The organism is Spiribacter sp. SSL99, from assembly GCF_009805925.1.
GTDB classification, from domain to species: domain Bacteria; phylum Pseudomonadota; class Gammaproteobacteria; order Nitrococcales; family Nitrococcaceae; genus Spiribacter; species Spiribacter roseus.
The window spans coordinates 115,344-170,435 of record NZ_MAOM01000015.1 but is presented as its reverse complement, the minus strand read 5'-3'; the positions used below and the strand labels follow the sequence as shown (position 1 = coordinate 170,435).

The window sequence follows — 55,092 nt, the reverse complement described above, 5'->3', positions numbered from 1 at the left end:
GTGCTCGTCCTGGCGGCGGGCATATTCATGCCGATCTGGCAGATGAGCTCGGCGTTCTGATGGGCCGACAGGCAGGACTGACGCTGATCGAGATCGTTTTCGTGATTGGTGTGCTGGGGGTGTTGGCGACGCTGGGGCTGAGAAATTTCGAGTTTGCCGGTAAGGGTCTTTCTGAACAACTCGCCGCCCGTGACGCCATCATTGCGGAACTCCGTCGTGCCCGTGCCCAGGCCCTGCACCGGCTGCCGCCGCTGAATGGTCCGGTGACAGTGACCGCCGATCTGACGGGGGCGGTTTCCAATCAATGGACAGTAGAACCCGACGAGGTCGCGTTTTCGTATGATCGCAATGGCTCGGTGGAAAGCCCCCAACCCCCCGTGGAGATCACCATCGACGGTGGAGGCAACACCCTGAGGGCCTGTTTACCTTCCGCGAACGGTCCCGTTACCGAGGGGGCATGCCCATGAACTTACCCGCCATGCCCTGGCGCCGGGAACGCGGCGTCACGTTGATCGAGATTGTACTGACTCTAGCGCTCATCGGCCTGGGGGCGTCGGCGGTCGCCTCGCTGCTGACTGGTGGGCTCAATATCAACCAGACCAATAATCAGACGCGGGCCGACGTCCGCAATGCGGCCTCCTGCTACGAGACGCTTCTGGCGACGCATGAAACCGGGCAATGGGACCGTTCGGGCTCGACACCTGCGCCGCAGAATGCATGCCCGGCCACGTGGAGGGAGGTTTCATCCACGGACCTGGGAAACTGGGTCAACAACCCGCAAGTCGTAACGGCGCTGACCGATGTCTGTGCCATTCCCGGCCAGCAATCGGGTCGGATTGAATGTCGTGACCCGAACTGGGATTCAGGCGCCGCCACCCAGTTCCGAATCGCGATCACTTCAGGGCGCTCGATCGACCTGATTGTGTCCTGGTCGAGCAACGGAAGCGGTGGAAACTAGGACCCCATGACATGAATCCTTCCATCCTGCCTCACCGATTGAAAAACTCGGACGGCTTCACGCTGATTGAGGTCGTGATCACGCTGCTACTGCTCGGCGTGATCGGTGCGATCATCGCACGACCGCTCATCAACCTGATCGAGACCCGGCAGACCGTCAGCGATGCCACCGCCCGGCAGGTTGATATCGACTATGCCCTGACCCGAATGAGTAAGGAAATCCGGCTCAGCGACGATAGCGAGTCGGTCGCCTGCAACGCGGATGCGCTTGAGATAGGCGGCCAGCGCTACGAGCTGGATGCAGGTGATCTGCTCTTAAATGGCGCATCCCTTGTGGACGATGTCGATCAGTTCACATGCGAACGACTGCAACCGAGTAGCCTTCGGCTTTACCAACTGTCAATCGACGACGCCCGGATGCGTGCCTTCAAAAGGGATCCGCAATAATGTCACTCGCTGACCGCCGCTCCAGGCACGGCCAAGCCGGCAGCATCCTGATCATCACGCTGGTTGTCCTTGTCGGCATCGGAACGATCACGGCTGGCCTGATGACCATTCTTCAGCAGCGCACCGTGACGCTCACCGAGGATATCCGCATGCTACGCGGTCTCGGCGTCGCCGATTCATACCGCCTTGCACTCATCGATGGACGCAACGACGGCGACGTGCAGGACGATCTCGACGACAGCCTCCCGAACGATGGATTTGTGGACTCAGATGGCGATACCTACACCGGGGCGATCGCCTCGAGTGAGACCAGTTGGGGATACCGCTTCATCTATAACCGGAATGGGGTCCCCGGCAGCGGCGGTGGAGTACCGCAATCCCCACCGGACGGGTATGACGACAGTGGCACTCTCAAGGCATGCAAGAAAGACTCGACGGATTGCGAATTCAACGCCGGGCAAGGGAAGAAGCCTGATCCGGACGACAGAGTCTATTTCACTGATGACACGACCCTGAATTTCAATCCCAACGCGGATATAGAACTGGCCGGTGTGATCGTAAACGGCGACCTCAGCATCGTTGCCAACCCCGGCGAAGGGCAGGGTAACAACGCCGCATCGTTGTGCGTAACGGAGCGATTCGATGTCGGTGGCGAGGTGAATGGCCTTGATGAGCTCGGTGACGCACCGGGCGACTGTAAAACGCCCTCGTCAGGCCTGAGCGGAGACGTGGTGTGGACATTCCAGACCGCGGATTGAGGCAGGTTTAGCGTGCTCTCGGTAGTTGTCACGGCTTTTTTCATCGGCGCTCTCATCGGCAGTTTCCTTAATGTGGTGATTGCCCGCCTGCCGGCGCAGATCGAGCATGAGGCCCGCCAGACCGATACCGCGCCTGCCGGCGACGATCCGGCCCCGCCCGGCATCGCCTGGCCGGGGTCGCACTGCCCGCACTGCCAACATGCCATCCGCATTCGCGACAATATTCCCATCATCAGCTGGCTGATCCTGCGCGGGCGGTGTCGGGACTGCGGCAATCCGATCTCGGCGCGGTATCCATTCACCGAGGTACTCACCGCGCTTGTCACCGCGTGGATCGTCTGGCGTTTCGGCGTCGAGCCGCTCACCGGCGCGATGCTGGTCCTGAGCTGGCTGATGATCGCGATGGCCGTCATCGACTTCGAAACACATCTGCTGCCGGACCGGCTCACGCTGAGTGGCCTCTGGCTGGGGCTGCTTGTCAGCGTAGGCACCGACTTCATCTCCCCTACTCTGGCCATCCTGGGAGCGGCGTTGGGGTATTCGTCTCTCTGGATGATCAACATGGCCTATCGATGGCTGCGTGGCATCGATGGACTCGGTTATGGCGACTTCAAGCTCTTTGCGCTGATTGGTGCTTGGGGTGGCCCCGAGGCATTGGTGACGACGCTGCTGTTGGCCCCCATCGCTGCGCTGGTCGTCTTATTGATTCAGGCGCCGTTCAAGGGCATCGACGGCCAGCGCGAGATCCCCTTCGGCCCTTATCTGGCCATTGCCGGCTGGCTGGCGATCACCGCTCCCCCTGCCCTCGCCGCCTGGCTCCCGCCGTGGTCCGGTAGCATTTAACCCGGATAACTGTTCGTTACCTTAGGCTGACCTCTCGGGGTGAAATAAGATACGGTCGTTGACCATCCAATGATGGCAGCCAATCAAGGCGACACCCGAGTGCTCGATTTCCTTCGAACCTGCTGGCGTCATATCCGCCATCTGCGCTGGGTGCAGATGCTCCTGCTGGGGCTGATCCTTTTACTTGGGTTCGGCGTTACAGGCGCCTTCTACGATAACTACCGCGATTCGGTGGACGCCGAGAAGCGCAACGTCCGCTCATCACTCGAGCGGACCACCCAGCTTCTCAGCGAACGGATCGGCCAGAGCGTGCTGCTGAACAATCGCAGCAGCATCGAGCAGCGGCTGCGCCTGCTGGAAACGATGCCGACCATCGGGGTCGTGGTGGTCGCCAATCACCAGGGCGATGTACTGGTCAGGGCACGCAAGCAGGATCAGACCCTCGTTTTCGCTGATCCCACAGGCCCTCAGAGCGCCAGCGGCGATACCGGCTTCAGCGGGCGCTTTCCGGCGCTGGGTTACACCAGTTCGATTCCCTTTGGGACGCGGACGGTGGGCAGCATTACCCTGCGGACCGACGCCCCCCACGTGCAGGCCAGCACCGACGCGCGGTTCCGGCAGTTCCTGCTCGAGTCGTTCGTGATGTGGTGTGTGCTCGGCATCTTCGGCGGCTATCTGTTCATCCAGACCCGTTTCGAGAACCGCCTGCGCAGACAACTCCACGTCGATCCCGTGACCGGCGAACTGTCACGGTTCGGGTTCAATGAGCGATTCCGCGACCGCGATCGATTCCTCCACCAGGCCCTGTTGCTGGTCGATCTCTACGACATGAAAGCGATCAACGCCGGCCATGGCCTGGCGATCGGTGACCGAATCCTGCAGATCGTCGCCCGGACGCTGCGGGCAACCCTCGGGCCACGCGCAGCCGTGGCACGCCTGGACGGCGACGACTTCGCCATCATGATCCCCGCGACACAGTGGGCATCGGTCCAGCAGATCGGCCATGCCGTTACCACGGCCCTGCATGCCGTGCGCTTTGACGAAATCGAGGAGCTCGAGAAGATCAAGGTGTGCGGCGGGGCCGTAATCGTCGGCCCGGAGGATTCGCTATCGCAGCGGCTCTCCGAGGCCGACCTGGCTCTCAAGCATGCAAAACAGCGTGACTGGGGACGCATCGTTTGCGCCGACGCCGAGTTCATCGCCCATTCGCAGAGCACCGGCGCGTTCGTGACCGATCTGCGGATCCGTCAGGGGCTTAAAACCCACGAGTTCGAGTATCACATCCAGCCCATCGTCAACGTCGGCACCGGCGAGACACTTGGTTACGAATCACTGATCCGCTGGAACTGCGAGGGCGAGATGCGTCCGCCCGCGATCTTTCTTGATCGATTCCGCGAGGTGATGAAGGATGATGAGTATTACGCCTATGTCGTGGCCATGCGGCGTGCCCTGACCCAGCAGGCCGCGCGCTCCGGCGTTGGGTTTCTCACCTTCAACATCGGGCTGGAGGATCTCAACAACCTGCAGGACCCGGATCAGTTCGCTTACGATTTCGGTGCGGATTGCCCCAATGGCCCCGAGGTGATCATCGAGGTCACCGAGCGCGGGCTGCCGCGGCATTTCGGCGATGATCTCACCGGTCTCAAGACCGCCTGGGAGGAACTGCGCAGCCGGCACACGACACTCGCGCTGGACGACTTCGGGGCACTGGAGAGCAACCTATATCGACTGCGTGAGCTCGACATCGAGTACGTCAAGATCGACAAGACCCTCATCACCGCAGTGATTGATGATCCCAAGTCACGGGCGATCGTCCGCTCCATCGGGATGCTGTGTGAGGCGCTGGATATCCATGTCGTCGCCGAGGGGATCGAGACGGAAACGCTCAGCCAGACGGTCCTGTCACTGGGGATTCCGATTCAGCAGGGGTTTTTACTCGGAAGGCCGCAGCCGCCGGCGCACTACTTTGGAGGGGGGAATTGAGTGGGTTCGACCCCCTGTTCTATCAGACACAAAAAAGGGGCCTGCGGCCCCTGTTTTGTGTCTGGCGGAGAGGGTGGGATTGATTCGGCCCTGCGGGCCTCACCCTTCGGGCGCATCGCTGCGCGACGCGTCCCAACTGCCTGATGGCAGTTGGTCGAACCCATCATCTGTTTCTTCGTGGGTTCGAACCCTCCTTTTCTATCAGACACAAAAAAGGGGCCTGCGGCCCCTTTTTTGTGTCTGGCGGAGAGGGTGGGATTCGAACCCACGAAGGGCGATCAAGCCCTTACTCCCTTAGCAGGGGAGCGCCTTCAGCCGCTCGGCCACCTCTCCAATTGAACGCGTAGGATACGGGAACAGGCCGGCCGGCGTAAACCGGCCCGGTTCGGTGATCAGCGATCCTCGGAGCCCGCATCGCCGGTGGCATTGCCCTCGTCTTCTTCGCGGATGCGCTCGTAGATCTCCTCACGATGGACCGTGACATCTTTCGGGGCCTTCACGCCGATGCGGACCTGATTGCCCTTCACGCCCAGCACCGTCACGGCGACGTCGTCGCCAATCATCAGGGTCTCGCCCACCCTGCGGGTCAGAATAAGCATTCCGACGACTCCTCGTTGTTATTGCGGCCACCTATACGTCGGACTCGCATAGCCTTGCAATGATTCCCTTCCGGTCGGACTACTTAGGCCAAAGCATAATTGTATATTCTGAGGCGGGGGCTGTCTCCCCCGCATTCAGTCGGACTGGCCTTCAACCCGCACGGTCTTGCCGCTGCGGTCATCCAACTCAAAGGCCTTGTGAAGCGCCCGGGTGCCGAGCTCGAGGTATTTTTCGTCGGTAACCACCGAGATCTTGATCTCGGAGGTCGATATCATCTGGATATTGATGCCTTCGGCGGCAAGCGCCTTGAACATGAGACTCGCCACGCCCGCATGCGAGCGCATTCCCACGCCCACCAGCGAGAGCTTGACGATGCTGCTGTCACCGAACACCTCGCGCGCACCCAGCACCTCGGCCTGTCGGCGGAGAATCTCCAGCGCACGGTCATATTCCGACTTATTGACGGTGAACGTGAAGTCGGTCAGGCCATCATTGCTGATGTTCTGCACGATCATGTCCACTTCAATGTTGGCATCCGCCACCGGCCCGAGAATCTGAGTCGCGATCCCCGGCGTGTCCGGCACGCCGATCATCGTCAGTTTGGCTTCATCGCGGTTGAAGGCGATGCCGGCGATCAGGGGCTCTTCCATACTGCCCTGCTGCATATTCTGTCCCTCCATCGTGATCAATGTCCCGGGGCCATCCTCAAAGGACGACAGCACCCGCAGTGGCACCTGGTACTTGCCGGCAAACTCCACCGCCCGAATCTGGAGCACCTTGGAGCCCAGACTCGCCAGTTCGAGCATCTCCTCGAAGGTGACCTGTTCAAGGCGCCGCGCGGTGGGAACCACCCGCGGATCGGTGGTGTAGACGCCGTCCACATCCGTATAGATCTGGCACTCGTCGGCCTCCAGGGCGGCGGCCAGCGCGACGGCGGTGGTATCCGAGCCGCCCCGGCCGAGGGTCGTGATCGAGCCGTTTTCGTCGACGCCCTGGAACCCCGCCACCACGACGATCCGCCCGGCGCCCAGGTCCTCGCGGATCGATTCGGCATCAATGTCCTGGATGCGTGCCTTGCTGAAGGCGCTGTCGGTCAGGATCCGGACCTGCGCGCCGGTGAGACAGCGCGCCGGGGCGTTCATGCGCTCGAGCACCATGGTCAGCAGTGCAATGGTGACGGTCTCGCCGGTGGACAGCAGCAGGTCGAGTTCACGCGGACGCGGCGTGGTGTTCTGCGCGGCCCCGTAGGCCAGTTCGTTGAGCCGATCGGTTTCGCCTTTCATGGCGGAGACCACCACGACCACGTCATGACCGGCATCGCGCGAGGCGATGGCCTTGCGGGCGACGTTTTCGATGCGCTCAATGTTGGCGACCGACGAGCCCCCGAATTTCTGGACAACTAGCGACATTCCGTTCCCTTGTTATGACTGAAGCTGTGACTGCACCCAGTCGGTGACGGAATCGAGCGCGGCCGGCAGGGCCGCCGCATCACTCCCGCCCGCCTGGGCAAAATCGGGCCGCCCGCCACCGCGGCCCCCCACCTGGGTGGCGACGTGGTTGACGAGATCCCCGGCACGCACCTGCCCGGTCAGATCACTGGTGACCCCGGCCACGAGACGGACCTTGCCGTTACCATCCTCGGCGGCGATCACGATCACGGCCCGCCCGAGCTTGTTCTTGAGCTGATCGACGGTGTCCCGCAGTGACTCGCCCGCGTTCTCCACCCGGGCGGCCAGGACCTTGACGCCCTCGATGTCGGTGGCGGCATCCGCCAGCTCGTCGCCGGCCTGGCTGGCGAGCTTCTGCTTGAGCCGGCCGAGCTCGCGCTCCAGCGAGCGCTGCCGATCAATGTCCTGATCCAGCCGCACCAGCAGGTTATCCGGTGAGACCTTCAGGCGCTCAGCCGCAGCGTCGAGGGTCGCAGCGTCGGCCTGGACCCGGGCCACCGCGTCGGCGCCGGTGATTGCCTCGATGCGCCGCACCCCGGCCGACACACCGCCCTCGGCGATCAGACGGAACAACCCGATGCGTCCGGTCGCCGCAACGTGGGAGCCCCCGCAGAGCTCGGTGGAGACATCACCAAAGCGCACCACGCGCACCCGATCCCCGTACTTTTCACCGAACAGCGCCGTTGCGCCCAGGGAGATGGCCTCGTCATACCCCGTCTCGAAAATCTCGGCATCCTGATCGCGCCGGATCCAGGCATTCACAAGGGCCTCGATCTCGCGGCGCTGCTCGGCGGTGATCGGCTCGAAGTGCGCAAAGTCGAATCGCAGCCGATCCGGCGCCACCAATGACCCTTTCTGGTGAATATGCTCGCCGAGGACCTCACGCAGTGCCGCATGCAGAAGGTGGGTCGCGGTGTGATTGAGGGTGGTGCGATCGCGGCGCGCGCCGTCGATTCGGGCGTCCACGGCATCCCCAAGCCGCAGCTCACCGCTGATCATGCGGCCGATGTGCCCGCGCGCCTGAGCGTAGCGCTGGGTGTCGTCGACCGCAAACTCGACACCATTGGCAACAAGATGACCGCTATCCCCCACCTGGCCGCCGGCCTCGGCGTAAAAAGGCGTGCGATCGAGGATGACCATGCCGGTGTCCCCCGGGGCCAGGGTGTCCACCGCCCCACCGTCGCGGTACAGCCCGATCACCTCGGCCGCGTCCTCATAGACCGCGTGGCCACTGAACTCGGTGGTGCCACCAAAATCGGCCGCGCCGCCGTATTCGGCACGGAACACGCTGGCCGCCCGAGCGCGTTCGCGCTGGGCCGTCATCGCCGCCTCAAACCCTTCCATGTCCAGGTGCAGCCCCTGCTCGCGGGCCACATCCGCTGTCAGGTCCACCGGAAAACCGAAGGTGTCATAGAGTTTGAACACGGTCTCGCCGGGCACGGTGTCGCCCTCGAGATCCTTGAGATCGGTCTCAAGCAGCCGCAGCCCCTGCTCGAGGGTCTCGCGGAAACGCTCTTCCTCGAGTCGCAGGACGCGCTCCACCAGCGCCTGATGCTCGACCAATTCGGGATAGGCCTCGCCCATTTCACCGACCAGTGGCTCCACAAGCCGCCAGAAAAACGGATCGCTGACTCCCAGCTTGTAACCATGCCGCACGGCCCGTCGGATGATCCGCCGCAGCACATAGCCGCGGCCTTCATTGCTCGGAAGCACGCCATCGACCACGAGGAACGAGCAGGCGCGGATATGATCGGCGATCACGCGCAGCGAACTCGACGCGCGGTCATCAGTGCCAACAAGCCCGGCCGCGGCGTCCACCAGCCGGCGGAACAGATCGATGTCGTAGTTGTTGGTCACCCCCTGGGCGACGGCGGCCATGCGCTCGAGCCCCATGCCGGTGTCGATGGAGGGTTTAGGCAGCGGCGACAGCGCCCCGTTGGCGCCGCGGTCGTACTGCATGAACACCAGGTTCCAGATCTCGACATAGCGATCGCCGTCTTCGTCCGGACTGCCCGGCGGGCCCCCGGGCACCTCGGGGCCGTGGTCGTAGAAGATCTCGGAGCAGGGTCCGCAGGGACCGGTATCCCCCATGGACCAGAAGTTGTCGGAGGAGCTGATCCGCACGAAACGCGCCGGGTCCACGCCGATTTCATCGAGCCAGATACCGGCCGCCTCATCGTCATCGGCATAGACGGTCACCCACAGCCGCTCGGCGGGGAGCTCGAGGGTTTCGGTGAGAAACGCCCAAGCATGGCGGATGGCATCGCGCTTGAAATAGTCGCCGAAACTGAAATTGCCCAGCATCTCGAAGAAGGTGTGATGCCGGGCGGTATAGCCGACATTCTCGAGGTCGTTGTGCTTGCCGCCGGCGCGCACGCAGCGCTGGGCACTGACCGCGCGGTTGTAGGGGCGCTGTTCGCGGCCAAGGAACACATCCTTGAACGGCACCATCCCCGCATTGGTGAACAGCAGGGTGGGATCGTTGGCGGGGACCAGCGAGGCGCTGGGCACGATTTCGTGACCGCGCTCGGCAAAGAACTCGTGGAAGGCCCGACGGATGGCTGCACTGCTTTTATTCATGCCGATTCGCTTTCAAGTGTCTGTGTTGTCATCGTCGCCCGCCGCCGCGTCGAGAACGCGACGCACGAGTTCGCTCCCAAACCCGCGGCCGGCCAGAAACCGGGCCTGCCGGGCCCATTCGCGCCGATCCGCAGGCGCGCGCCCGAACCGCCGCTGCCAGGCGGCACGACAGTGTTCAAACCACGTATCGTCGACAAGTTCGAGTGAGCGGTCAATGTCTGCGCCAGTGACGCCGCGCGCCTGCAGATCCGCTCGGATCTTGAGCGGGCCCTGGCCATTTTCCGAACGCGTTCTCGCGAACATCTCGGCAAAGCGCTGATCGCTCAGGAGATTCTCCGCCGCAAGGGCGTCCAGCACGGGAGGGATATCGGCGCGTGGGAAGTCACGCGCCTCGAGCTTTCGCTGTAGTTCGGCCCGCGAGTGCTCGCGGCGGGCCAGAAGCCGGATGCAGCACTCGCGGATCGATTCGGCGGGGTCGCCGGCGCCGTCGCTCATGGTGCTCAGGCGTTCGCCCCGCCCTCTTCAGTGGTCGTCGACGCCGTATTATCCGAGGGGAGATCGAGGAGCTTCTGGCGCAGCGCCTGCTCGATGGAATCGGTGATCTCCGGATGCTCCTTGAGGAAGTTGCGGACGTTGTCCTTGCCCTGACCGATGCGATCGCCGTTGTAGCTGTACCAGGCGCCGGACTTGTCGACGATGCCGTTCTTGGCGCCCAGGTCGATCAGCTCGCCCTCGCGGGAGATCCCCTCGCCGTAGAGGATCTCGAACTCGGCCTGCCGGAACGGCGGCGCCATCTTGTTCTTGACCACCTTGACGCGGGTCTCGTTGCCGATCACCTCGTCGCCCTTTTTGATCGCCCCGATGCGGCGGATGTCCATACGCACCGATGAGTAGAACTTGAGTGCATTGCCGCCGGTGGTGGTCTCCGGGCTGCCGAACATCACGCCGATCTTCATGCGGATCTGGTTGATGAAGATCACCGTGGTGTTGGAGCGCTTGATGTTGGCGGTGAGCTTGCGCAGTGCCTGCGACATGAGCCGCGCCTGCAGGCCGACATGCGAGTCACCCATCTCGCCCTCGATCTCGGCCTTGGGCGTGAGGGCGGCCACCGAGTCGACCACGACGACATCCACGGCACTTGAGCGCACCAGCATATCGGCGATCTCGAGCGCCTGTTCGCCGGTGTCCGGCTGCGAGACCAGCAGCTCATCCACGTCCACGCCAAGCTTGCGGGCGTACTCCGGGTCGAGGGCATGCTCGGCGTCGACAAACGCCGCCGTGCCGCCGGCGCGCTGCGCCTCGGCGATGGCCTGCAGGGTCAGTGTGGTCTTGCCGGACGACTCCGGGCCATAGATTTCCACCACCCGGCCGCGCGGGATGCCACCAATGCCAAGCGCCACGTCCAGGGCCAGCGAGCCGGTGGAGATGACCGGGACGTTGCCCACGGCGCGGGCATCACCCATGCGCATGACCGCCCCTTTGCCAAACTGCTTTTCGATCTGGCCGAGGGCCGCGCCCAATGCTTTCTTGCGATCTTCGTCCATGCTCAACCCCTGGGTGTACAAGCTGTCGATAATGCGTTGATTGTCCCATAGTCCCGGCCAACCGCCCACCCCGGCCGTCGGCCAGACCGCCGCGTCAGGCGGTGGGAAAACGCATCAGCAGCCCATCGAGGGCATGCACCACACTCTGATGGCGAATGGCATCACGATCGCCTTTAAAGGTCACTGCCTCACTGACCACCTGCCCCGCGGGCAGGCCCCAGGCAAACCAGACAAGCCCCACCGGCTTACCGGCCGTACCACCGCCCGGACCGGCGACACCCGTGGTGGCGACGGCGACCCGCCCGGCGATACCGGCCTGCGCGCCCCGGGCCATTGCCTCGGCCGTGGCGGCACTCACCGCGCCGTGTCGGGCCAGAGTCTCAGCCGGCACCGCAAGCCGCGCCTGCTTGGCGGCATTGCTGTAGGTGACGAGTCCTTCCTCGAACCAGGCTGAGCTGCCGGGCTGATCGGTACACACCTTGGCGATCCAGCCCCCGGTGCATGACTCGGCCGTCACCAGTCGCTGGCCGGCGTCGCCAAGACCGGTGGCGAGACGCCTGACCCGTTCCGCCAGACCGTTGTCGGTTGGGACGGTCACGCCGGGTCAGCGCACCACGGTGACCGGGCAGTCGGCCTGATGCAGCACCCGCTGACTCACGCTTCCAAGGAGAAACTCCTTGAAGCCACTCAGGCCGCGGCTGCCGATGACCACCTGGGGCTGATCCTCAGCGGCGGCATGGGCGACGATGGCCTCGGCGGGATGGCCCGAGACGATCTGCTCCTGGATCTCGACAGCCGTCTCACCCAGCACCTCGCGGGTGGCGGCGAACGCCTTCTCGGCGCTCTGATCGCGCAGGCGCTCGAAGGCTTCGGGCGAGAAGTATTCCAGCTCCTCCGGGCCGGGCGCCTCGGTGGGAATGCCGAACATGTCGACCGGATCACGGGGAAAGGCGTACAGCAGGCGGACCGGCACATCCAGTGCCTGTGCCAGACCAAGCGCATACTCGGCCGCCGCACTGGCGCCTTCGGAGCCATCCACCGGAACGATCAGGATCTTGGGTTGACGGGACATGATGCTCTCTCCTTGTCGATTTAACCCGATATGGCCAATCCCATCTCAGTCATCATCGGCTCGAAAATGCCGCCGACGAGATAGGCGATCACGGCCGCGCCACCGCCCATGAAAAGCGTTTCGATGCCGGCACGCCAATGGCCGTCGCCCAGAATAACGCCTTTGACAAAGCCGATGCCGAAAAACGTGACCGCCGTCAGGACGCTGCTCACGGCGAATGCGACGTCCACGCCCACCAGCGGGAGCATGAACGGCAGCAGTGGAATGGCGCCCACGATGACGAAGGCGCCGAACGTCCACAGCGCGGCGCGGAGCGGCTCCGCCCCCTCGAGGTCGAGCCCGTGCTCCTCGCGCAGCATGGTCTCCACCCAGAGTGATTCGTCGGCGGAAATGGTCTCGACGATCTCCTCGAGCACCTCGCCCTCGAAGCCCTTGCGGGCGAAGATCTGGCGGATCTCTTCGCGCTCGCCGTCCGGCACCTCGCGGATGTGGCTGTTTTCCGTGGCCCGGGCCTGCTCGACGGCATCGCGATCGCTTTTCACGCCCTGGTAATTGCTTACCCCCATGCTGAACCCATCGGCGATCAGGCTCGACAGCCCCAGGCTGAACGCGATCAGGCCGGGCAGTCCGGCGCCGGCGACGCTGGCCACCACGGCGAAGGTGGTGACGCAGCCATCGATGCCCCCCAGAATGGCGTCGCGCAGGTAGCTGGTGCGCCGGCCCGACTCCAGGCGATGGCGGATGTCCTCGGGCCGATGGCTGTGTTCGAGCTCCCGCATCTCAGGCGTCCGTGTCGAGGGGGTGGACGCGCAGGCTCCAGACTTCCGGGCCCGTGTCGACGGCGGTCACCTCGAAGCGATCCGGATACTGGGCGCGGATATAGTCGGGCAGATGCGCGGGGCGCTCGCGGAACACCAGCAGGATGTCCTCGCCCGGCTGCAGCGCGGCGAGGGTCTGCTCGACCAGCATGAGCCGGGTCTGCGGGCGATGCAGGCGCAGGTCGATGACGCCGCCGGGATAACCCCCGTCCATCGCGCTAGAACCCCAGCGGCGAGGTTTCGTTGAAGTCGGTGGAATCGGCGAGCGCGGCGACGAGCGCCGCCTCATCCATGGCGTCCAGCGCGGCCGCCGCCTCGCGCTGCGAGTCCGCGGCAATGGCCAGCTTGCGCGGCTGCCCGGAGTGCTCGCCCGGCCCGGGGCTGAACATGAGGTAATAGGTCCCGTAGGAACCGAACAGCACGTCGACACTCCACTGGATACCATTGGGATCACTCAACCACCGCATGAAAGACCTCCTTTCGGTGCTAGAGTCTAGCGTTTAATGCCCGGGGAATGCATGGACACCGACGCGTCGAAAACACCATCAACGCCCATCGTCATGCTGTTGCTCTGGTTGACCGGCCTGTATCTGCGCCTGACCGTGCTCGTCGCCCCGCCCCTCGCGCCCCGCATCGCCGATGATCTGAATCTGGGACAGGCGGCCACCGGCGCGCTCACCACCCTGCCGATCCTGATGCTCGCGGTGGCGGGGCTTGGCGCCTCGTGGCTGATCAGCCGCATCGGCGCCCGCCGCACCCTCATCACTGCCCTGCTTCTGGTGGTCCTGAGCTCATCCGCGCGGGGGCTGGGTGGCGTGCCGACGCTTTTCATCGCCACCGCCGTGATGGGCATCGCCATTGCCGGCATCCAGCCGGCGCTGCCGACGCTGCTCACCGAATGGTGGCCATCGCGGATTGCCATGGGCACCGCCATTTACATGAACGGCATGCTGATCGGCGAGGTCATCGGCTCCACCCTGACGCTGCCGGTCATGCTCCCCCTGGCCGGCGGCGACTGGCGCCTGACGCTGCTGTTCTGGTCGCTGCCCGCGCTGATCCCGGCGCTCAGCATCCGGCTGCTGAGCCGTCCCTCGCGGGCCTTTGAAAACGACACCGGGCATTGGCTGCCTGACTGGCGCCGGCCGCTGGTCTGGAAGCTGGGGATCCTGCTGGGGGCGAGTGGATCGGTGTTCTTTGGCGTCAATGCCTATATGGGCACCGTGCTCGAGGGCCGCGGCGAGGCCGAACTGCTGCCCCTCGCGCTGACGCTGTTCAACACCACGCAGATCGCGGCCTCGCTGATCATGTTCACCGTGGGCCAGCGCTGGATCGGCCACCCGAGGCCACTGCAGGTACTGATGCTCGTCAGTCTGCTGGGACTCAGCGGCTTCCTGTTCCTGGCGGGCTGGCCGGCGCTGACCGCGCTCATCCCCACGGGTCTGTCGGTCGGCCTGCTGCTGATCCTGCTGGTCGCCCTGCCGCCGCTCTATACCCGCGGTAATGCCACAGCCGCGCTGGCCGCCGGCATGTTCGCCGTCGGCGCCATCACCAACTTCTTTGTCCCGCTGCTGGGCGGGCTGGTCGGCGACTGGTTGGGGGCGGCGCGCTATTCGGTGGTGCCGATCCTGATCTACGGCGCGGTGGCGCTGCCACTGGCGCGACGCCTGCCGGCGCGCTCTGGCTTGTCCCACGAATAGAAATGCATGGGCGGCAGATTCACCCATTCGCACTCCACCAGTGGCTCGCCCATCACCCGGCGTCCCTGCCGACACACGGCATCGCGGAACTGATAGGCGGTGAACCGCCCGCCCGGTGCGAGGGCGGCCCAGACCGACTCGAGTATGCCGTCCGCCACGGCCTCCGGCAGGGTCGAGAAGGGAATGCCCGAGAACACGATATCCGGCGCCGTCAGCCCGTGCTGGCGGATCAGCGTGGCCAGGTCAGCGGCACTGCCCTCAGCCACATGCAGGCGCGGGTCACGGATCCCCGCCAGTTCGCGGACGAACGCGGGGTTGGTGTCGATGGCGAGCAGCCGGGCATCCGCCGGCAGGGCTTTCAGCACGGCGCGGGTGGTCCCGCCGGTACCAGGCCCCAGTTCCACCAGCGTCCGGGCATGGGCGGCGTCAATCACGCGAAGCAGGCGCTGTTCGAGAAAGCGCGAGCTGGGCACCACCGATCCCACTTCACGGGGTCGCTGGAGGAATCCCTTCAGAAACGTCAGTCGATCCGCCATGGTCGTCATCCGCGCGTCGCTCCCTTGATCGCCACCGTTGTGATGGGCATTGTCAGGTCATGATCATACGATTTATGCGCAGCATGATGGGTCGCAACGGCGGCGACAATCCCCCCAGGGTGGTGGCCGAGACCACCTATCAGGGCTACACGATCAGCGCGACGCCGCGCGAGGATCCCGGCGGCTGGCGGGTCAGCGGACAGATTTCAATGGATCGGGACGGCACCACGCTGACGACCACGTTCGTGCGCGCGGATGTCCATGGCAGCCAGGAGATGGCCGCCGAAGTGACGCTGGAGAAGGCACGGCGCCTGATCGACGAACAGGGGCCGAGCCTTTTCAACGCCTCACACTGAGGCGATCAGGCCATCCACTGGCCGCCGTTGATGCTCAGCGTTGAGCCGGTGACGAACCCCGCCCCGTCGCTCGCCAGGTAGGCCACCGCCTGACCGACTTCCTCGGCCTCGCCGAGGCGGTTGACCGGGATCTGGCCGACGATCTTCTCAAGGACGTTCTCTGGCACCGCGGCCACCATCTCCGTGCTGATATAGCCCGGTGAGACGACGTTGGCCGTCACGCCCCGACGGGCATTCTCCTGGGCCACCGATTTGGTGAAGCCGATCAGTCCCGCCTTGGCCGCGGCATAGTTGGCCTGCCCCATCTGGCCCTTCTGGCCGTTGATCGACGCAATCGAGATGATCCGCCCGAAGCCGGCTTCGCGCATCCCATTGATGACCGCCCGGGTCATGTTGAACGCCGAGTTCAGGTTGGTGGTGATGACCGCGTTCCAGTCCGCCTCCTCCATTTTGTGCAGGGTGGCGTCCCGCGTGATGCCGGCATTGTTGACGAGCACGTCGACGGAGCCATAGGTCTCCACCACGTCGGCCACGCCCTGCTGACAGGCCGCGAAGTCGGAGACGTCCCACTTGCGCGCCGGGATGTCGGTATCGCGTGTGAACGCCGCCGCGGCCTCGTCATTGCCCTGATAGGTCGCGATGACCTGATGGCCCGAGTCTCGCAGCGCCCGCGCAATGGCGGCCCCAATGCCCCGGGTCCCTCCGGTTACCAGTGCCGTTCTCGTCATGCCGTGATCCTCCGGATATCGCACAGTGAATGGCTGCACGGTACCCGCCGCCCGCGCCGTATGGCGATACGCACCGCAACATGCCATTCCAAATGACGCTCGACATCGGCACAATCGCGGCTTTCGGAATCGAGTAGTCCAACACCATGAACCGTAGCGCCGAGCGTCGGGTGAAACGATTGCAGGCCCATGGCGAGCGCGGTCTGCTCGCCGGCAGCCGCCATGGCCTGGAAAAGGAAAGCCTGCGGGTGACGCCCGCCGGCCACATCGCGCAGACGCCGCATCCCGAGGGGCTCGGCTCACCGCTGTGTCATCCGGAGATCACCACCGATTACTCCGAGGCGCTGCTCGAGCTGGTCACCCCCGCCTACACCAATGGCGAGGCGGCACTGCAGCATCTCGCCGGTCTGCATCGCTACACCGTCGATCAGATCGGCGACGAGTTGCTCTGGGCCACCTCCATGCCCTGTATCGTCGGTGGCGATAAAAGCATTCCCATCGCCGATTACGGCGACTCGAACATCGGTCGCATGAAGCATGTCTACCGCCACGGCCTGGACTGGCGTTACGGGCGGACCATGCAGGCGATCGCCGGCATCCATTTCAATTACTCGTTCAGCGAGGCGTTCCTGCGCTCGGTCCAGGCGCGCGAGGACGACCGGCGCGACTTCGCCACCTTCCGCTCGGACTTCTACTTTCGGCTGATCCGCAACTTCCAGCGCTATGGCTGGCTGGTGCCGTACCTGATGGGCGCCTCACCGGCGATCTGCAAGTCGTTCACCGGCGGTCGCAACCTGGACTTCGAATCGTTCTCGGCGAACACCTTCTACACGCCGTATGCGACGTCCCTGCGCATGAGTGATATCGGCTATAAGAACAACGCCCAGGCCGCCCTCGAGATCGACTACAACAACCTCGACGCCTACGTGGCCAGCCTGCGGGCGGCGATCAGCACCCCCGATCCGGAATACGCGCGCATCGGCACGCTCGTTGATGGCGTCTGGCGCCAGCTGAACACCAACGTGCTGCAGATCGAGAACGAGTACTACAGCTTCGTCCGACCCAAGGCGCTCGCCCAGTCCGGCGAGCCGCCGACCTGCGCGCTCAACCGGGCCGGCGTCGAGTATGTCGAGATCCGTGCGCTGGATCTCAACCCGTTCAACCCGATCGGCATCGACGCCGATCAGATCGGCTTTCTCGAGACCCTCCTGGTGTTCTGTCTGCTCGAGGACAGTCCACCGATCAACGCCCTCGAGCAGCACCACATCAATGCCAATCAGGGCCTTGTCGCCCGCCACGGGCGCGACCCGAACCTGACCCTGCACCGCGGCGATGGCGAGCGGGTCGGCCTGCGGGACTGGGCGGATGAGTTACTCGGCGCGATGACCGGCCCGGCGGAACTCCTCGACGAGGTGCACCAGGACGGCCGCTACAGTCGCATCCTCGCCGATTACCGGGCATCGGTGGCCGACGCCGCGCGGACTCCCTCCGCGCAGGTGCTCGCCGCCATGCGGGCGCGCAACGAGGAATTCGTCGAATTCGCCCTGCGCACCTCGGCCGAGCATGTCGAGACCATCCGCCAGTGGCCACTGGACGAATCGGTGCGCGCGCGCCTCGCCGACGAGGCGATCCGCTCACGCGCCGAGCAGGCCGACATGGAGGCCCGCGACGAGCCCCCGTTCGAGGCGTTCGTCGATCAGTACTTTGCCCAGGAATCGACCAACGGTCGTTGAACCCGCCCCGGGGCCCCGGCAGTGTCGGGGCCATGATGTCTTTCGCACTGCTCGCCCTGATCGCCGCCTGTCTGGCAGCCGGCCTTGCCCTGATGGCGCTGGTGAGTGGCCTGGTACCCGCCATTCAGCGCTATCGCTCGCATATTCAGGCGACCGCGCAGGATGATCTGCGCGCGCAGTTCATCGATCTGCCCGCCCGCCGCCTCCTGCAGATCGCTGTGGGACTGGGGCTGGTGCTCGCCGCCCTCACTGCCATTGTCCTGCCCTGGCCGGTGGCGGTCGCCGCCGGGCTGACCGGACTGGCCCTGCCGCGCATCGGCGTGCACCGCATCCGCGAACGCCGCCGCCGGGCGATCATCCGCCAGCTGCCCGATGCCCTGCAGACCCTTGCCAGCTCACTGCGCGCCGGGACGAACATCGGTCGGGCCATGGCCCTGGTATCGCGGCGCCAGCCCGCTCCGCTCAGCCAGGAGTTCGGCCTGATGCTGAGCCGCCAGCGCCTGGGTGAAGAGCTCGAGACGGTGCTGGGTGGGTTCGCCGAGCGCGTGCCCGCCGAGGAGACCGCGCTGTTTCGAAACGCCATCATGATCTCGCGTCGCGTGGGCGGCGATCTCGCCCATACCCTCGATACGCTTTCCATCACACTGCGTGAGCGCGCCCAGGTCGAAGAACGCATCACCGCACTGACGGCCATGGGGCGGATGCAGGGCCGGGTGATGATGGTGCTGCCGTTCGGCATCGGCGGCATGCTCTATCTCCAGCAACCGGCAATGATGGCGCGGCTTTTCACCGAGCCCCTCGGCTGGGCGGTCATTATGATCGTGGCCGTCGCCATGGCGATGGCGATGGTCTGGATCCGCCGGGTGGTCGCCATTGATATCTGAGGCGGCCGCGCAATGGACGGCGGGCCTGCTGGGGCTTGCGGCGGCGGGCGGCGTGGCCGGCGTCGCCGAGCTTGCGCGCGTACGCCGCGGCCCGGCGGTGGATCGCTGGCGGGATCCCTCGCCGCGGCTGTTCCGACTGCTGCTGCCGCTGGCGCGGCTCATTCACGCCGAGGTCGATCCCACGCGCTGGTTCCCGCCCCAGAGCCTGGCCGCGCGACTCGACCGGGCCGGCATGGGCTATGCGGTGCTGCCCGGCGAGTGGTTGGTGCTGCGGGGGCTCACGGCCGTGCTCACCATGGTGGCCGCGCTGGTCCTGCAGCCGGCACTCGAGTCGCTGGACGCCGGCGGGGCCGGCTCGGTACTGGCAGGGTTGGTGCTGGGCTATGCCTATCCGGCGATCTGGCTGCGCGATCAGGGCCAGCGGCGACAGCGCCTGATCGCCCGCCAGTTCCCGGCACTGCTCGAGCTGCTCGGGCTTTCGGTCCGCGCCGGGCTGAGTTTCAGTGCGGCACTGCCGCAGTGCACCCGGCATCTCGAACCGGGGCCGCTGCGCGCGGAGATGCAGCGCATCGACCGCGATACGCGCACGGGTGTGGCACGCCTCGAGGCGCTCGAGCGCATGGCCCGGCGGGTGGATCTGAGTGCCGTGCACGGCTTCGTGGCGGCCATCGCCCAGGCCGAGGAGACCGGCGCGGCGATCAGCCAGACGCTCAGTGACCAGGCCGCCCAACGCCGGCGTGAACGCTTCGCGGCCGCCGAGAAAAAGGCCAACGAGGCGCCGGTGAAAATGCTCGCCCCGTTGGTGGGGCTGCTGTTTCCGGTCACGTTTTTGATCATCGGTTTCCCGATTGTCCTTCAGTTCATGGAAGGCGGGCTGCTATGAAGCATCGCGGCGCCGTGCCCACCTGCCTTTTCATGCCCCCGCCCGGCGGACCCCGGCGCATCCGGGTGGAGGTGGCCGACCGCTTTGTGCCCCGTCTCATCGGACTGCTCGGGCGGAGCGACGCGCCCGCCAGCGACTGCGGCCTGCTGCTGATCGCGCGGGGCGGGGTGCACACCCTTGGCATGCGCTTTGCGATCGATATTGCCCAGCTTGACCGCGAGCTCAGGGTGCTGCGGGTGACATCGCGGGTACCGCCGGGCCGCTGGATCACGGCGCCGCGGGGCACCCGGGCCACCCTCGAAATGGCCGCCGACACACTGCCACCCCCACTCACGGGCCGGCGCTTTTACTGCAACAGGGATTACCCATGAGCCGCATCCGGACCTCAGTCCGCCTGTTGGCGGTGGCCGCACTGCTCCAGGGCTGTGTGGCCCTGCCCAGCAACAATGCCCCATCGGTGATCGAGCGCCTTGCCCGCGCCGATGCCGCCCTGGAGCACGGCGATCCCGAACGCGCCCGGCAGGGCTATGAAGCGGTGATCGAGCGCTCCCCCGAGCTTGTGTCACCGCACTTCCAGCTCGGACTGATTGCCTACGGCGCCGGTGATTCCCATAACGCCATCGAGCACTTCGAGGCCGCGCTCGCCCGCGACCCGGGTCACGTCCTTGCCACTTACAACCTCGCGGTCGTCCATCTCCAGCAGGCCCGCCGGCGGCTCGGGCAGCACGAACGACTGGCTCCGGTCAGTGCCGGCCGGCCGGCGCTCGTGGACCTGCGCCGGGCGATTGACGCCCTCGGCGAGGCCCCGCCCGCACCCGAGTAACGCCGCAATGACGGGGTTCCTCGCCGGCCTGCTCGCCGTGGCGGCACTGCCACCGGTGGGTTTCCCGCCCGCAGGACTGGTCTGGCTGGTTCCGTGGCTGATGGGCATGCGTCAGTCGCGACGGACGCGGGTGCGCAACACCCTGATCGCACTGGGACTGCCAATGGGGATGGCCCTGGGCCCCGTCGCGGGCCAGGAGCCGGCCCTCGCGATCGGAGTGATGCTCACGGTTCTCGCGGCGTTCATCGTCGTGGCCCTGGCGGCGGCGGATCGCCACGGCGTCACCCATTCCTGGCGCCTGGTGGGTGCGATGGTGGGGCTGATCGGCCTGCTTGCGGGGCTGCGGTCGGTGGGGATCCCGATCTCGCTGAGCCTTTTCCTGCCGCCATCGGTGGTACCGTTCCGCCTTGTGGACGCGGGCGGTGTGATCACTGCGGATGCGGCCCTGGGGCTGTGGCAGACCGGGCTGGCCGTCGCCCTCATGGCCGGCGGAATACGCTCGCGGCCCCGAAGCTGGCTGATGCCAACCTTGATCGCGCTGGGCCTCGCGCCCATGATCCTCATCCCGGTGGATCCGCCGCCCCACGCACCGTCCGACGCGCCGCGCATCGCCATTGTCCAGACGCTTGACGACGACCCGGGCACATCAACCGCCCTCGCCCACGCCGCGCTTGCCCGGATCGAGGCACGATGGGTCGTCTGGCCGGAAGCGGCGTCCCCGGTCCTGCTGCCGCCGCCCTGGCAGCGGCCACCCGGCGGCATGATCCACCTGCGGCATGGGTATCGCTACCTCGAACCTGGAAAGCTTCGCAGCGAAGTGTCGATCACCCCGGGCGTCAAGGTGCGCAACGCCCCCACCGGGCGATGGACCAAGGCCTTTCCCCTGCCGTTCGCCGAAGCGGCCCTTAGCACAACCGACCAGCCGGACCGGAACGACCTGCAAGCCCTCGAAGTGCTGATCTGCTCGGATGCCAGCCACCCCCGCGCCGTGGACCGGGCCGTCGCCCGAGGGCCGCGCCTGATCGTCAACCCGGCCCACCTGCCGACAGCGGGATTGGCGAGCCTCGGGGGACTGCATCGGCGCAGCGTGCATCTGCAGGCCGCGCGCAGCGGTGTGCCGATCCTTGTCGTCGCCCACGGCGGGCCGAGCATGGTGTTGCACCCGGACGGCCGCCGACGCCGCCTCGCCCCCGGGGGTGTGCAGGCGGTGGCCACATTGCCCCTGCCCGCGCCACCAGCGGCTGACGATGTCGTCGCCGATGTGGCCGACGGACCCATCGCCCCGGATGAGGGTGCCTCGCACCGCGCCGCCATCGCCCGACTCACCCGGGCGTACGGCCTTGGCCACAACGCCGACGCTGTCCCGGCGGCCCGTGACCGGGCGCTAGTATGGCTCTGCGAGCAGACCGGACTAATGGCGATGAACGCCTCGGTCAATGACATCCGCCCGCCGGCTTACGGCTTGCAACCCACTCCCCACGGCCTACTTGCCATCCGGTGGCTGCCCGGTGAGGCGGCGGATGCGCCCGGGATCCGCTGGCTCGCCACCGTTGATCGCCCCGAGCGCTGCCGCTCGGCCGGATCCCTGCACCCCCCGACCAGCGGTACTTCGCGCCTTCGGTGATTGTTTCTAGGCTGATCGATACACGGCCTTTTCAACGCCCAGTCAAGGAGGCGCCATGCCCATCCAACGCCCACACCCGCCGGTCCGCCCGTCCACCCGTCGCATTCATCGCCAACGCGGTCAGGGGATGTCGGAGTACATCATCATCACCGCACTCATCGCGGTGGCCGGAATCGGCATTTTCTCGGCCTTCGGCGACACCATTTCCAGCCAGGCCGCCGCCATGGCCCGGGAGATGGCCGGTCAGGATGGCAGCGACCAGGTCGACCAGGCCGACAACAACTCACAGCGCGCGGCCGACCGGGCGGGTCAGGAAGACACGCTGCAGAATTTCAATGAGCAGAACTGACCGCCAGGGTGGCCAGATCCTGCCCGTGGTTCTGGCCACCCTCGCCCTCGCGGCCGCCGCGATCGTGCTGACGCACCGCTCGATCCGCGGCATCGGGCAGGAGTCGGCGGTGGTCAATGCCGCCGACGCCGCTGCTTACAGCGGTGCGAGCTGGACGGCCCGGCGACTCAACCTGATCGCCTACACCAACCGCAGCCTGATCGCGAGTCACATCGCCGTGGGCCATCTGGTGGCCACCATCAGCTGGCTGCGCTACAGCGGTGAGGCGTCGCGCCAGATCTCCCGTTATGCCCAGTTCCTGCCCTATGTCGGCGTGGCCGCCCGCGAGGCGCAGCGACTCATCGACGCCGCGATCAAGACCGCATCGATCGCGGCCGGCGGCTACATCGTCAGCGCCGACCGTTACATGGACCTGCTGTCGCTTGCGCAGTACGGGGCCCGTAACGGGCTCCGACCGGGGCGAGTCGATGCGGTCATGCAGCGTGTGGTGGAGCGCTACGGGGACGATTTCCAGGTCAATGAGCGAAGCGCCATCGATGCCATCCCCCGCCCCTACGCCACGGCCATGGACGCCCGCCTCCTCAGTCGGCAGGTATCGGCCTACCTCAAACTCGAAGGCGTCACGCCGAGGCGGGACGACGGCTATTTCCAGCGCGTGCTGCGATCCACGATCAACCACGACCGCCGCCTGAGCCGCTGGCTTCGGGGCCCCGCCCGGTCCGGGCGGCCGCGGTTCGGTGCCGGCGGCCGCGACTGGGATCGCTCCATTCTGCGGGTGGTGCGGTTCCGCAAACAGGGCGTGACCCAACAGCCCCCGCGTACCGATGCCGGCGGCTGGCGCTCCGGCGATCGTCTGCAGGTCAGCTTTTTCGACTGGCGCAAGATGAGCTGGGAGTCATGGTCCACCCTGGCGCGCGGTCGTGCCGATGCCGATCGGCTGGCCGGGAATTACATCGGCGTCAGCCGCTATACACGGCTTCGCCAGCCGCCGCGGGACAAAAGCCTGGTCCGGATTCCCGCGCTGGTCACCGCACCGCTACCCGGCGACGCCGACGGCGATTCGATCAACGCCCACATCAGCATTGGCGAGGTGCGCTATCGCGTCCCGGATGACTGCGGCCGGCACTGCCCCGACCGGCAGCGCCCGGCCACGCTTTTCAATCCCTTCTGGGAGGCGTCGTTGACCCGCCTTGAAGCACCGGGCCTGCCATGAGCCGTCAATCGGGGAGTGCGATCACCGAATCGCTGGTCGGCCTGGTGGCGCTGATCCCGGCGTTTGTGGCGATGGACTACCTGGGCCGACTCGCCGACATGGACCGCGCCACCCATGCCGCCGCCCGCTACACCGCCTGGCAGAGCCTCGCCGGCGATACCGCCGCTGCCGAAAGCGACCTCGCCATCGAGGATCGGGTGTTTGGCAATGACCATGCCCCGCTGTTGGCCATCGAGCCACTGCGGCGCCAGGGGCCGAGTCGCAATCCACTCTGGCGGGATGCCGGGGGCGCATTGCGCATCGACGATGACGCGCACCACTCGCGGCCGACCGGTCAGACGCCATCCCGCCTGCCGGTGGCAGGCCGTGCCGTGCGCAGCCTCGCCTACGGCGCGTCAACCCCGTCAATCGCCTCCTTTGTCGGACTCTCGGGGAACATGCTCGGTCTTGAGCGCACCGGCCTGCGCGGTGATCGGGTCACCCTGCAGGTCCGCCCGGTCCTCGAGTCGGGCGACGACCGCCCGCCGGTCGCCCTCACGGCCATGGGCGGGCTCTCGCCCCGGGTCTGGCAGGCCGCTACGGACGATGAGTTTGAGCAGCGCCTGCAGCAGATCGTCGCCAGCGAACCGGTTGATGCGCTCTCCAGACCCGCCCAGGTCCTCGGTCGATTTTTTGTTTTCAAGGAAGGACGTGATGCCAGTGCAACCGATTTCATTCCCCCGCCGGCCCGCTTGCCAACGCGGCGCTGAGCGTCGTCAGCGGTCACGACGGCCCCGCTGGCACTGGCTCGGCATGCTGCCCGGTCTGCTGCTCGCGGCCGAGATCGATGCGCGCAACGCCTGCGCCGGCGAGCTCGACGGCCTGAGCATGACCGCCGATGCCAGCGAGGTGCTGCGGGATGCCCGCGTGATGATCGGCGGACTTCCGATGTGCACGCTCGCCTATACCACCGAGACCGGGCTCGATGGCCTCATGGCGCGATATCGTCAGGACTGGCAGGCCCATCCGGGTGTCCTGCAGGCGACCGATTCCAATGGGGACGGACGTGACGACACGGTCTGGCAGGCCAGCGACACATTCTCCCGGCGCCTCGCGGTCAGGTCGGACGGTGCCGGGCATGCCGTGATGATCAGCCTGATGCCCCTCGACACCGCCGAGCCGCCCGCCCCCAGGCCCTATCTGCCCCTGCCCGCAGGGTTCGAGATCGAGTTCCAGAGTCGCAATGCCGCCGGCGCCTCGGTGCACGCCCGCACCGCCCTGGGGCCCGCGCCGGCCGCCCGGGCATTGATCCGGACGCTTGAAGCCGCCGGCTGGCGGGGATCCGATGTCGACGGCCCGGGCATTGCCGGGCGCCGGCGCATACGGCTGCATCGCGACGGGGAAGCGATCCGAGTTGAGCTGCTACGCCGCTCCGGTCAGACCCTGGTACTGGCGCAGCGGGTCACGCCAGGGGGCACACCATGAGCAGCGCCGAGTATCTGGCGGTCATCGCCGGGCTGATGGGCATCTGGTCGGGCATTGATCGGTTGATCGAGGCGTTTGCCACCCACACCGACCAGGCCCTCTGGTCGCTGGCCATTCCGTTATGAACCGTCCCGGGAGAAGGCCATGATCATGACTCCCCTCAAACGCGGCGTCCTGCTGGTGACCGGGGCGCTGCTGGCCGGTGGTGCCGGTGTCTGGGCCGGCGACCGCCATCTCGAGCAACGCGCTCAGGCGATCGAAGCCGAACTGCGCTCAACGCATGCCACCCGGTCGGTAATCGTCGCCCGCGACGATCTGCCCGAGGGCACCCGTCTGACCCAGGATCATGTCGCCGTGCGCGAGATGCCGGTGCGCTTTGTCCACGAACGCGCCATCGCTGACAGCGCCTGGGGGCGCATCGCCGGGCGCACCCTCACCCATGACCTGAGCGCGGGTCGGGCGATTCTGCCGGTGCACGTCGCCGACTCGGACCGCGCCCGACTGGCCGATCAGATCACCCCCGGCGATCGGGCCATTACCATTCCGGTGTCCGGCGGCGCGGAGATCGCCGGGCTGCTGAGCCCCGGTGACCGCGTCGACCTGATGCTCACCCATCGCGAGGACGGCGAGCGCGCCACCCTGCCTCTGCTCGCGGACATCCCGATCCTCGCCACCGGCGCGCGGATTGCAGCCCGCGAGGACCGTGCCCGGCGCCCCGGCTATGATGACCTCACCCTCGCCGTCTCACCGGTGGAGGCCGCCCGCATCACGCAGGCCCTCGCCATTGGCAGCATTCATGTCGTCCTGCGCGCTGGCCGCGACGACGCACCGGTCGCCGGCTATCGCATCGACACCGCAGCGATCACCCGGACACAGTCGGGCGAAGCGACTCCCGCGGTGGAACTGATTATCGGGGGTGAGCCGTGAAACCGGGGCGCATCAGGCGCTGGTGCTGGGCCATCGCCACGGCCCTCGGGTTGATGGTCATACTGCCCGCCGCCGCGGTCAGCGTGGATGTCGGGCACTCACGGCTCATTGAGGCGAGCGATGTGGTCCGCGTGGCGCTTGGCGACGGCGAACTCGCCGAAGTCGAGGTGCTCGGCGACGGCGATGGCATCCTGTTGATGGGCCGCGCTGTCGGCCGGACGGATCTGCGCATCTGGTCCCGGGACGCGCCGCCGCGGCATCTGCCGGTCACAGTCCAACCCGCCCCGGACACCCCGCGTGACCGCCAGCTTGAGCAGCTCGCCGGGCGCATTGACGGCATCCACCTCGAGCGGATCGATGCCGCCTATTTCGTGACCGGACGCCCGGCCACCGATCGCGACGCGGCGCGTTTCAAGCGCCTGGTGGAAGCGTATCCGCAGCTCGGTGACTTCACTGATCCGACGACCGCGGGCGACACCCCCAGCGTCCAGGTCAAGGCGCGGTTCGTGGAACTGCGCACCTCGACCCTGCGCGAAATCGGCCTTGACTGGACCACGCAGTCCCCCGCGATCAGCTTTGCCTACGCCGCCGACCTGGAGACCAACGATGTCTTTCGCGGCGCGCTGGGCGATTTTCTGCCCAACCAGTCGCTGCCGCTCGATATCGGCAAGGGCAACGGTTATCTCGGCGTGGGCCTGAGCCTGACGGCGATGATCGATCTGCTTGGCCAGACGGGCGAGGCCCGGGTGATCGCCGAGCCCATGCTCTCGGCCCTGAGCGGGACCGCCGCCGAATTCCAGGCCGGCGGCGAAGTGCCCATCCCCATCCAGAACGGCGACGGGGATCCCACGGTGGTGTTCAAGGATTACGGGATCCTGCTCAAGGTGGCCCCGGTGGTCGGCGATGACGCCCATATCCGCACCCGTATCGAGGTGGAGGTGAGCGACGTCGATGAGTCCGTCACTGTGCTCGGTGTACCCGGCTTTTCGGTCCGCAACGCGATCACCGAAATGAGTGGACCGAGCGGCCGGACGCTGTTGATCGCCGGTCTGATCGACGAGCAGCAGTCGCGGGCGGTCAGTCGCGTGCCGGGGCTGGGGAAACTGCCGGTGATCGGTGGCCTGTTCCGCTCAGAGCGGTTCCAGAACGAGCAGACCGAACTGGTGGTGCTCATCACCCCCACCCTGCAGGACGATCCGCGGGCCGACTCGCCCGAGCGGGCCGACCCGAGCCGCTCCACCCCCGTCCCGCGCCTGCCCCTCCAGGAGATCCGTTATGAATAGACTCGAACTCCTCCAGCACCGGGGTCGGGAACATCCCACCCCGGTGATCCTCGACCCCGGCCGCCGATACACCATTGGCGGCGGGCGCCGCTGTGACCTGCGCATTGCCGGTGAAGGGATCGCCCGTCGGCATGCCGAGCTCCGGGTCGACACCGACGGGGTGCACATCCGTCTACTGGCGGGACGGCGTGAGATCGACTTCAATGGCGAGCCGGTCCGGCAGGCCGGTCCGCTGGCCGTTGGTGATGCGCTGCGCCTGGGCGACACCTGCTGGCAGGTCCGCCCGGCGGACGCGGCGGACGTGGCGGGCGTAGCGGACGCGCCCGATACGCCCGGGATCACCGACACCCCCGAAACACCGGTTCCATCCGCCCCCGAGCCCGATCCACCCCCTGCTGCGACGCCAGAGCCACCGGTGACGGCCGCCACACCCCGGATTGCCCCCGATCTGGTGCGCCGGTTTCAGGAGCGCATCAGTCAGCGCCTCGATCTCTACCGACGGGATATCCTCCAGACCCTGTCCGCACAACGACTGCGTGACGAGGCGCGAACCACGGCCTGGCAGCTGATCGAGGAAGGCGAACTGTCCATCCCTGATGACCTGGACGGCGATACCGTAGTGGCTGCCGTCGTGGCCGAAACCGTCGGACTCGGCCCCATTGAGTCGCTCATGGCCGACGCCACGGTCAGCGAGATCATGGTCAACGGGCCCGCGAGCATCTATGTCGAGCGCCAGGGCCGACTGCAGAAGACCGCCCTGGCATTCAGTTCGGCGGCCTCCCTCGACAGTGTCCTCGACCGGATCGTCTCCCCCCTTGGTCGGCGCCTTGACGAGGGCTCGCCGCTGGTGGACGCGCGATTGCCTGACGGCTCGCGGGTCAATGCCATCATCCCGCCGCTAGCGCTGAATGGCGCCACGCTCACCATCCGGCGCTTCAGCGACACGCGGATCGGGATCGATGATCTGGTCGGTTTCGGGGCCCTGGATACCACCATGGCCGCCTTCCTGCGCCTGTGTGTCCACCGCCGCCGCAATATCCTGATCGCCGGCGGTACGGGCACGGGCAAGACCACGGTCCTCAACGCCCTATCAGAGGAAATCGACGAGTCCGAGCGGATCGTGACCATCGAGGATTCGGCGGAGCTGCGACTGCAACAGGATCATGTGGTGGCGCTGGAATCACGCCCGCCCAACATCGAGGGCAGCGGGGCGATCAGCATTCGTGAGCTGGTCCGCAACGCCCTGCGCATGCGCCCTGATCGCATCCTGGTGGGGGAATGCCGGGGCGGCGAGGCCCTCGACATGCTCCAGGCAATGAACACCGGCCACGACGGCTCGCTGACCACCGCGCATGCCAATACGCCGCGCGATGCGCTCGCCCGACTCGAGGTGATGACGTTGATGGCGGGGATGGATCTGCCGGCGCGGGCGATCCGGGATCAGATCGCCGCGGCCATCGACATTATCGTCCAGCTGACCCGCTTTGGCGACGGGGCGCGGCGGATAACCGCCATCACGGAGGTCGCGGGCATGGAAGGCGAGCGCATCCTGCTGACGGATCTGTACCGCTATGACGACGGTTTCAGCGCCACCGGCCAGCGTCCCGCATTCATCGAACAGGGCCCGGCGCTCGACCCGCCAGTGGATCCCGGTCTGTTCAGGCCCGCAGCCGCGGCTACATGAACCCCAGTTGCAGGCGCGCGCTCTCGGACATCCGATCCTGACTCCAGGGCGGGTCCCAGGTCAGCTCCACCTCGGCGGCCTCGACACCCTGGACCTGCTCAACGGCGGCCTTGATCATGATGGGCATCTGCCCGGCGACTGGGCAGGCCGGCGAGGTCAGCGTCATCAGCACGTCGACGAAGCCATCCGCATCCACTTCGATCTCATAGATCAGACCCAGCTCGTAGACGTCCACGGGGATCTCGGGGTCGTAGACATTGCGCAGGGCGCTGACCACGCCTTCACGCATTGTCTCAACCGGGGGCCGTTCCACCATGCGCTACTCCGAATCCGCTGAGGCAGGCGCTTCGATCGCCGCCTGCAGGGTGTGCCAGGCAAGGGTGGCGCACTTCACCCGCATGGGGTAATCACGTACGCCCGCCAGTGCCAGGAGTTTTTCGAGGTCGGGATCATCCGCCGCCGGCAACGGCGCCTCGCGATCGGTCACCAGATGCTGGAACCGCTCGCCGATCCGGCGCGCCTCATCGAGGGTGCGCCCTTTCAACACCTCGGTCATGATCGACGCCGAGGCCGTCGAGATGGCGCAGCCCTCGCCATTGAACCCGATGTCCTCAATGCAGCCCGCCGGGTCCAGGCGGAACTCGACATGCACCCAGTCACCGCAGAGCGGGTTGTTGCCGTCGGCCTCGCCGTCATGGGGCTGCACCTCATGACGATTGCGCGGAGCGCGGTTGTGGTCAAGCACCACGGCCTGGTAGAGCGCCGATAGTTCGGTCATGGTCAGCCGAGCAGCGACTTCACCTTATGCAGGCCATCCACCAGCGCATCGACATCGGCGCGGTCGTTGTAGAGGCCGAACGAGGCCCGCACGGTGGCCGGCACATCAAAGCGCTCCATCAGCGGCTGGGTACAGTGATGCCCCACCCGGACGGCGACGCCTTCCATATCGAGGATCGTGCCCATGTCATGGGGATGGATCCCATCGATCACGAACGAGATCACGCCTGCCTTGCCGGGCGCGGTCCCAATGACCCGCAGGTCATCCCACTCCGCCAACCGCTCGTTGGCATACGCCAGCAGCGACTGCTCGTGAGCGAGGATGCGCTCGCGACCCACCGCTTCCATATACTCAAGCCCGACGCCGGTGGCAATCACGCCGGCAATGTTCGGCGTGCCCGCCTCGAAGCGCTGCGGCGGCTCGGCATACTCCGAGCCCTCGAAGCGCACCGTCCGGATCATATCGCCACCGCCCTGATAGGGCGGCATGGCCTGGAGATGGGCCAGCCGGCCCCAGAGGATGCCTGAGCCGCTGGGGCCGTAGGTCTTGTGGGCCGAGAACGTGTAGAAATCCGCCCCCATGGCCTGCACGTCCACGGGCATATGCGGCGCCGACTGCGCGCCATCGATCAACACCGGGATGCCCCGGGCGTGCGCCAGCTCGGTGATGGTCTCCACCGGGTTGATCGTGCCCAGCGTGTTCGAGACATGCACGACGCTGATGAAGCGGGTGCGCTCGCTGATCCGCGCGCGCAGCCCATCCATGTCCAGCGAGCCGTCATCGAGCACCGGCGCCACCACCAGGTGGGCGCCGGTGGCCTCGGTGACAAGCTGCCAGGGCACGATGTTGGCATGGTGTTCCATGCCGGTGATCAGCACCTCATCGCCGGGCTGGAGCATCGGGCGCACGAACGACTGGGCCACCAGATTGATCGCCTCGGTCGCACCCCGGACGAACACCACCTCGCGCTCGTCCGGCGCGTTGATGAAGCGTTGGACGATCCCGCGGACGTTCTCGAACGCCTGGGTCGACTGCTGCGAGAGCTGATACACACCGCGATGGATATTCGCGTAGTAGCGCTCGTAGCAGTCCCGTTCGGCATCGATCACGCACTGCGGCTTCTGCGCGCTCGCCGCACTGTCCAGGAAGGCCAGCCGGCGGTCGTTCATGGGCCGCTGCAGCACCGGGAAGTCGGCCCGATACGGCGCCAGATCGGCGCCGAGCCGGGCTTCATGCATGGGATATGCGCTCAAAGAATCTCCCCAATGTCCGCGTCTTCCACGTTGAGCCGGCGCATCAGCACCCGCCGGACGTGGTCACGGACGCCGGTGACCCGAAACATATCGACGATCTCGCCGGCGAACGCCAGGGTCAGCATGCCCTTGGCGCCCTCGGCACTGATGCCACGGGTCCGCAGGTAGAAAAGCGCCTGCTCGTCGAGCTCGCCGACCGTCGAGCCATGGGTGCATTTCACGTCGTCAGCGAAAATCTCCAGGCGCGGGTTGGAATGCGCCAGGGCGCGCTTGCCCAGCACCAGGTTGCGGTTTTCCTGTACCGCGTCGGTTTTCTGCGCGCCCTCGAACACCTTCACCAGGCCATCGAACACGGTCTCGGAGCGATCCTGGAGGATGCCCTTGAAGCGCTGCCGGCTGAAGCAGTTCTCGCTGCGGTGATTGAACCAGGTGTGGAAGTCCACGAACTGCCGCTGCTCGGTCAGATAGATGCCGTTGCAGTCGATCTCGCCGCCTTCGCCTTGCAGATCGGCGATCAGATCAACCCGGCCGAGCCGTCCGCCGTCGGCGACGAAGGCACCCCGCAGCGACGCATTGCGCTGGGCAGCCAGTTTGACCGTACCGATGTTCATCACCCCGGCGCCGTCTTCCTGCAGACGGCTGTAGTCGAGAATCGTATTCTCGCCCGCCGACAACTCGCTGACCGGGCAGACCAGCGTGCTGGCGGCATCATCGCCGATGAAGCGCTCGACCACGCGCACCTCGGCGCCATCCTCGGCTTCGACCACCAGCCGCGGGTAAACGGCGTGCTGATCGGCCTCGGCGGTGATGATATGCGTGACGGTGATCGGCTTTTCAATCATCGCGCCGCGCGCCACATGCACATAGGCACCATCGGCAAAGAACGCGGTGTTGAGGGCCGCGAACGGATGCCAGTCGATGTCCACCCGCCGACCGAGGGCCGCGGTCAGCCGCTCCGGCGGCTGATTGGCATACTCACTGAACGGGGTCACCGTCAGGCCTTTCGCCAGGTCGGCCAGATCGGAGAGATCCGCGGCGAGGCGGCCATCCACAAACACGAGTCGATAGCTCTCGCCCAGCTCGCCGAGGCGCTCCACCAGCTCCTTGGGTGCTGCGCCCTGGGAATCGGCGACGGGAAAATCCGTCTGGGTGACCGGGCGCAGATTGGTCTTGCGCCACGCCTCCTCGCGCGGACCCGGAAATCCGCGGGCCTCGAACGCGTGGATGCCCCGCTCATGCAGCGGGCGGAGCCACTCGGGTCCGGTCTGCGTGAGCTGCTCGAATGCCTCGAGATAGACGCTCTTGGACTGCGCTACTGCTTCCATCACTGATGCTCCTCGCGAATTCAGGCCGCAGCCTCGTCAAAGCCTTCGTAGCCCTTGTCCTCAAGCTCCTGGGCAAGCTCCTTGCCCCCGGTCTTGACGATGCGGCCGTTCACCAGGACATGCACCACATCGGGCACGATGTGCTCGAGCAGGCGCTGATAGTGGGTGATCACCATGAACGAGCGCTCGCCATCGCGCATCGCATTGACGCCCTCGGAGACGATCCGCAGCGCATCGATGTCAAGGCCTGAGTCGGTCTCATCGAGAATCCCCAGCTTGGGCTCAAGGACCGACATGTGGAAGATCTCGTTGCGCTTTTTCTCACCGCCCGAAAAACCCTCGTTGACCGGGCGCTGAAGCAGTGACTCATCCAGCTTTACGCGCTTGGCGCGCTCACGCACCAGCTCGAGGAACTCCATCGCGTCGATCTCACCCTCGCCGCGGTGCTTGCGCATGGCATTGACCGCCGCCTTGAGGAAGTAGGTGTTGGAAACGCCGGGAATCTCCACCGGGTACTGAAAGCCCAGGAACACGCCCTCACGGGCCCGCTCCTCGGGATCCATCTCGAGCAGGTCCTTGCCGTTGTAGAGGACTTCGCCTTCGGTGATCTCGTAGGCCTCATCGCCCACCAGCGCCTTGGCCAGGGTGCTCTTGCCCCCGCCATTGGGGCCCATGATCGCGTGCACCTTACCGGTGTCGATGGTCAGATCGACGCCCTTGAGGATCTCAGTACCCTCGACGTTGACGTGCAGATTGCGGATTTCCAGCAATGCCATTAGTTGCGACTCCTGAAACAGATTCGTTACGTGCTGTACGTTGACAGGGGATCGGCCGGCGATCAGCCGACCGAATCCTCCAGCGTGACCTCGAGCAGCTTCTGCGCCTCGACCGCGAACTCCATCGGCAGCTCGCGGAAGACTTCCTTGCAGAAGCCGTTGACGATCAGCGATACCGCGTCCTCGGGGGAGATGCCCCGCGACGTGCAGTAGAGGATCTGATCCTCGCCGATCTTCGAGGTGGTCGCCTCATGCTCGAGCTGCGCCGTGGAGTTGTTGACGTCGAGATAGGGGAAGGTGTGCGCGCCGCACTCCGAGCCCATCAGCATCGAGTCACACTGCGAGTAGTTACGGGCGTTCTCAGCGGTCGGCGTGATCCGCACCAGCCCACGATAGACCTGCTCGCCCTCCTGGGCGGAAATGCCCTTGGAGACGATGGTACTGCGCGTGTTCTTGCCGATGTGGGTCATCTTGGTGCCGGTGTCGGCCTGCTGGCGCAGCCGCGTCACCGCCACGCTGTAGAACTCGCCCACCGAGTTGTCACCGCGCATCACGACACTGGGATACTTCCAGGTGATCGCCGAACCGGTCTCGACCTGGGTCCAGGAGATCTTGGAGTTGTCGCCGGCACACAGCCCACGCTTGGTGACGAAGTTGTAGACGCCGCCCTTGCCTTCCTTGTCGCCGGGGTACCAGTTCTGGACCGTCGAGTACTTGATCTCGGCGTCGTCCAGCGCCACTAGCTCGACCACGGCGGCATGCAGCTGGTTTTCGTCGCGCATGGGCGCCGTGCAGCCCTCGAGGTACGACACGTAGCTGCTGTCCTCGGCGATGATCAGCGTGCGCTCAAACTGCCCGGTGTTGGCCGCGTTAATGCGGAAGTAGGTCGACAGCTCCATCGGGCAGCGCACGCCCTTGGGGATGTAGACGAACGATCCGTCGGTGAACACGGCCGAGTTCAGTCCGGCGAAGTAGTTGTCGTTGTACGGGATCACCGTCCCGAGGTACTTCTGCACCAGCTCAGGGTGGTTCTGGACCGCCTCGGACATCGAGCAGAAGATGATGCCCTGCTCCGCCAGCTTTTCCTTGTACGAGGTCGCCACCGATACCGAGTCGAACACCGCGTCCACCGCCACGTTGGCGACACCGGCCAGCTGCTCCTGCTCGTGCAGCGGAATGCCGAGCTTGTCATAGGTCGCCTTGATCTCGGGGTCGATGTCATCAAGGCTCTCCGGCCGGTCCTCGTCGCGCTTCGGCGCGGCGTAGTAGGAGATCGCCTGGAAGTCGATGGGATCGTAGTGGACGTACTGCCAGTCCGGCTCGCGCATGGTCAGCCAGTTGCGATAGGCCTTGAGCCGCCACTCGAGCATCCACTCAGGCTCGTTCTTTTTGGCCGAGATCTGCCGGATGACATCCTCGTTCAGGCCCGGCGGGACCCGGTCTTCCTCGACCTCGGTGACAAACCCGGCCTCGTAGCCCTTCTGGGTAAACCGTTCAATCGTCTCAGTGCTCGCGGACATGACGCACTCCGGTAAATTCAAGCGTATGAATAGGGTTTTGACCGCCGCCATTCGGCTCCGTTGCGGTCTCCGCCAACGTAATCTCAGACAGCGCCTGCAGGACCACATCGTTGATTCGGCCCCAGACGTTGCTGATGTTGCACTGGCTGCCGTACTGACAGGCGCCACGCCCGTCTTCGATGCAGTCGGTCAGTGCAATCGGCCCTTCCAGCACGGTGATGATCTCCGCCACGGAGATTTCATCGGGCGAACGGGCCAGCCCGTAGCCGCCCTTGGCGCCCCGGTAGGAGACCACCAGGTCACTGCGGGCAAGGTGCTTGAGGATCTTGCTGACAATGGGCTGGGGCAGCCCCCGCACTTCCGCCAGGGACGCCGCGCTGTGACGCGCCTGAGGGTCACTGGCCATCAGCGCCAGAATGCCCACGCCGTAATCGGTTTCGCGGTTCAGCTTGATCATGGTTGAGGATTATAACCGAAACAGGACTGCTTTGGTACATTTTAAACTGGAAAATTCACCGCAACGCCTCGTCGGCGCTGCCCGGGTCCTCCTCGCCGGCCCAGGACTGCCAGCCCTCATCCGCAGTCAACGGGCGACCGGCGGCGGTTTCCCGGCGCCGGGCCGCCACCGCATGGGCGGCCAGTGCCTCGATGTGCGCCCAGTCACCCGACTCGATGGTCTCCACCGGCGTCAGCCAGCTGCCGCCGACACAGGGGACATTGGCGAGCTGCAGAAAATCCAGATAGTTGCCGGAGTGAACACCCCCCGTGGGACAGAACCGCAAGGCCGGGAACGGGCCAGCGAACGCCTCCAGCGCGGCGATTCCCCCACTGGGCACCGCGGGGAAGAACTTCAGCTGCTCAAAGCCATCCGCCTGGGCGCGCATCAACTCCGTGGCCGTCGCCACCCCCGGCAGCAGCGGCAGCGCCGTGCGCTCGGCCGCGGCATTGACGGCGTCTGCATAGCCGGGGCTGACCAGGAACTGCGCGCCGGCATCATGGGCCTGCTGGACCTGATCGGGGGCGGTGACGGTACCGGCCCCCACCGCCATATCGGGGACATCGCGGGCGATCGCCGCGACCGCCTCGAGCGCAGCGGCGGTGCGCAGGGTCACCTCGATCACCGACACGCCGCCGGCGAGTAGGGCCCGCGCCAGCGCCGGTGCCCGGGACGCGGTCTCGATCCGGACCACCGGAATGACCGGCGAGCGAGCCATCAGTGATTGCATGGTCATGACGCACCCTCATTGTTCGTGGCCGGTGAAAAGCTGATGGCGCCGGTCTCGGCACTGCCGGCCATCGACCGGAAACCGGCGAACATATCCCGACCGATGCCGTGCTGGACGGTGGTATCCGGTGGTGCCGATTCCCGCGCGGCCCACTCCGCCTCGGGCACATCGACGTCAAGCCGGCCGGCATCGGCGTCCAGAGTGATCCAGTCACCCTCGCGGATGCGGCCGATCGCCCCGCCCCGCACCCATTCCGGATGCAGATGGATCGCGGCGGGCACCTTGCCCGAGGCCCCCGACATGCGCCCGTCGGTGACCAGCGCGACCCGCTGGCCGCGTGACTGCAGGACACCGAGTTCGGGCGTCAGCTTATGCAGCTCGGGCATGCCATTGGCCCGCGGACCCTGGCCACGGACGACGCAGACGAAATCCCCTTCGAGCGCCCCGGCCCGGAACGCCGCCAGCACCGCCTGCTGGTCGTCAAACACCCGGGCCGGGCCCTCGATGCGACGATGATCCGGATGCACCGCCGAGGTCTTCATGACCGCCCGACCGAGGTTGCCGTCGAGCACCCGCAGTCCGCCGTCGGTATCGAAGGGATCGGTCACCGGCCGCACCACCTGGGCGTCACCGCTCCGGGCGGGTGCTTCGCCCCAGGCAACGCCGCCGTCCGCCAGCATCGGCTCGCGGGCATAGGCCCGGAGCCCCTCGCCACTGACGGTCAGCACATCCTCGTGGAGCAGACCGGCGTCGAGGAGTTCACGCACCAGAAACCCCATACCGCCGGCGGCATGGAAATGATTGATGTCGGCCTGACCATTGGGGTAGATGCGCGTCAGCAGGGGCACCACCCGCGAGAGCGTATCGAAATCGCTCCAGTCGACATGCAGGCCGGCCGCCCGCGCGATCGCCACCAGATGGATGGTGTGATTGGTCGACCCGCCGGTCGCCAGCAGGCCGACGATACCGTTGACGATGGCGCGTTCATCGATGACCCGGCCCACCGGTGTGTACTCATCGCCGTGCGCGGTCAGCTGGGTGATGCGATGGCCCGCCGCGATCGTGAGGGCATCGCGCAGCGGGGTATTGGGATTGACGAATGCCGCGCCCGGCAGATGCAGGCCCATCACCTCCATGAGCATCTGATTGGAGTTGGCGGTGCCATAGAACGTACAGGTGCCGGGGCCATGATAGGACTGCGCCTCGGATTCAAGCAGCGCGTCGCGCCCGACCCTGCCCTCGGCATAGAGCGCGCGGATACGGGCCTTCTCGTCATTGGGCATGCCCGAGGTCATGGGACCGGCGGGCACGAAGATGAATGGCAGATGACCGAAATGCAGCGCACCGATGAGCAGTCCCGGGACAATCTTGTCGCACACGCCCAGACACAGCCCGCCGTCAAAGGTGTTGTGGGACAGCGCCACGCCGGTGGCCATGGCGATCACATCGCGACTGAACAGCGACAGCTCCATGCCGGGCTGGCCCTGGGTGACGCCATCGCACATCGCGGGCACACCGCCGGCGAACTGGGCCGTTCCGCCGGCCTCACGCACCGCCTGTTTGAGCAGCCCGGGAAAGCGCTCCAGCGGCTGGTGGGCGGAGAGCATGTCGTTGTAGGCCGAAACGATCCCCACGTTGGCCTTCTGCAGGCCCTTGAGGCGTGCCTTATCGCCATCGGGGGCCGCCGCGAATGCATGGGCCAGGTTGGTGCACGACAGGCTGGTGCGGACCGGGCCATCCTCGGCGGCCGCCTTCAGGCGTTCGAGGTAGGCGGCGCGATCGGTCTCGCTGCGCGCCCGGATGCGCTGCGTGACTGCTGCCACGGCGGAGTTGAGTGCTGACATAGAGCCTCCCTCATCAATTCGGGCGCCAGTCTATCGCACTCGCCGGGGGCGAAGGGCGGCGGCTTATGCTCAGGTCGGTGAAGGCGGTATCCTGTCCCAACATTCAAGCGTCCACATGCAGGAGGTGGGGTGAAAACAACCAACCCCTTTGACCTGGTGCTATTCGGGGCCACCGGCGATCTGGCGATGAGCAAACTGCTGCCGGCGCTCTATCGCCGTGACCGCGCCGGTCAGTTACCCGCCGACGGGCGCATCATCGCCACCGCCCGGCGGGCCCTCGACCGCGAGTCGTTCATCGCCCGTATCGATGCCGCTTTCGAGCAGTATCTGGAAGCCGACGAGCGCACCGCCGCCGACTGGGACCGCTTTGTCGCCCGGCTCGAATTCGTCTCGGTGGATGCGGACACCGCAGCGGGATTCGACGATATGGCCGCCGTGCTGCGCGGTCGCGAGGATCACAACCGGGTGTTCTACCTGGCGGTGGCGCCCGCCTATTTCGTCGGGATCTGCCAGACCCTGAATCAGCACGGACTGGTCACTGACCGCTCCCGGGTGGTGCTGGAGAAACCCCTCGGCCACGACCTGGAATCGGCCCGGGCGATCAGCGAGCAGATCGGTGCGATCTTTTCCGAGGACGCGATCTATCGAATCGATCACTACCTGGGCAAGGAAACCGTCCAGAACCTGATCGCGCTGCGCTTTGGCAATATGCTCTTCGAGCCGCTATGGCGCCGGGAATGGGTGCGCGACGTGCAGATCAGCGTCAGCGAGCAGCTGGGTGTCGGCGGTCGGGCCGACTTCTATGACCGCACCGGCGCGCTGCGCGACATGGTCCAGAACCACATGCTCCAGCTGCTGTGCATCATCGCCATGGAGCCGCCCACCGACATTGGTGCGGACGCGGTGCGCGATGAAAAGCTCAAAGTGCTGCGGGCGCTGAAGCGCCTGGAAGGACAGGATGTCCTGCGCAACACGGTCCGCGGGCAGTACCGCGCCGGCGCCATCGCCGGTCAGCCGGTGCAGGGCTATCTCGAGGAAGAAGGGGTGCCGGCGGACAGCCGCACCGAGACTTTCGTGGCCATGCGCACCGAGCTGCAGAACTGGCGCTGGGCGGGTGTGCCGTTCTATCTGCGCACCGGCAAGCGCCTGCAGGAGCGCGGCGCCGAGATTGTCGTCAATTTCCGCGACGTCCCGCATTCCATCTTTGGCGTGACCTATGGCGCGGGCCAGCCCAACCGGCTGGTGATTCAGCTGCAGCCGGACGAGGGCGTCAAGCTGCATATGATGGCCAAGTCCCCCGGCGACCGCATGCAGCTGCGGCCGGTCGCGCTCAACCTCGACTTTGCCGAGGCCTTCCGCCAGCGCCCGCCGGACGCCTATGAGCGCCTGCTCATGGACGTGCTGCGTGGGCGGCTGACGCTTTTCATGCGGCGCGACGAGCTGTACGCCGCCTGGTCATGGATTGAGCCGATCCTCGAGGCCTGGAACGACGCCGGCGATGCGCCCAAGCCCTATACCGCCGGGACCTGGGGGCCCGCCGCCTCGAGTGCCCTGCTCGCCCGCGAGGATGCGACCTGGCATGAAGAGCGCTGATCAGGCCGGCCGCATACTGGCCGCCGCCCAACGCTTTCCAGCTCCCGCACGGGCCGCCTCCGCGCTGGCGGATCGGCTTACCGAGGTGATTGATCACGGCGCGCGACGCCGCGACCGCGCCAGTCTGCTGGTGCCGGGCGGCCGCACGCCGGTGGCGCTGTTCGAGGCGCTCTGCAGCCGTGACCTGCAGTGGGACCGGGTGCATGTCAGCCTGACCGATGAGCGCCGGGTGGCGGCCGATGATCCGGCCAGCAATGCCGCCATGGTGCGCGCGCACCTCATTCAGGATCGCGCGGCGGCGGCGCATTTCCACCCGCTCTACCAGGGCCATACCGGCGACCGCGGCGACGAGGCCGCCTGCAGCGCGGCGCTGGGTCTGCTGCCACGGCCCTTCGATGCCGTGGTGCTGGGCATGGGGGGCGACGGGCACATCGCCTCGATCTTTCCGGACGATCCGGCCCTGCCCCGGGCGCTCAGCACCACTACCGAGTCACGCTGCGTCGTCACCCGCGCGCCGGATCCGCCCCACGACCGGCTGTCATTGACGTTGATGACGCTGCTGCAGAGCCGCTGGATCGCCCTGCACATCAACGGGGCGGCGAAGTGGGCCACGCTTGAGCAGGCGATCGCGACGGCCGATCCCCAGCGCTATCCGGTCTACGCACTGCTCAGCCAGCGCCGCGTGCCCGTGCATGTCTACTACTCGGCCTGACAACCGCCCGGTGCTGGTCGCCGACATCGGTGGCACCCACGCCCGGGCGGGGCTGGTGACCGAGCCCGGCCGCGCGCCGGCCCGGATCTTCCGCCGCCCGACCCGGTCGTTCAATGGGCTGGCCGGCTTCCTGGCCGCGGCCCGGGATGATCTGGCCCCCCATCCGGCGCCCTTGCGGGCGGTCTGCGCGGTCGCGAGCCCACTGGATGATGATCCCGTCGAGCTCACCAACGCGGGGTGGCGGTTTTCCCCCCAGGCCGTTGCGAGCGATCTGGGCCTCGCGCAGGTCGAACTACTCAACGACTGGGTCGCACAGGGCTGGGCGGTCACTGCGCTGGAGCGGCGCGATCAACAGGTCATTCACGCGGGTGTCCCACGCACCGATTCACCACGTCTGGCACTGGGCCCCGGCACCGGACTCGGCAGCGCGGTCATCGTCCCCTGCGGCACACGCTGGCAGGTCTTTGCCAGCGAGGGCGGGCACATCAGCTTCGCCCCGCAGACCGGCCGCCAACAGGCCATCGCCGAGCAGATCAGCCAGCGCTTTGGCCACTGCAGCGCCGAGCGACTGGCCTCGGGCATGGGGATCGAGGCGATCTACCGCGCGATCCAGGCCATCGACGGGGGCGAGCCGGTGCTGACCACGGCCGAGGCGATTGCCCGCGCCGGCATGAATGGGGACCGGGTCGGGCGCGAGGTGCTGGAGCACATGACCGATGCCTTGGGCAACGTGGCCGGTGACCTGGCCCTGGCGACCGGCGCGCGTGGCGGTGTCTATCTGGGTGGCGGTGTGATCCCGGCACTGGGCGCGGCCTTCGACTGGCAGCGGCTGCGTCGCGCCTTTCTGGCCAAGGGCCGGTTCGGTGCCTACCTCGCCCCGGTGCCGATGATCGCGATCAATCACCCGTCCGCCGCGCTGCTGGGCCTGTCCGCGTATCTGCAGGCGAACGGCTAGCCGCGCAGCCAGTCCCGCATGGTCGCCCGCACCGCAGCGGTATGATCATCCGCCGGCAATGCCGCGAGGGCCTGATCCACGGCCGCGTCACCCGCCTTGCCGCGCACCCGCCCCATGAGCGCCTGAAAGAACTCGCGATCAAACTCCGGATGCCCCTGGAGGGTCAGCGTGCGGCCGCGGCGCATCGCATACCAGGGGCACTGTTCGCTGGTCGCGATGCGCTCGAACCCCGGCGCCGGCTCGACCACCTGATCCTGGTGGACGGCCAGCAACGACAGTGTCTCGCCGGGCTGGCGGCCGGCGAAAGCCGTTTCGCAGACCACCGGATAGGCACCAAGATGCCAGCCGAGCGACGAGCGCTGCGTGCGCCCACCCAGCGCCGCCTGGATGAGCTGATGGCCAAAGCAGACTCCGATCAGCGGCTGACCGAGCGCCTCGGCGCGACGCACAAAGGCCTGCAGCTCGACCACCCAGTCGGGTGACTCGTGCACGCTCGCCCGGCTGCCGGTGATCAGCCAAGCGTCCGCGGAGGCCGGGCTGTCCGGCCACTCATCGTCGTGCACCCGAAAGCCGCTGACCTCGATGTCGCCCTGCTCGTCGGCCAGCAACGTCTCAAACAACGCCCGATACGAGGACCACTCCGTCTGGAGCTCTTCGTGGAGGTCGTCGCACAGCAGGACACCCACGCGCGTTCTGGTCATCGTTTCCATGGACTCAATCCTACCTCACGTTGCGTTGCAGCACAGGATAAGCTCAGCCGGCCAGTACGCCAATGATCCGCAGCCACAGATAATGAAGGGGAAAGATCAGAATGATGCTGAGCAGCGCAAAACCCAGCGTAAAGCGCACCAGCGCACGGTACGGGATCTGGCCGAGCTGGGCACCGATCAGGATCGGCGGCGCCTGATAGGGCAGAAGATAGGTCGAATAGCTCGCTGCCAGGATGGTCAGCACCGATTCCACCGGCCAGCCGGTGGCCGTCGCCAGCGTATCCCCCAGCGGCACCCCGATCGCCGGCACACCGGGCATGGCAGTCAGCACCGCCAGGGCCGTCCCGCCCAGACTGACCAGCGCATAATTGCGGGCGCCCTCCCCCGGCTCGAACGGCAGCATGGGCAGGAGCTGCTTGAACGCCGCCTCGCCAATGCCGGTATACGCGAGCACTGCCCCCAGCCCGAGGATGCCGGCGAGCAGCAGCAGCGGCCCCACGTCGAGGGCGGCGAACGGCCGGGCGGGGACCAGCCGCGGGGCATTGAGCAGATACACCAGCGCCGCCGCCAGCGCCACCCACGCCGGACCGACCCCATGCACCGCATCGGAGGCCCACATCGCAAGGGCCGCCAACAGCACAAAAGCGGTCAGGCGCTGATCACGGTCAAGCGGTGGCGCACCAGCGGGGATTTCGGTGCGCGGGCCAAGCCGATCGGGAAACGCGTACACCAGCACCACCACCAGCAGCACCGAGCGCAGTATCCCCAGCACCGGGAAATGCCAGGCCAGATACTCCATGTAACCCACCTCGAGCCCATGCACCGAGGCCATGGCACCGGACCAAACCACATTGGGCGTGTTCGAAGGCAGGATCGCGAACGATCCCACATGGGTGCCGAAAATCGCCGCCAGCACCACCACAATCCGGCCGTTGGCGGCCTCGCCAAAGCCCGCCCGATCCGCCACCGCCACGGCAATGGGAACCAGCAGCACCATCCGTCCCATGGCGCCCGGCATGAGAAACGCGAACAGCAGCCCCACCGTGACGGTCCCGGCGATGAGCGCGCTGTAGCGTCCCGGCAGTCGCGCGATCAGCCGATCCGCAATCTGCTGCCCCAGCCCGGTATGGCGGATCGACATGCCGATGATCAGGCCGCCGAAGATGATCCAGAACGCACTCGAGGAAAACCCCGAGAAGACCACATCGGCCGGGGCGATGGCGAACAGCATCGCCGCGAGAAAGAACACCAGCGAGGTCATCGCCTCGGCGATGAAGCCGGTGGCGTAGAGCCCGATGGTGATTAACGCGATGGCAGTGGTCAGCGCCGTGCCCTCGGGGAGCCATCCCGGCGGGTTGAAGACGATCAGACCGGCGGCGACAACCACAATGGCCATGACCGCAACCGGCACGTTCAGGCGCTCACGCATCAATCGGTCTCCTCGTGTATTTGGAGGGCGGCACGGAACAGCTGCGCGTGGCGCTGACACAGGGCATCAAGGTCTCGGTCGTAGCCCCCGCCGATCACGCCGGCAAGCGGGATCCCCCGCGAGCGCACCGCCTCGATGACCCGGCTGTCACGCTTGTAGAGGCCTTCATCACTGAGCCTGCAATGGCCGAGTCGATCGGCCTGGTGAACATCGACACCGGCGTCGTAGATCACCAGATCAGGCGCGCACTGATCAATCAGCCGCGGCAGCACATCCGCCAGCGTCTCCAGATACGCCGTGTCGTCGAGCCCGCTCGCCAGCGGCACATCCCAGTCGCTATGCGCCTTGCGCGCCGGGAAGTTGCGGGCGACGTGCATCGAAAAGGTCATCGCCGCCGGCTCGTCGGCCAGCAACCGCGCAGTGCCATCGCCCTGATGCACATCCAGATCAATGATCAGTAAGCGCCGGACTTCGCCTGTCGCGAGCAGTGTCCTTGCGGTGACGGCCAGGTCATTGAGCAGGCAATAGCCACTGGCCGAGTCGGCGTGGGCGTGGTGAGTGCCGCCCGCTGCATTGAGCGCCAGCCCCTGCTCGAGCGCCAGACGGGCGGTCAGCACTGTCCCCCCGGTCTCGAGGCGGACCCGCTCCACCAGCGCTTGCGACCAGGGAAAGCCACTGCGGCGCTGCGCGGCGCGGTCGAGATGCCCGCCGATCAGCGCATCCAGATACGCCGGCGTGTGCACACGCTCAAGCTGCGCCCGCGTCGCCCTGGAAGGCCGGTGCCAGGTAATCGCGTCGCCCCAGGTGCCCAGCTGGTCGCGCAGCACGCGGAACTTCGCCATCGGGAAGGGATGGCTGGCCGGCAGGTCGATGGTATAACCGGGATGGTGGACAGCGGCGATCGGCATGACGGTGTTCGATGCGTTACTCGGTATCCGGGCCGGAGAAGAACCGGTAATCGTGCCCCCCGCGCGATTTGACGCGATAGGCCGCCTGATCCGCCTGTCGCAGGAGCTGATCGCCGTTCAGTGGTGTGGTGGGCTCAAAAAGACTGACGCCCAGACTACCGCGCACCTCAACCGTGGCCTGCGAGGCATCCAGTTCAATGGGGCCCGCCAGGGCATTGAGAATACGATCGAAGACCACCGGGTCGCGTTTGTAGTGCCTGATCACGATGACGAACTCATCACCGCCCACCCGGGCCACGGTATCTTCCCCACGCAGGGTGTCGCCCAGACGCTCGCCCACCGCTTTGAGCACCTGATCGCCGGCTTCATGACCGAACCGGTCATTGACCGGCTTGAAGTCATCCAGATCAAGCATGCACACCGCGAACACCTCACCGGTTCGCTGCGACTGCGCAATCGCCTGATCAAGCCGATCACTCAGAAGCCGCCGGTTGGGTAGTCCGGTGAGGACATCAAAACTGGCGAGCCGCTCAAGGCGCTGCTGATAGCTCAGTCGCTCGCTGATGTCGTGCAGCACTGAGATATGGCGCACCGTCCCCATCGCCTCATTGCGGATTCTTGCTACAAAACAGTCGATGTCGATCGCGCTGCCGTCGCGCCGCTGCATCTGCACGTCGCCCTGCCAGCGACCGGCCCCGGCGTCGAGTGCATTGAGGATGTCCTGATACGCCGCATCCCGGTCGCGGGACGAATACAGCATGGCCGGCGTCTTACCGCGGAGCTCTTCACTCGAATACCCAAGCATGCGCTCAAGGGCGGGGTTGATCCGGACGATCCGATGCGACTCGTCGGCGATAAGAATGCCCTCACGCATCACCTCGAAGACCTTGTCCGCCTGTTCGAGTCGATCCTGGGTGGCCCGCTCCTCGGTCACGTCCTCGAGATAACCATGCCAGGTGAGCGTGCCGTCATCGCTGCGCGAGGGCGTAGAGCTCGCCTCAAGCCAGCGGATACCGTGCTCCACATGCTCGAGGCGAAAGGTGACCGCAAAGGTCTCGAGGGCTTCTTTCGAATCTTCGATCGCCTTGAAGACGGCCGCCCGGTCATCGCCATGGATACGCGAGAAGATCACTTCGGCATCCGCCATGACGGCGCCGGCGGTGCAGCCCGTCAGGGATTCGATCCGTTCGGACACAAACGGAAACCCCATCGTGCCCTGCGGATCGATCCGGAATTGATAGAGCACGCCCGGGACGTTGCGGGCGAATTCCTCGAAGCGCGCATAGCGATCACGCTCGGTGTCGGTGAGCCTCCGGCCGTTCAGGCCGTAAATCGCCAGGGCCGCGAGAGCGACGAGGGCCAGTAACCAGACCATACCGTGATCCAACCCGCGCCCGAGGCGCTGGGTGGTCAGGCCCTGTCGCCGAGCGCGCGGATGTGGGCGGGCAGGCGTTCATGAGAGCCATACATGAAATGATTTTCCATGCGCTCGGCAAAACGCGCTGCTTCAGGTTCGCGCCCCACCGCCATCGCCACCTCCCGAATATGCATGGGTGCCGCGCCGCAGCACACTCCCAGATAGTTCACGCCCATGGCGTAGGCGCGATGGGCGAAATCACCGATTTCGTAGCGGTTGCAGTACAACGGGTCCAGCGCCGTTGGAAACGGCCGCCCATGGGGGGACGGGCAGGCGCACGTCGGCGAATCGCTCAGGTTGAAAAAGGTCGGTTCCGCCTCGCTGGTGCGATAGGTCACCGGCAGCGCGGCCACGTGGCCGGTCACCGCCGCGCGGATCCGCTCGATCCACGGCAGCATGGTATCGGGACCGCGAAAGCAGTTCATGCCCACCACACTGGCGCCGGCCTGCTCAAGTGCCACGCAGGTCTCGACGATGCCCGGGCCGTCCATCATCCGGTCCTCGGCCATCGGCGCCAGGGTGATGACCGCCGGCAGCCCGTGGGCGCGGATCGCATCGAGGGCCGCATGGGCCTCGCCGGCGTAGTAGAAGGTCTCGCCGATGATCAGATCGGCGCGTTCTTCGACCGACCAGCCGGCCATTTCGTCAAACATTGCCCGCGCCGCAGCCTGTGCCTGCGGATCATCCGGATCCCAGATATTGGTATTGGAGATATTGCCCGCCATCAGGTTGCCGGGCCGGTCATCGGCCACCCGCCGGGCGATCTGCAGTGCCGAGCGGTTGAGCGGCTCAAGCCGATCCTCGCGACCGATGACGCGCATCTTCTCGCGGTGGCCGTTGTAGGTGAACGCCTGGACGATGTCCGAACCGGCATGCTGGAAATCGCGATGCAGGGTCTCGAGGGCGTCGGGCCGAAGCAGCGCGACCTCGGGCACGAACTCGCCGGCGGACAGGTAACCCCGCCGCTCGAGTTCGAACAAAAACCCCTCCGCACAGATGAGCGGCCCCTCGTTGAGGCGCTCGACGACAACATCGCTCATGCGAGTCGTTCCTTTGCATCGCTTTAAGGTTATTAAGCCCCGGACAGACGGGTGCTGGCCGGTTGGAAGATCTGGTCGGGACGGCAGGATTTGAACCTGCGACCCTCTGCACCCCATGCAGATGCGCTACCAGGCTGCGCTACGCCCCGACGAACCGAGATGTTACAACAGCTCGCCCATCACGCCAATCATCCAACCGCATCCATGAGACTGGCGTTCAGCGCTTGAGTTCGCTCAGTAACGCCTCTAGCTCGCTGCGGATCTGTCGCACCACTTGCTGGCGCTGGGTGGAATCATCGCGGGCCGGGGCGCCGGCAAGCTGCTGGCGGGCGCCCCCGATGGTGAATCCCTGGGTGTACAGCAGGCCACGGATCTGGCGGATCAGAATGACGTCCTGGCGCTGGTAGTAGCGGCGGTTGCCGCGGCGCTTGACCGGGCTGAGCTGACTGAACTCCTGCTCCCAGTAGCGCAGGACATGGGGCTTGACGGCGCACAGCTCGCTGACCTCACCAATGGTGAAGTAGCGCTTGGCCGGGATCGGCGGCAGCGCCTCGTTACTGCTCGTGCCCGGCATAGGCCTCTACCCGGGCCTTGAGCTTCTGCCCCGGCCGGAACGTCACCACCCGCCGCGCCGAGATGGGGATCTCTTCGCCGGTTTTGGGATTGCGGCCGGGCCGCTCGCTTTTATCGCGAAGGTCAAAATTGCCAAACCCGGAGAGCTTGACCGGCGTGCCCGTCTCGAGCGCCTGACGGATCTCCTCGAAAAAGCTCTCGACAAGGTCTTTGGCCTCGCGTTTATTCAGCCCCACTTCTTCGAAAAGCCGCTCAGCCATATCGGCCTTGGTCAGCGCCATGCCGCCCTACTCCCTCAGTCCTGCGTCGAGTGTGTCACTCAGTGCGCGCATCACAGCGGTCATCACCGCTTCCACGTCCTGATCCGTCAGAGTGCGGGAATTGTCCTGCAATATCAATCCCATAGCGAGACTTTTGCACCCATCACTGACACCTTTGCCGCGATAGACGTCAAACAGCTCCACCGACTCGAGGGCCTCCCCCGCCGCCGCGGCGATCACGTCACGCACCGCATCGGCGGACACCGACTCATCGACCACGATCGCCAGATCGCGGCGAATGGAGGGGTAGCGCGACAGTGGCGCGAACGCCGGCAGGGCCCGGGCTGAGAACACCGTCTGATCGATTTCAAACACATAGACAGCGCCGTCGAGATCCAGCTGACGGGCGGTGGCCGGATGCAGCGCCCCCACCCAGCCGCAGGGAACATCGTCGCAGAGGATCCGCGCGGATTGGCCGGGATGGAGGGCCGGATGCGATGTCGACTCAAACCGACAGTCCCGATCCGCGCCCAGCATGGCCAGCAGCGCTTCGACATCCCCCTTGATGTCGAAAAAGTCCACCGGGCGCTCAGTATGGTCCCAATGCTTGGGTGCCGCCGGCCCGGTGACTACCCCGGCGATCCCCGGGGTCTGCTCAAGATCCGGCAGGGCACCGCGGAACCGCAGCCCGGTCTCGAACAGCCGCACGCGGCTCATCTGCCGATTGCGGTTATGCGCCAGGGCCCGGATCAGCCCCGGCCACAGCGACGTCCGCATGACGGCCATGTCCGCCGACAGCGGATTGGCGAGGGCAGGCGCGGTATGGTCAGGATCGAGTTGTGCGTCCAGATCCGCCGGCACAAAGCTGTAGGTGATCGCCTCGTGATAGCCGCAATCCACCAGCAGCGCGCGCAGCCGCCCGAGTGCTACCCGTGACTCGGACTCGGCCGGGATCCGGGCGGGCAGCGCCGAGCGCCGCGACGGCAACCGGTCATAGCCGTGAATGCGCGCGATCTCCTCGATCAGGTCCACCTCGCGGGCAATGTCAAACCGCCAGCTGGGCGCCGTGACATGCAGAGCCTCGCCATTGGCCAGCGACGGCATGCCCAGGCGGGTCAGCATCTGCTGCATGGTCTCGGCCTCGATGGCTGTGCCCAGCACCGCGTTGACCCGTGACGGGCGCACACTCACCGCCGGCGTTGTCGGCAGGTGCGCGACCTCCACCGACTCGCTGACCGGGCCGGGCTCGCCCCCGGCGTGCGCGCATAAAAGCGCCGTGGCGCGCTCGATGGCCTCGACGCAGCGCTGAGGATCGACGCCGCGCTCGAAACGGTGTGACGAATCGGTGTGCAGGCCGTACTGCCGGGCACACCCGGCCAGCGCCGACGGTGCGAAGAACGCCGACTCCAGAAAGATATCAACGGTGGTATCGCTGACCGCCGTGGCCTGCCCACCCATCACGCCGGCAATGGCGACCGGCTTATCGTGATCGGCAATGACCAGCGTCCCCGCCGTCAGGTCCACCGTTTCGCCATTCAGCAGGGCCAGCGACTCCCCCTCCGCGGCGCCCCGGACCCGGATGCCACCGGAGAGCGTCGCCCGGTCGAAGGCATGCATGGGTTGGCCCAGCTCAAGCATCAGATAATTGGTGATATCCACCGTCAGGCTTAACGGCCGGATGCCGGCCCGACGCAACCGCTCGGCGAGCCAAAGGGGCGTCGCCGCCCGCGGGTTGATGCCGTGAATGACGCGGCCGCAGTAGCGTGGGCACGCCGCAGGCTTTTCCAGCTCAATGGGCAGCGTCGATTCATGGACGGGCGCAACGGGCTCGATGGTCGGGCGTGTCACCGGCTGACCGGTCAGCACTCCGACCTCGCGGGCCACCCCCTGCATGCTCAGGCAGTCACTGCGATTGGGGGTGAGTTCGATATCAATGACCGCGTCGTCCAGATCCATCCACTCACGCAGATCCGCCCCCACGGGGGCATCCGCCGGCAGGGACATCAGCCCGGCGCTTTCCTCGGACAGGCCCAGCTCTTTGGCCGCACAGAGCATGCCGTGGGACTTGACGCCGCGCAGCCGCGTCGCCTTGATCTTCATCCCCTCGGGCAGTCGCGCTCCCACCTGGGCGAAGGGCGCCCGCAGCCCCGTCGCGGCATTGGGCGCGCCGCAGACCACGGTCTTCGGCTCGTCGGTGCCGTCGGCGACGGTGCACACGCTCAGCCGCTCGGCATCGGGGTGTGGCGCACAGTCGATGATCTCGCCCACCACGACGCCACTGAATTCGGGGGCGGCGGTCTCCACCGCATCCACCTCAAGGCCGGCCATGGTCAGCCGATCCGCCAGCTCGCGGGTCGAATCCGGCAGCCCGACCCACTCACTCAACCAATGTTCGCTGATTCTCATGCGGCGCTCCTAGCGGAACTGGCGCAAAAAGCGCAGATCGTTCTCAAAAAAGATTCTCAGGTCATTGACGCCGTAGCGCAGCATCGCCAGCCGCTCGACGCCCATACCAAAGGCATAACCGGTGTAGCGTTCGGCATCGATACCGGCGGCCTCAAACACCGCCGGGTGGACCATGCCGCAGCCCAGGATCTCGAGCCAGCCGCTGCTACTGCACACCCGGCAGCCCTCGCCGTGGCAGAACATGCACTCGACATCGACCTCCGCCGACGGCTCGGTGAACGGGAAATACGACGGCCGGAAGCGCAGCGCCAGGTCGGCTTCAAAGAACCCGCGCACGAAGTCCTCGAGCACCGCTTTCAGATCCCCGAAGGTCACGCCCTCATCCACCAGCAATCCCTCGACCTGGTGGAACATGGGCGTGTGGGTGAGATCGGAGTCGCAGCGGTAGACCCGCCCCGGCGCGATCACCCGTACCGGCGCGCCCTCGGCTTCGAGCACGCGGATCTGCACCGGCGAGGTGTGCGTGCGCAGTAGATGACGGGCGTCGAAGTAGAAGGTGTCATGCATCGCCCGCGCCGGATGATCGGCGGGAATGTTGAGCGCTTCGAAGTTGTGGTAGTCATCCTCGACTTCAGGGCCCTCCGCCACCGCGAAACCCACCCCACGAAACATCGATTCGATGCGCTCGAGGGTGCGCGTGATCGGGTGCACCCCGCCCGGCGGCTCGCCGCGGCCCGGCAGGGTGACATCCACCCGATCGGCTTCGAGGGCGACGTTCAGTTCCGCCGCTTCCAGCTCGCGGCGGCGGCCTTCCAGCCGCTCACTCACCCGCTGTTTGGCGGCGTTGATGGCCTGACCCGCGGCCGGTCGCTCATCGGCCGGCAGCTGCCCAAGCGCTTTGAGCTGTTCGGTGATCTCGCCTTTCTTGCCCAGATAGGCGACACGGACCGCGTCGAGTTCAGCGACGCTGGTGGCCGCATCCACGGCCTGCTCGGCCCGCTCGGTCAATGACTGGAGCGCGTCACTCATTGGTTATTCCCGCTGGCAGACAAAAAAAAGGGGAAGACAACGGCCTTCCCCTGCTGGCCGTCCCCTTGCAGGGACGTTTACGCCAGTGCCGCTTTCGCGCGCTCGGCAATCGCGCTGAAACCGGCGGCATCGTGCACCGCCATGTCAGCGAGCACCTTGCGGTCGACCTCGATCTCGGCCTGCTTGAGGCCGTTCATGAGCCGACTGTACGACAGCCCGTTGAGCCGGGCTGCGGCATTGATGCGCTGGATCCACAGGGCGCGGAACTCGCGCTTGCGGACCCGGCGATCCCGGTAGGCGTACTGGCCGGCCTTGATGACCGCCTGGTTGGCTACCTTGAACGTCTTATGACGTGCGCCGTAGTAACCTTTCGCCTTCCCGAGGACCTTCTTGTGGCGGCGGCGTGCAGTGACGCCACGCTTGACTCTGGCCATCTTCAGAATCCTCTCTGTTCAGATTGTGTTCAGCCGTAGGGCATGAGCCGCCGAATCGCCGGCGTATCCTGCTCTGCGACCAGTGTGGTGGCACGCAACTTGACCTTCCGCTTGGCATCCTTTTTGGTCAGGATGTGGTTGTGGAAGGCATGCGCCCGCTTATAACGACCGCTGGCGGTCTTGCGGAAGCGCTTGGCGGCGCCACGGTTCGTCTTAATCTTGGGCATGAACCGTTTCTCCGTTGCCACAAAAAAGAACACCCGGCCGACCGGGTGCTCACCCAATGGAGGCCATGAGCCTCCGCTATTTCCCCTTGCGGGGAGACATCGTCATCACCATCAACCGGCCTTCCATCTTGGGGCGCTGGTCGACGGTGGCATCGTCCTCGAGATCTTTTTCGACGCGCTGCAGCAGCTCGAGTCCGAGCTCCTGATGCGCCATCTCGCGACCGCGGAATCGCAGGGTGACCTTGACCTTGTCGCCGTCCTCAAGGAATTTCCTGAGGTTGCGCAGCTTGACTTCGTAGTCACCCGAGTCGGTCCCGGGCCGGAATTTCACTTCCTTGACCTGGATCTGCTTTTGTTTCTTCTTGGCCGCCTGCTGCTTTTTGGACTGCTCGAACTTCCATTTGCCGAAGTCCATGACCCGGCAGACGGGCGGGTCGGCGTTGGGGTCGAGTTCAACCAGATCGAGATTGACGCCGGCGGCGCGCTCAACAGCCTCGGTCGTATCGACAATACCGACCTGCTCGCCGTTCTCATCGATCATCCGGACCCGCGGGACCTGGATGTCTTCGTTGATCCGCCGGTTTTCACCGGCGCCGGGCTGCTGGCGACGTGCCCCCGGCTTTCTGCGTATAGCGATGCTTCAATCCTCCACAAGCGTTCGGCCCAAACGGGCCACGTCACGGTCCAGCCGGTCAATCAGTGCCTCAAGCGACATCGACCCCAGGTCCTCACCGGTGCGGGTGCGGACCGCCACAGCGCCGGTGTCCCGCTCCTGATCGCCGACAACGACCATATACGGTACCCGCTGAATCGTATGTTCACGGATCTTAAAGCCGATCTTCTCGTTCCTCAAGTCGGACTCGGCGCGAAAACCCCGGTCCGTCAGATGTTTCCGGATGGTCTCGGCATAATCCGCCTGGCGATCGGTGATATTGACCACCTGCACCTGGGTGGGGACGAGCCAGACGGGCCAGTCACCGCCGTAGTGCTCGGTCAGCACGCCGATGAAGCGCTCGAACGAGCCAAAGATCGCCCGGTGGAGCATCACCGGGACGGCGCGATCGCCACTCTCGGTGACGTACTCGGCATCCAGTCGACCGGGCATTGAGAAGTCGACCTGCATGGTCCCGCACTGCCAGACCCGATTCAGGCAATCGCGCATCGACAGTTCAATCTTGGGCCCATAGAACGCGCCCTCGCCCGGGTTGACGGTAAAGCCCATGTCCTTGGCGTACAGGGCCTGTTCGAGGGCCGCCTCGGCACGATCCCACAACCCGTCCTCGCCCACGCGCTTGGCCGGGCGGGTGGACAGGGCCACCTGGACATCATCAAAACCGAAGTCGCGATAGACGCTGAAGGCCAGGTCGAGAAACGCCGATACCTCGGCCTGTAGCTGGTCTTCGGTACAGAATATATGGGCATCGTCCTGGGTAAAATTGCGCACCCGCATCAGCCCATGGAGCGTCCCCGATGGCTCATTGCGATGACAGTTGCCGAATTCCGAAAGCCGCAGCGGCAGATCGCGGTAGCTTTTCAGGCCCTGGTTGTACACCTGCACATGGCAGGGGCAGTTCATGGGCTTGACGGCGTAGTCACGATGTTCGGAGTGCGTCGTGAACATGTCCTCGCGGAACTTCTCCCAGTGCCCCGAGCGCTCCCAGAGACTGCGATCCACCAGCTCGGGCGTACGGATCTCCTGATAGCCATGCTCAGAGAGCCGCCCGCGCAGGTAGTCCTGCAGGGTGGTGTAGATCCGCCAGCCATTGGGGTGCCAGAACACCATCCCCGGCGACTCTTCCTGGATATGGAAAAGATCCTGACTGCGGGCGATGCGGCGGTGGTCGCGCTTCTGCGCCTCTTCCAGAAACTTCAGATGCGCCTTGAGCGCCTTGCGATCGGCAAACGCGGTGCCGTAGATGCGCTGGAGCATCTCGTTGTTGGCATCGGCCCGCCAGTAGGCGCCAGCCAGCTTCGTGAGCTTGAATGCCTTGAGGAAGCGTGTGTTGGGCACATGCGGGCCCAGGCACATGTCGACGTATTCCTGATGATGATAGAGCGCCATCGAATCGACGTCGGTGAGGTTCTCGATCAACTCGACCTTGTAATTCTCGCCGCGCTCACGGAACAGCTGCAGCGCCTCGAATCGCGGCGTGACATGCTTGATGACGTCGTATTCCTGATCGATCAGCTCTGCCATGCGCTGTTCGATGCGCTCGAGATCCTCCGGATGAAAGCCGGCGTCGTAGCGGATGTCGTAGTAGAACCCGCCTTCCACCACCGGGCCGATCGCCATCTGCGCCTCGGGGTAGAGCTGCTTGACCGCCTGACCCAGCAGATGGCAGCAGGAATGGCGGATGATCTCGAGGCCTTCGGCGTCGCGCGGGGTGATGATCTGCAGCTCGGCGTCGTCGTCAACAAGGTCGACGGCGTCAACAAGCGTGCCATTGACGCGACCGGCAATGGTCGCCTTCGCGAGGCCCGCACCGATATCGCGGGCAATATCGAGGACGGACAGCGCCTCGGCATACTCGCGTTGGCTGCCATCAGGAAGAGTAATGAGGGGCATTCAGGACTCCACAGTGGTGACCCATACCAGAGGCCACTTGCATTGGTGAGCGGACAGGATGTGGTAGGCGCGAGTGGATTCGAACCACCGACCCCCACCATGTCAAGGTGGTGCTCTAACCTACTGAGCTACGCGCCTGTCGTCAGGGGTGAGAGTATAGCGGGATTGGGCGGCGTTGCCAAAGGGAGATTGCAACTTCCTGTTTTAAAGGGCTCTTTGATCCTGCCAAGCGACTCGACTAGGTTTATGCCCGGCGTCGATCAAGCTGCTGTGCTTAAGGTCACCGGATGAGACGCGCTGGCTCCCGCCCGTTCTGTGCCCATTTTGTGCCCAAAATGTGCCCAAGACGTTCATGCGCGACCGCCGAGTCTAGTTAGCTAGAGGGGACTTTTTGAGCACCACCTCACGGTTCAGGGTGACTATAACCAGACCCACCGATGATCTTGCCCAGTAACAGTGGACACTCGATTACGCGACTATCTTCTGCCTCGAACGCATGAATGCTGATGATTTCAAGGGGAAAATCGCGACGGGCTCGGTTGTGCTTCGCTTCAATCAACTCCAAAAGGGCTCGTTGCAGGGCGTCGAGGTCCAGCTCAGTGCAGGTGTATTACGGACTCATATTAGCTACGTATCACACCGGCCCGATGGAAATCATAATGCGTTATAGAAACGCCGAATAGCTTGAGCCATTAACCGCCGCCGCTCTCGCAGGAATTCTTCGTATTTCTCGGCGCTCACCTCGCGGATAAATGCGGGGATTGCGTTCTCCGTTAGGTTCTCGGCTAAGTCACGGGGATCGCTGATCTCTCCAAGGTACAGCTCACCGGTTCGCACCTGCTCATCGATCCATCGCATATATTTACAAGGTGGGTGG

Annotated in this window: 61 protein-coding genes and 3 tRNA genes (2 of these 64 running past the window's edge); 26 read left to right on the top strand and 38 right to left on the bottom strand. The window is 65.8% G+C overall.

Annotation, left to right across the window (positions count from 1 at the left end; all coding sequences use genetic code 11):
- The 7 genes from BA899_RS04495 to BA899_RS04465 all read left to right on the top strand — a co-directional run.
- A protein-coding gene (locus BA899_RS04495) for a type II secretion system F family protein (protein WP_159299875.1) crosses the window boundary here: on the top strand, nt 1–60 show its end. The gene continues 1,170 nt to the left of window position 1, outside the view; 60 of the gene's 1,230 nt are visible here — the last part of the coding sequence; the start codon falls outside the window, past its left edge; the stop codon is at nt 58–60.
- Nucleotides 60–467 carry a Tfp pilus assembly protein FimT/FimU gene (locus BA899_RS04490; RefSeq protein ID WP_159299874.1) on the top strand — a complete coding sequence of 136 codons (408 nt, stop codon included), beginning with the start codon at nt 60–62 and terminating at the stop codon, nt 465–467. Before BA899_RS04495 ends, BA899_RS04490 begins: the two co-directional genes overlap by 1 nt.
- On the top strand, nt 464–958 hold the full coding sequence (locus BA899_RS04485) for a prepilin-type N-terminal cleavage/methylation domain-containing protein (protein WP_159299873.1): 495 nt from the start codon (nt 464–466) through the stop codon (nt 956–958). Before BA899_RS04490 ends, BA899_RS04485 begins: the two co-directional genes overlap by 4 nt.
- 11 nt (nt 959–969) lie before the next feature.
- Nucleotides 970–1,404, top strand: coding sequence for a type II secretion system protein J (locus BA899_RS04480; protein WP_159299872.1), 435 nt, complete (start codon nt 970–972; stop codon nt 1,402–1,404).
- A complete protein-coding gene (locus tag BA899_RS04475; RefSeq protein WP_159299871.1) occupies nt 1,404–2,162 on the top strand; it encodes a hypothetical protein in 759 nt (252 codons plus the stop codon). The genes BA899_RS04480 and BA899_RS04475 overlap by 1 nt, the downstream gene beginning before the upstream one ends.
- Nucleotides 2,163–2,174: 12 nt before the next feature.
- On the top strand, nt 2,175–3,005 hold the full coding sequence (locus BA899_RS04470; protein WP_159299870.1) for an A24 family peptidase: 831 nt from the start codon (nt 2,175–2,177) through the stop codon (nt 3,003–3,005).
- A 72-nt stretch (nt 3,006–3,077) separates the two neighbouring features.
- Nucleotides 3,078–4,988 carry a GGDEF domain-containing protein gene (locus BA899_RS04465; RefSeq protein ID WP_159299869.1) on the top strand — a complete coding sequence of 637 codons (1,911 nt, stop codon included), beginning with the start codon at nt 3,078–3,080 and terminating at the stop codon, nt 4,986–4,988.
- A gap of 241 nt (nt 4,989–5,229) precedes the next feature.
- Here BA899_RS04465 and BA899_RS04460 read toward each other — a convergent pair.
- The 11 genes from BA899_RS04460 to BA899_RS04410 all read right to left on the bottom strand — a co-directional run bounded on the left by BA899_RS04460 (nt 5,230) and on the right by BA899_RS04410 (nt 13,517).
- Nucleotides 5,230–5,321 (bottom strand) — tRNA-Ser (locus tag BA899_RS04460).
- Between the two features lie 59 nt (nt 5,322–5,380).
- Nucleotides 5,381–5,587 carry a carbon storage regulator CsrA gene (gene csrA, locus BA899_RS04455; protein WP_159299868.1) on the bottom strand — a complete coding sequence of 69 codons (207 nt, stop codon included), beginning with the start codon at nt 5,585–5,587 and terminating at the stop codon, nt 5,381–5,383.
- A 135-nt stretch (nt 5,588–5,722) separates the two neighbouring features.
- The gene (locus BA899_RS04450) at nt 5,723–6,997 is read right to left on the bottom strand and encodes an aspartate kinase (protein ID WP_110883277.1); all 1,275 of its coding nucleotides are present in this window, start codon (nt 6,995–6,997) and stop codon (nt 5,723–5,725) included.
- A gap of 12 nt (nt 6,998–7,009) precedes the next feature.
- The gene (gene alaS / locus BA899_RS04445) at nt 7,010–9,616 is read right to left on the bottom strand and encodes an alanine--tRNA ligase (RefSeq protein WP_159299867.1); all 2,607 of its coding nucleotides are present in this window, start codon (nt 9,614–9,616) and stop codon (nt 7,010–7,012) included.
- A 12-nt stretch (nt 9,617–9,628) separates the two neighbouring features.
- Nucleotides 9,629–10,111, bottom strand: coding sequence for a regulatory protein RecX (locus tag BA899_RS04440; RefSeq protein ID WP_159299866.1), 483 nt, complete (start codon nt 10,109–10,111; stop codon nt 9,629–9,631).
- Nucleotides 10,112–10,116: 5 nt separating this feature from the next.
- Complete coding sequence (gene recA / locus BA899_RS04435) at nt 10,117–11,160, bottom strand: recombinase RecA (protein ID WP_110883280.1); 1,044 nt, start codon at nt 11,158–11,160, stop codon at nt 10,117–10,119.
- Between the two features lie 94 nt (nt 11,161–11,254).
- A complete protein-coding gene (locus BA899_RS04430; RefSeq protein WP_159299865.1) occupies nt 11,255–11,758 on the bottom strand; it encodes a CinA family protein in 504 nt (167 codons plus the stop codon).
- Between the two features lie 6 nt (nt 11,759–11,764).
- Entirely contained in the window at nt 11,765–12,232 is a 468-nt protein-coding gene (locus BA899_RS04425) for a universal stress protein (protein ID WP_110883281.1), read from the bottom strand.
- A 20-nt stretch (nt 12,233–12,252) separates the two neighbouring features.
- The gene (locus BA899_RS04420; RefSeq protein WP_159299864.1) at nt 12,253–13,011 is read right to left on the bottom strand and encodes a VIT1/CCC1 transporter family protein; all 759 of its coding nucleotides are present in this window, start codon (nt 13,009–13,011) and stop codon (nt 12,253–12,255) included.
- 1 nt (nt 13,012) lies between these two features.
- Nucleotides 13,013–13,264, bottom strand: a complete 252-nt coding sequence (locus BA899_RS04415) for a DUF2249 domain-containing protein (RefSeq protein WP_157809069.1) — start codon at nt 13,262–13,264, stop codon at nt 13,013–13,015.
- A gap of 4 nt (nt 13,265–13,268) precedes the next feature.
- The gene (locus BA899_RS04410; RefSeq protein ID WP_159299863.1) at nt 13,269–13,517 is read right to left on the bottom strand and encodes a hypothetical protein; all 249 of its coding nucleotides are present in this window, start codon (nt 13,515–13,517) and stop codon (nt 13,269–13,271) included.
- Nucleotides 13,518–13,568: 51 nt separating this feature from the next.
- Between BA899_RS04410 and BA899_RS04405 the strand changes: the two genes are divergently transcribed.
- Entirely contained in the window at nt 13,569–14,747 is a 1,179-nt protein-coding gene (locus BA899_RS04405) for a CynX/NimT family MFS transporter (protein ID WP_200833058.1), read from the top strand.
- Here BA899_RS04405 and BA899_RS04400 read toward each other — a convergent pair.
- Nucleotides 14,681–15,292, bottom strand: a complete 612-nt coding sequence (locus BA899_RS04400; protein WP_144347495.1) for a class I SAM-dependent methyltransferase — start codon at nt 15,290–15,292, stop codon at nt 14,681–14,683. The genes BA899_RS04405 and BA899_RS04400 overlap by 67 nt on opposite strands.
- A 50-nt stretch (nt 15,293–15,342) precedes the next feature.
- Here BA899_RS04400 and BA899_RS04395 point away from each other — a divergent pair, with 50 nt between their 5' ends.
- Nucleotides 15,343–15,639 (top strand): HlyU family transcriptional regulator, encoded by a 297-nt coding sequence (locus BA899_RS04395; protein WP_159299861.1) that lies wholly within the window; start codon nt 15,343–15,345, stop codon nt 15,637–15,639.
- Between the two features lie 5 nt (nt 15,640–15,644).
- Here BA899_RS04395 and phbB read toward each other — a convergent pair whose 3' ends face one another.
- Nucleotides 15,645–16,367, bottom strand: coding sequence for an acetoacetyl-CoA reductase (gene phbB, locus BA899_RS04390; RefSeq protein ID WP_144347497.1), 723 nt, complete (start codon nt 16,365–16,367; stop codon nt 15,645–15,647).
- A gap of 146 nt (nt 16,368–16,513) precedes the next feature.
- Between phbB and gshA the strand changes: the two genes are divergently transcribed.
- From gshA to BA899_RS04325, 14 genes are read left to right on the top strand one after another with little or no spacing between them, the layout of a single operon-like run.
- On the top strand, nt 16,514–18,100 hold the full coding sequence (gene gshA / locus BA899_RS04385) for a glutamate--cysteine ligase (RefSeq protein WP_159299860.1): 1,587 nt from the start codon (nt 16,514–16,516) through the stop codon (nt 18,098–18,100).
- Between the two features lie 32 nt (nt 18,101–18,132).
- A complete protein-coding gene (locus BA899_RS04380; RefSeq protein ID WP_159299859.1) occupies nt 18,133–18,984 on the top strand; it encodes a type II secretion system F family protein in 852 nt (283 codons plus the stop codon).
- Nucleotides 18,974–19,867, top strand: coding sequence for a type II secretion system F family protein (locus BA899_RS04375; protein WP_159299858.1), 894 nt, complete (start codon nt 18,974–18,976; stop codon nt 19,865–19,867). Before BA899_RS04380 ends, BA899_RS04375 begins: the two co-directional genes overlap by 11 nt.
- Nucleotides 19,864–20,238, top strand: a complete 375-nt coding sequence (locus BA899_RS04370; RefSeq protein WP_200833057.1) for a DUF192 domain-containing protein — start codon at nt 19,864–19,866, stop codon at nt 20,236–20,238. The genes BA899_RS04375 and BA899_RS04370 overlap by 4 nt, the downstream gene beginning before the upstream one ends.
- Nucleotides 20,235–20,690: a lipopolysaccharide assembly protein LapB gene (locus BA899_RS04365; protein ID WP_144347505.1), complete on the top strand. Its 456-nt coding sequence runs from the start codon at nt 20,235–20,237 to the stop codon at nt 20,688–20,690. Before BA899_RS04370 ends, BA899_RS04365 begins: the two co-directional genes overlap by 4 nt.
- Nucleotides 20,691–20,697: 7 nt before the next feature.
- Nucleotides 20,698–22,314 (top strand): hypothetical protein, encoded by a 1,617-nt coding sequence (locus tag BA899_RS04360; RefSeq protein ID WP_159299857.1) that lies wholly within the window; start codon nt 20,698–20,700, stop codon nt 22,312–22,314.
- Nucleotides 22,315–22,369: 55 nt separating this feature from the next.
- The gene (locus BA899_RS04355) at nt 22,370–22,663 is read left to right on the top strand and encodes a Flp family type IVb pilin (RefSeq protein ID WP_148121928.1); all 294 of its coding nucleotides are present in this window, start codon (nt 22,370–22,372) and stop codon (nt 22,661–22,663) included.
- Nucleotides 22,650–23,876 carry a hypothetical protein gene (locus BA899_RS04350; RefSeq protein WP_159299856.1) on the top strand — a complete coding sequence of 409 codons (1,227 nt, stop codon included), beginning with the start codon at nt 22,650–22,652 and terminating at the stop codon, nt 23,874–23,876. The genes BA899_RS04355 and BA899_RS04350 overlap by 14 nt, the downstream gene beginning before the upstream one ends.
- Entirely contained in the window at nt 23,873–24,625 is a 753-nt protein-coding gene (locus BA899_RS04345) for a hypothetical protein (protein WP_159299855.1), read from the top strand. Before BA899_RS04350 ends, BA899_RS04345 begins: the two co-directional genes overlap by 4 nt.
- On the top strand, nt 24,570–25,340 hold the full coding sequence (locus tag BA899_RS04340) for a hypothetical protein (RefSeq protein WP_159299854.1): 771 nt from the start codon (nt 24,570–24,572) through the stop codon (nt 25,338–25,340). Before BA899_RS04345 ends, BA899_RS04340 begins: the two co-directional genes overlap by 56 nt.
- The gene (locus BA899_RS10050; RefSeq protein ID WP_255425104.1) at nt 25,337–25,465 is read left to right on the top strand and encodes a hypothetical protein; all 129 of its coding nucleotides are present in this window, start codon (nt 25,337–25,339) and stop codon (nt 25,463–25,465) included. Before BA899_RS04340 ends, BA899_RS10050 begins: the two co-directional genes overlap by 4 nt.
- 19 nt (nt 25,466–25,484) lie before the next feature.
- Complete coding sequence (gene cpaB / locus BA899_RS04335; RefSeq protein ID WP_159299853.1) at nt 25,485–26,267, top strand: Flp pilus assembly protein CpaB; 783 nt, start codon at nt 25,485–25,487, stop codon at nt 26,265–26,267.
- On the top strand, nt 26,264–27,550 hold the full coding sequence (locus BA899_RS04330) for a type II and III secretion system protein family protein (RefSeq protein ID WP_159299852.1): 1,287 nt from the start codon (nt 26,264–26,266) through the stop codon (nt 27,548–27,550). The genes cpaB and BA899_RS04330 overlap by 4 nt, the downstream gene beginning before the upstream one ends.
- Nucleotides 27,543–29,234 (top strand): ATPase, T2SS/T4P/T4SS family, encoded by a 1,692-nt coding sequence (locus tag BA899_RS04325; protein WP_159299851.1) that lies wholly within the window; start codon nt 27,543–27,545, stop codon nt 29,232–29,234. Before BA899_RS04330 ends, BA899_RS04325 begins: the two co-directional genes overlap by 8 nt.
- Here BA899_RS04325 and BA899_RS04320 read toward each other — a convergent pair.
- The 9 genes from BA899_RS04320 to edd all read right to left on the bottom strand — a co-directional run bounded on the left by BA899_RS04320 (nt 29,227) and on the right by edd (nt 37,956).
- On the bottom strand, nt 29,227–29,550 hold the full coding sequence (locus BA899_RS04320) for an SUF system Fe-S cluster assembly protein (protein WP_144347516.1): 324 nt from the start codon (nt 29,548–29,550) through the stop codon (nt 29,227–29,229). The two genes, BA899_RS04325 and BA899_RS04320, sit on opposite strands and share 8 nt — an antisense overlap.
- A 3-nt stretch (nt 29,551–29,553) precedes the next feature.
- Nucleotides 29,554–30,012: a Fe-S cluster assembly sulfur transfer protein SufU gene (gene sufU / locus BA899_RS04315; protein WP_144347517.1), complete on the bottom strand. Its 459-nt coding sequence runs from the start codon at nt 30,010–30,012 to the stop codon at nt 29,554–29,556.
- Between the two features lie 2 nt (nt 30,013–30,014).
- Complete coding sequence (locus BA899_RS04310; protein ID WP_370456306.1) at nt 30,015–31,265, bottom strand: aminotransferase class V-fold PLP-dependent enzyme; 1,251 nt, start codon at nt 31,263–31,265, stop codon at nt 30,015–30,017.
- Nucleotides 31,262–32,590, bottom strand: a complete 1,329-nt coding sequence (gene sufD / locus BA899_RS04305) for a Fe-S cluster assembly protein SufD (RefSeq protein ID WP_159299850.1) — start codon at nt 32,588–32,590, stop codon at nt 31,262–31,264. The genes BA899_RS04310 and sufD overlap by 4 nt, the downstream gene beginning before the upstream one ends.
- Nucleotides 32,591–32,610: 20 nt before the next feature.
- Nucleotides 32,611–33,366, bottom strand: coding sequence for a Fe-S cluster assembly ATPase SufC (gene sufC, locus BA899_RS04300; RefSeq protein ID WP_144347519.1), 756 nt, complete (start codon nt 33,364–33,366; stop codon nt 32,611–32,613).
- 62 nt (nt 33,367–33,428) lie between these two features.
- Complete coding sequence (gene sufB / locus BA899_RS04295) at nt 33,429–34,886, bottom strand: Fe-S cluster assembly protein SufB (RefSeq protein WP_110883304.1); 1,458 nt, start codon at nt 34,884–34,886, stop codon at nt 33,429–33,431.
- The gene (locus BA899_RS04290; protein WP_144347520.1) at nt 34,870–35,343 is read right to left on the bottom strand and encodes an SUF system Fe-S cluster assembly regulator; all 474 of its coding nucleotides are present in this window, start codon (nt 35,341–35,343) and stop codon (nt 34,870–34,872) included. The genes sufB and BA899_RS04290 overlap by 17 nt, the downstream gene beginning before the upstream one ends.
- Nucleotides 35,344–35,398: 55 nt before the next feature.
- Nucleotides 35,399–36,118 carry a bifunctional 4-hydroxy-2-oxoglutarate aldolase/2-dehydro-3-deoxy-phosphogluconate aldolase gene (gene eda, locus BA899_RS04285; RefSeq protein ID WP_159299849.1) on the bottom strand — a complete coding sequence of 240 codons (720 nt, stop codon included), beginning with the start codon at nt 36,116–36,118 and terminating at the stop codon, nt 35,399–35,401.
- Entirely contained in the window at nt 36,115–37,956 is a 1,842-nt protein-coding gene (gene edd / locus BA899_RS04280) for a phosphogluconate dehydratase (protein ID WP_159299848.1), read from the bottom strand. Before edd ends, eda begins: the two co-directional genes overlap by 4 nt.
- Nucleotides 37,957–38,085: 129 nt before the next feature.
- On the opposite strand from edd, the gene zwf reads away from it, so the two are divergent.
- From zwf to BA899_RS04265, 3 genes are read left to right on the top strand one after another with little or no spacing between them, the layout of a single operon-like run.
- Entirely contained in the window at nt 38,086–39,549 is a 1,464-nt protein-coding gene (gene zwf, locus BA899_RS04275) for a glucose-6-phosphate dehydrogenase (protein ID WP_159299847.1), read from the top strand.
- Nucleotides 39,536–40,261 (top strand): 6-phosphogluconolactonase, encoded by a 726-nt coding sequence (gene pgl, locus BA899_RS04270; protein WP_157809065.1) that lies wholly within the window; start codon nt 39,536–39,538, stop codon nt 40,259–40,261. The genes zwf and pgl overlap by 14 nt, the downstream gene beginning before the upstream one ends.
- Entirely contained in the window at nt 40,242–41,216 is a 975-nt protein-coding gene (locus tag BA899_RS04265; protein WP_159299846.1) for a glucokinase, read from the top strand. The genes pgl and BA899_RS04265 overlap by 20 nt, the downstream gene beginning before the upstream one ends.
- Here the strand turns inward: BA899_RS04265 and BA899_RS04260 are convergent.
- From BA899_RS04260 to BA899_RS04185, 16 genes are all read right to left on the bottom strand, one after another.
- A complete protein-coding gene (locus BA899_RS04260; RefSeq protein ID WP_144347526.1) occupies nt 41,213–41,926 on the bottom strand; it encodes a type 1 glutamine amidotransferase in 714 nt (237 codons plus the stop codon). The genes BA899_RS04265 and BA899_RS04260 overlap by 4 nt on opposite strands.
- Before the next feature lie 43 nt (nt 41,927–41,969).
- Nucleotides 41,970–43,355 (bottom strand): SLC13 family permease, encoded by a 1,386-nt coding sequence (locus BA899_RS04255; protein ID WP_159299845.1) that lies wholly within the window; start codon nt 43,353–43,355, stop codon nt 41,970–41,972.
- The gene (locus tag BA899_RS04250; protein WP_159299844.1) at nt 43,355–44,263 is read right to left on the bottom strand and encodes a histone deacetylase; all 909 of its coding nucleotides are present in this window, start codon (nt 44,261–44,263) and stop codon (nt 43,355–43,357) included. Before BA899_RS04250 ends, BA899_RS04255 begins: the two co-directional genes overlap by 1 nt.
- A 16-nt stretch (nt 44,264–44,279) precedes the next feature.
- Nucleotides 44,280–45,638: a diguanylate cyclase domain-containing protein gene (locus BA899_RS04245; RefSeq protein WP_159299843.1), complete on the bottom strand. Its 1,359-nt coding sequence runs from the start codon at nt 45,636–45,638 to the stop codon at nt 44,280–44,282.
- Nucleotides 45,639–45,673: 35 nt separating this feature from the next.
- Nucleotides 45,674–46,720: a homocysteine S-methyltransferase family protein gene (locus BA899_RS04240; RefSeq protein WP_144347530.1), complete on the bottom strand. Its 1,047-nt coding sequence runs from the start codon at nt 46,718–46,720 to the stop codon at nt 45,674–45,676.
- Nucleotides 46,721–46,792: 72 nt separating this feature from the next.
- Nucleotides 46,793–46,869, bottom strand: a tRNA-Pro gene (locus tag BA899_RS04235).
- Nucleotides 46,870–46,937: 68 nt separating this feature from the next.
- Complete coding sequence (locus tag BA899_RS04230) at nt 46,938–47,294, bottom strand: MerR family transcriptional regulator (RefSeq protein ID WP_110883315.1); 357 nt, start codon at nt 47,292–47,294, stop codon at nt 46,938–46,940.
- Nucleotides 47,275–47,574 carry an integration host factor subunit alpha gene (gene ihfA, locus BA899_RS04225; RefSeq protein WP_110883316.1) on the bottom strand — a complete coding sequence of 100 codons (300 nt, stop codon included), beginning with the start codon at nt 47,572–47,574 and terminating at the stop codon, nt 47,275–47,277. Before ihfA ends, BA899_RS04230 begins: the two co-directional genes overlap by 20 nt.
- A 6-nt stretch (nt 47,575–47,580) precedes the next feature.
- Nucleotides 47,581–49,959, bottom strand: a complete 2,379-nt coding sequence (gene pheT / locus BA899_RS04220; RefSeq protein WP_159299842.1) for a phenylalanine--tRNA ligase subunit beta — start codon at nt 49,957–49,959, stop codon at nt 47,581–47,583.
- A 9-nt stretch (nt 49,960–49,968) separates the two neighbouring features.
- Nucleotides 49,969–50,988 carry a phenylalanine--tRNA ligase subunit alpha gene (gene pheS / locus BA899_RS04215; RefSeq protein ID WP_159299841.1) on the bottom strand — a complete coding sequence of 340 codons (1,020 nt, stop codon included), beginning with the start codon at nt 50,986–50,988 and terminating at the stop codon, nt 49,969–49,971.
- 77 nt (nt 50,989–51,065) lie between these two features.
- On the bottom strand, nt 51,066–51,422 hold the full coding sequence (rplT, locus tag BA899_RS04210) for a 50S ribosomal protein L20 (RefSeq protein ID WP_110883319.1): 357 nt from the start codon (nt 51,420–51,422) through the stop codon (nt 51,066–51,068).
- A 29-nt stretch (nt 51,423–51,451) separates the two neighbouring features.
- Nucleotides 51,452–51,649: a 50S ribosomal protein L35 gene (gene rpmI / locus BA899_RS04205; RefSeq protein ID WP_110883380.1), complete on the bottom strand. Its 198-nt coding sequence runs from the start codon at nt 51,647–51,649 to the stop codon at nt 51,452–51,454.
- A 76-nt stretch (nt 51,650–51,725) separates the two neighbouring features.
- Nucleotides 51,726–52,280: a translation initiation factor IF-3 gene (gene infC, locus BA899_RS04200; protein WP_110883320.1), complete on the bottom strand. Its 555-nt coding sequence runs from the start codon at nt 52,278–52,280 to the stop codon at nt 51,726–51,728.
- A gap of 9 nt (nt 52,281–52,289) precedes the next feature.
- On the bottom strand, nt 52,290–54,215 hold the full coding sequence (thrS, locus tag BA899_RS04195; protein WP_159299840.1) for a threonine--tRNA ligase: 1,926 nt from the start codon (nt 54,213–54,215) through the stop codon (nt 52,290–52,292).
- Nucleotides 54,216–54,276: 61 nt separating this feature from the next.
- Nucleotides 54,277–54,353, bottom strand: a tRNA-Val gene (locus BA899_RS04190).
- 516 nt (nt 54,354–54,869) lie between these two features.
- Nucleotides 54,870–55,092, bottom strand: the end of a protein-coding gene (locus BA899_RS04185) for a DUF262 domain-containing protein (RefSeq protein WP_159299839.1). It continues 1,568 nt past the right edge of the window; 223 of the gene's 1,791 nt are visible here — the last part of the coding sequence; its start codon lies off the right edge, out of view; its stop codon occupies nt 54,870–54,872.

Bases quoted from the DNA above. Each gene is read 5' to 3' on its own strand.
- BA899_RS04420 (WP_159299864.1), bottom strand. From the start codon at position 13,011: ATGCGGGAGCTCGAACACAGCCATCGGCCCGAGGACATCCGCCATCGC.
- BA899_RS04255 (WP_159299845.1), bottom strand. From the start codon at position 43,355: ATGCGTGAGCGCCTGAACGTGCCGGTTGCGGTCATGGCCATTGTGGTT.
- edd (WP_159299848.1), bottom strand. From the start codon at position 37,956: ATGTCAGCACTCAACTCCGCCGTGGCAGCAGTCACGCAGCGCATCCGG.
- BA899_RS04440 (WP_159299866.1), bottom strand. From the start codon at position 10,111: ATGAGCGACGGCGCCGGCGACCCCGCCGAATCGATCCGCGAGTGCTGC.
- BA899_RS04290 (WP_144347520.1), bottom strand. From the start codon at position 35,343: ATGATCAAGCTGAACCGCGAAACCGATTACGGCGTGGGCATTCTGGCG.
- BA899_RS04245 (WP_159299843.1), bottom strand. From the start codon at position 45,638: ATGGTCTGGTTACTGGCCCTCGTCGCTCTCGCGGCCCTGGCGATTTAC.
- BA899_RS04475 (WP_159299871.1), top strand. From the start codon at position 1,404: ATGTCACTCGCTGACCGCCGCTCCAGGCACGGCCAAGCCGGCAGCATC.
- BA899_RS04380 (WP_159299859.1), top strand. From the start codon at position 18,133: ATGATGTCTTTCGCACTGCTCGCCCTGATCGCCGCCTGTCTGGCAGCC.
- thrS (WP_159299840.1), bottom strand. From the start codon at position 54,215: ATGCCCCTCATTACTCTTCCTGATGGCAGCCAACGCGAGTATGCCGAG.
- BA899_RS04405 (WP_200833058.1), top strand. From the start codon at position 13,569: ATGGACACCGACGCGTCGAAAACACCATCAACGCCCATCGTCATGCTG.
- sufC (WP_144347519.1), bottom strand. From the start codon at position 33,366: ATGGCATTGCTGGAAATCCGCAATCTGCACGTCAACGTCGAGGGTACT.
- rpmI (WP_110883380.1), bottom strand. From the start codon at position 51,649: ATGCCCAAGATTAAGACGAACCGTGGCGCCGCCAAGCGCTTCCGCAAG.
- ihfA (WP_110883316.1), bottom strand. From the start codon at position 47,574: ATGGCGCTGACCAAGGCCGATATGGCTGAGCGGCTTTTCGAAGAAGTG.
- gshA (WP_159299860.1), top strand. From the start codon at position 16,514: ATGAACCGTAGCGCCGAGCGTCGGGTGAAACGATTGCAGGCCCATGGC.
- BA899_RS04425 (WP_110883281.1), bottom strand. From the start codon at position 12,232: ATGTCCCGTCAACCCAAGATCCTGATCGTTCCGGTGGATGGCTCCGAA.
- BA899_RS04230 (WP_110883315.1), bottom strand. From the start codon at position 47,294: ATGCCGGGCACGAGCAGTAACGAGGCGCTGCCGCCGATCCCGGCCAAG.
- BA899_RS04395 (WP_159299861.1), top strand. From the start codon at position 15,343: ATGATCATACGATTTATGCGCAGCATGATGGGTCGCAACGGCGGCGAC.
- BA899_RS04340 (WP_159299854.1), top strand. From the start codon at position 24,570: ATGCCAGTGCAACCGATTTCATTCCCCCGCCGGCCCGCTTGCCAACGC.
- BA899_RS10050 (WP_255425104.1), top strand. From the start codon at position 25,337: ATGAGCAGCGCCGAGTATCTGGCGGTCATCGCCGGGCTGATGGGCATC.
- rplT (WP_110883319.1), bottom strand. From the start codon at position 51,422: ATGGCCAGAGTCAAGCGTGGCGTCACTGCACGCCGCCGCCACAAGAAG.
- BA899_RS04250 (WP_159299844.1), bottom strand. From the start codon at position 44,263: ATGCCGATCGCCGCTGTCCACCATCCCGGTTATACCATCGACCTGCCG.
- BA899_RS04465 (WP_159299869.1), top strand. From the start codon at position 3,078: ATGGCAGCCAATCAAGGCGACACCCGAGTGCTCGATTTCCTTCGAACC.
- sufU (WP_144347517.1), bottom strand. From the start codon at position 30,012: ATGACCGAACTATCGGCGCTCTACCAGGCCGTGGTGCTTGACCACAAC.
- BA899_RS04480 (WP_159299872.1), top strand. From the start codon at position 970: ATGAATCCTTCCATCCTGCCTCACCGATTGAAAAACTCGGACGGCTTC.
- BA899_RS04490 (WP_159299874.1), top strand. From the start codon at position 60: ATGGGCCGACAGGCAGGACTGACGCTGATCGAGATCGTTTTCGTGATT.
- pheT (WP_159299842.1), bottom strand. From the start codon at position 49,959: ATGAGAATCAGCGAACATTGGTTGAGTGAGTGGGTCGGGCTGCCGGAT.
- BA899_RS04240 (WP_144347530.1), bottom strand. From the start codon at position 46,720: ATGAGCGATGTTGTCGTCGAGCGCCTCAACGAGGGGCCGCTCATCTGT.
- BA899_RS04450 (WP_110883277.1), bottom strand. From the start codon at position 6,997: ATGTCGCTAGTTGTCCAGAAATTCGGGGGCTCGTCGGTCGCCAACATT.
- pgl (WP_157809065.1), top strand. From the start codon at position 39,536: ATGAAGAGCGCTGATCAGGCCGGCCGCATACTGGCCGCCGCCCAACGC.
- BA899_RS04265 (WP_159299846.1), top strand. From the start codon at position 40,242: ATGTCTACTACTCGGCCTGACAACCGCCCGGTGCTGGTCGCCGACATC.
- csrA (WP_159299868.1), bottom strand. From the start codon at position 5,587: ATGCTTATTCTGACCCGCAGGGTGGGCGAGACCCTGATGATTGGCGAC.
- phbB (WP_144347497.1), bottom strand. From the start codon at position 16,367: ATGACGAGAACGGCACTGGTAACCGGAGGGACCCGGGGCATTGGGGCC.
- BA899_RS04360 (WP_159299857.1), top strand. From the start codon at position 20,698: ATGACGGGGTTCCTCGCCGGCCTGCTCGCCGTGGCGGCACTGCCACCG.
- BA899_RS04350 (WP_159299856.1), top strand. From the start codon at position 22,650: ATGAGCAGAACTGACCGCCAGGGTGGCCAGATCCTGCCCGTGGTTCTG.
- BA899_RS04365 (WP_144347505.1), top strand. From the start codon at position 20,235: ATGAGCCGCATCCGGACCTCAGTCCGCCTGTTGGCGGTGGCCGCACTG.
- recA (WP_110883280.1), bottom strand. From the start codon at position 11,160: ATGGACGAAGATCGCAAGAAAGCATTGGGCGCGGCCCTCGGCCAGATC.
- BA899_RS04400 (WP_144347495.1), bottom strand. From the start codon at position 15,292: ATGACGACCATGGCGGATCGACTGACGTTTCTGAAGGGATTCCTCCAG.
- cpaB (WP_159299853.1), top strand. From the start codon at position 25,485: ATGATCATGACTCCCCTCAAACGCGGCGTCCTGCTGGTGACCGGGGCG.
- pheS (WP_159299841.1), bottom strand. From the start codon at position 50,988: ATGAGTGACGCGCTCCAGTCATTGACCGAGCGGGCCGAGCAGGCCGTG.
- alaS (WP_159299867.1), bottom strand. From the start codon at position 9,616: ATGAATAAAAGCAGTGCAGCCATCCGTCGGGCCTTCCACGAGTTCTTT.
- BA899_RS04325 (WP_159299851.1), top strand. From the start codon at position 27,543: ATGAATAGACTCGAACTCCTCCAGCACCGGGGTCGGGAACATCCCACC.
- BA899_RS04345 (WP_159299855.1), top strand. From the start codon at position 23,873: ATGAGCCGTCAATCGGGGAGTGCGATCACCGAATCGCTGGTCGGCCTG.
- BA899_RS04415 (WP_157809069.1), bottom strand. From the start codon at position 13,264: ATGGACGGGGGTTATCCCGGCGGCGTCATCGACCTGCGCCTGCATCGC.
- BA899_RS04260 (WP_144347526.1), bottom strand. From the start codon at position 41,926: ATGGAAACGATGACCAGAACGCGCGTGGGTGTCCTGCTGTGCGACGAC.
- BA899_RS04320 (WP_144347516.1), bottom strand. From the start codon at position 29,550: ATGGTGGAACGGCCCCCGGTTGAGACAATGCGTGAAGGCGTGGTCAGC.
- eda (WP_159299849.1), bottom strand. From the start codon at position 36,118: ATGACCATGCAATCACTGATGGCTCGCTCGCCGGTCATTCCGGTGGTC.
- sufB (WP_110883304.1), bottom strand. From the start codon at position 34,886: ATGTCCGCGAGCACTGAGACGATTGAACGGTTTACCCAGAAGGGCTAC.
- sufD (WP_159299850.1), bottom strand. From the start codon at position 32,590: ATGGAAGCAGTAGCGCAGTCCAAGAGCGTCTATCTCGAGGCATTCGAG.
- BA899_RS04355 (WP_148121928.1), top strand. From the start codon at position 22,370: ATGCCCATCCAACGCCCACACCCGCCGGTCCGCCCGTCCACCCGTCGC.
- BA899_RS04370 (WP_200833057.1), top strand. From the start codon at position 19,864: ATGAAGCATCGCGGCGCCGTGCCCACCTGCCTTTTCATGCCCCCGCCC.
- BA899_RS04410 (WP_159299863.1), bottom strand. From the start codon at position 13,517: ATGCGGTGGTTGAGTGATCCCAATGGTATCCAGTGGAGTGTCGACGTG.
- BA899_RS04485 (WP_159299873.1), top strand. From the start codon at position 464: ATGAACTTACCCGCCATGCCCTGGCGCCGGGAACGCGGCGTCACGTTG.